Origin of the sequence: Lysinibacillus sp. IITD104 (assembly GCF_036698265.2) — a bacterium.
Lineage (GTDB): Bacteria > Bacillota > Bacilli > Bacillales_A > Planococcaceae > Lysinibacillus > Lysinibacillus boronitolerans.
Window position 1 is genome coordinate 3,390,573 of sequence record NZ_JBAHYH020000001.1, and the last position, 57,671, is coordinate 3,448,243.

The 57,671-nt window shown below is 38.0% G+C and carries 57 protein-coding genes and 3 pseudogenes (1 of these 60 only partly in view); all 60 read right to left on the reverse strand.

What is annotated here, in order from left to right:
* Window positions 1–177: 177 nt before the first annotated feature.
* Window positions 178–699, reverse strand: a complete 522-nt coding sequence (locus tag V1L66_RS17330) for a DoxX family protein (protein ID WP_016994541.1) — start codon at window positions 697–699, stop codon at window positions 178–180.
* 429 nt (window positions 700–1,128) lie between these two features.
* A complete protein-coding gene (gene rpsO, locus V1L66_RS17335) occupies window positions 1,129–1,398 on the reverse strand; it encodes a 30S ribosomal protein S15 (RefSeq protein WP_004224992.1) in 270 nt (89 codons plus the stop codon).
* 173 nt (window positions 1,399–1,571) lie between these two features.
* Window positions 1,572–2,519 (reverse strand): riboflavin biosynthesis protein RibF, encoded by a 948-nt coding sequence (ribF, locus tag V1L66_RS17340; RefSeq protein ID WP_016994542.1) that lies wholly within the window; start codon window positions 2,517–2,519, stop codon window positions 1,572–1,574.
* Between the two features lie 12 nt (window positions 2,520–2,531).
* Window positions 2,532–3,443 carry a tRNA pseudouridine(55) synthase TruB gene (truB, locus tag V1L66_RS17345; RefSeq protein WP_016994543.1) on the reverse strand — a complete coding sequence of 304 codons (912 nt, stop codon included), beginning with the start codon at window positions 3,441–3,443 and terminating at the stop codon, window positions 2,532–2,534.
* Window positions 3,444–3,551: 108 nt separating this feature from the next.
* Window positions 3,552–3,893 (reverse strand): 30S ribosome-binding factor RbfA, encoded by a 342-nt coding sequence (gene rbfA / locus V1L66_RS17350; RefSeq protein ID WP_004225003.1) that lies wholly within the window; start codon window positions 3,891–3,893, stop codon window positions 3,552–3,554.
* A gap of 76 nt (window positions 3,894–3,969) precedes the next feature.
* Window positions 3,970–4,248, reverse strand: coding sequence for a DUF503 domain-containing protein (locus tag V1L66_RS17355; protein WP_004225006.1), 279 nt, complete (start codon window positions 4,246–4,248; stop codon window positions 3,970–3,972).
* Complete coding sequence (gene infB, locus V1L66_RS17360) at window positions 4,248–6,530, reverse strand: translation initiation factor IF-2 (protein ID WP_036080418.1); 2,283 nt, start codon at window positions 6,528–6,530, stop codon at window positions 4,248–4,250. Before infB ends, V1L66_RS17355 begins: the two co-directional genes overlap by 1 nt.
* A 14-nt stretch (window positions 6,531–6,544) precedes the next feature.
* Window positions 6,545–6,853 (reverse strand): YlxQ family RNA-binding protein, encoded by a 309-nt coding sequence (locus V1L66_RS17365; RefSeq protein WP_016994544.1) that lies wholly within the window; start codon window positions 6,851–6,853, stop codon window positions 6,545–6,547.
* Window positions 6,850–7,128 carry an RNase P modulator RnpM gene (gene rnpM / locus V1L66_RS17370; RefSeq protein ID WP_004269250.1) on the reverse strand — a complete coding sequence of 93 codons (279 nt, stop codon included), beginning with the start codon at window positions 7,126–7,128 and terminating at the stop codon, window positions 6,850–6,852. The genes V1L66_RS17365 and rnpM overlap by 4 nt, the downstream gene beginning before the upstream one ends.
* A gap of 136 nt (window positions 7,129–7,264) precedes the next feature.
* Window positions 7,265–8,404 carry a transcription termination factor NusA gene (gene nusA / locus V1L66_RS17375; RefSeq protein ID WP_016994545.1) on the reverse strand — a complete coding sequence of 380 codons (1,140 nt, stop codon included), beginning with the start codon at window positions 8,402–8,404 and terminating at the stop codon, window positions 7,265–7,267.
* A gap of 24 nt (window positions 8,405–8,428) precedes the next feature.
* Complete coding sequence (gene rimP / locus V1L66_RS17380) at window positions 8,429–8,905, reverse strand: ribosome maturation factor RimP (RefSeq protein WP_333005783.1); 477 nt, start codon at window positions 8,903–8,905, stop codon at window positions 8,429–8,431.
* Between the two features lie 334 nt (window positions 8,906–9,239).
* A pseudogene (locus V1L66_RS17385) lies at window positions 9,240–10,643 on the reverse strand (PolC-type DNA polymerase III); the annotation flags it as partial.
* Between the two features lie 109 nt (window positions 10,644–10,752).
* Window positions 10,753–12,567: pseudogene (gene ltrA, locus V1L66_RS17390) on the reverse strand (group II intron reverse transcriptase/maturase).
* Window positions 12,568–13,294: 727 nt separating this feature from the next.
* A pseudogene (locus V1L66_RS17395) lies at window positions 13,295–16,222 on the reverse strand (PolC-type DNA polymerase III); the annotation flags it as partial.
* A gap of 270 nt (window positions 16,223–16,492) precedes the next feature.
* Window positions 16,493–18,199 carry a proline--tRNA ligase gene (locus V1L66_RS17400; RefSeq protein WP_036080425.1) on the reverse strand — a complete coding sequence of 569 codons (1,707 nt, stop codon included), beginning with the start codon at window positions 18,197–18,199 and terminating at the stop codon, window positions 16,493–16,495.
* A gap of 131 nt (window positions 18,200–18,330) precedes the next feature.
* Entirely contained in the window at window positions 18,331–19,593 is a 1,263-nt protein-coding gene (rseP, locus tag V1L66_RS17405; protein ID WP_016994551.1) for an RIP metalloprotease RseP, read from the reverse strand.
* Window positions 19,594–19,639: 46 nt separating this feature from the next.
* Window positions 19,640–20,785: a 1-deoxy-D-xylulose-5-phosphate reductoisomerase gene (gene dxr, locus V1L66_RS17410; RefSeq protein WP_016994552.1), complete on the reverse strand. Its 1,146-nt coding sequence runs from the start codon at window positions 20,783–20,785 to the stop codon at window positions 19,640–19,642.
* Between the two features lie 61 nt (window positions 20,786–20,846).
* Window positions 20,847–21,647 carry a phosphatidate cytidylyltransferase gene (locus V1L66_RS17415; RefSeq protein ID WP_016994553.1) on the reverse strand — a complete coding sequence of 267 codons (801 nt, stop codon included), beginning with the start codon at window positions 21,645–21,647 and terminating at the stop codon, window positions 20,847–20,849.
* Window positions 21,644–22,438, reverse strand: a complete 795-nt coding sequence (locus V1L66_RS17420; RefSeq protein ID WP_333005784.1) for an isoprenyl transferase — start codon at window positions 22,436–22,438, stop codon at window positions 21,644–21,646. The genes V1L66_RS17415 and V1L66_RS17420 overlap by 4 nt, the downstream gene beginning before the upstream one ends.
* A gap of 309 nt (window positions 22,439–22,747) precedes the next feature.
* A complete protein-coding gene (gene frr, locus V1L66_RS17425; RefSeq protein WP_016994554.1) occupies window positions 22,748–23,305 on the reverse strand; it encodes a ribosome recycling factor in 558 nt (185 codons plus the stop codon).
* A complete protein-coding gene (gene pyrH, locus V1L66_RS17430; protein ID WP_004269260.1) occupies window positions 23,305–24,030 on the reverse strand; it encodes a UMP kinase in 726 nt (241 codons plus the stop codon). Before pyrH ends, frr begins: the two co-directional genes overlap by 1 nt.
* Before the next feature lie 214 nt (window positions 24,031–24,244).
* Window positions 24,245–25,132 (reverse strand): translation elongation factor Ts, encoded by an 888-nt coding sequence (gene tsf, locus V1L66_RS17435; RefSeq protein ID WP_016994555.1) that lies wholly within the window; start codon window positions 25,130–25,132, stop codon window positions 24,245–24,247.
* A gap of 101 nt (window positions 25,133–25,233) precedes the next feature.
* Complete coding sequence (gene rpsB / locus V1L66_RS17440) at window positions 25,234–25,953, reverse strand: 30S ribosomal protein S2 (protein ID WP_004269262.1); 720 nt, start codon at window positions 25,951–25,953, stop codon at window positions 25,234–25,236.
* Between the two features lie 156 nt (window positions 25,954–26,109).
* On the reverse strand, window positions 26,110–26,688 hold the full coding sequence (locus V1L66_RS17445; protein WP_036080433.1) for a hypothetical protein: 579 nt from the start codon (window positions 26,686–26,688) through the stop codon (window positions 26,110–26,112).
* Between the two features lie 9 nt (window positions 26,689–26,697).
* A complete protein-coding gene (locus tag V1L66_RS17450) occupies window positions 26,698–27,000 on the reverse strand; it encodes an RNA polymerase sigma factor (protein WP_036080436.1) in 303 nt (100 codons plus the stop codon).
* Between the two features lie 23 nt (window positions 27,001–27,023).
* Window positions 27,024–27,794: a FliA/WhiG family RNA polymerase sigma factor gene (locus V1L66_RS17455; RefSeq protein WP_036080567.1), complete on the reverse strand. Its 771-nt coding sequence runs from the start codon at window positions 27,792–27,794 to the stop codon at window positions 27,024–27,026.
* 438 nt (window positions 27,795–28,232) lie between these two features.
* Window positions 28,233–29,453 (reverse strand): amidohydrolase, encoded by a 1,221-nt coding sequence (locus V1L66_RS17460; protein WP_258859551.1) that lies wholly within the window; start codon window positions 29,451–29,453, stop codon window positions 28,233–28,235.
* A 28-nt stretch (window positions 29,454–29,481) separates the two neighbouring features.
* Entirely contained in the window at window positions 29,482–30,705 is a 1,224-nt protein-coding gene (locus V1L66_RS17465) for an amidohydrolase (protein WP_333005785.1), read from the reverse strand.
* Window positions 30,706–30,725: 20 nt separating this feature from the next.
* On the reverse strand, window positions 30,726–31,130 hold the full coding sequence (locus V1L66_RS17470) for a nucleoside deaminase (RefSeq protein WP_016994558.1): 405 nt from the start codon (window positions 31,128–31,130) through the stop codon (window positions 30,726–30,728).
* 274 nt (window positions 31,131–31,404) lie between these two features.
* Entirely contained in the window at window positions 31,405–31,776 is a 372-nt protein-coding gene (locus V1L66_RS17475) for a hypothetical protein (protein WP_036080446.1), read from the reverse strand.
* Complete coding sequence (locus tag V1L66_RS17480) at window positions 31,776–32,279, reverse strand: chemotaxis protein CheD (protein ID WP_004269269.1); 504 nt, start codon at window positions 32,277–32,279, stop codon at window positions 31,776–31,778. Before V1L66_RS17480 ends, V1L66_RS17475 begins: the two co-directional genes overlap by 1 nt.
* Before the next feature lies 1 nt (window position 32,280).
* Complete coding sequence (locus V1L66_RS17485) at window positions 32,281–32,913, reverse strand: chemotaxis protein CheC (RefSeq protein WP_016994561.1); 633 nt, start codon at window positions 32,911–32,913, stop codon at window positions 32,281–32,283.
* A 9-nt stretch (window positions 32,914–32,922) separates the two neighbouring features.
* Window positions 32,923–33,369, reverse strand: coding sequence for a chemotaxis protein CheW (locus V1L66_RS17490; protein ID WP_004269272.1), 447 nt, complete (start codon window positions 33,367–33,369; stop codon window positions 32,923–32,925).
* Between the two features lie 27 nt (window positions 33,370–33,396).
* A complete protein-coding gene (locus V1L66_RS17495; RefSeq protein ID WP_036080449.1) occupies window positions 33,397–35,469 on the reverse strand; it encodes a chemotaxis protein CheA in 2,073 nt (690 codons plus the stop codon).
* Window positions 35,470–35,484: 15 nt separating this feature from the next.
* Entirely contained in the window at window positions 35,485–36,639 is a 1,155-nt protein-coding gene (locus tag V1L66_RS17500) for a chemotaxis response regulator protein-glutamate methylesterase (RefSeq protein ID WP_016994562.1), read from the reverse strand.
* Window positions 36,640–37,515: a MinD/ParA family protein gene (locus V1L66_RS17505; protein WP_016994563.1), complete on the reverse strand. Its 876-nt coding sequence runs from the start codon at window positions 37,513–37,515 to the stop codon at window positions 36,640–36,642. It abuts the gene before it with no gap.
* A complete protein-coding gene (flhF, locus tag V1L66_RS17510) occupies window positions 37,512–38,705 on the reverse strand; it encodes a flagellar biosynthesis protein FlhF (protein ID WP_258859553.1) in 1,194 nt (397 codons plus the stop codon). The genes V1L66_RS17505 and flhF overlap by 4 nt, the downstream gene beginning before the upstream one ends.
* Window positions 38,702–40,735: a flagellar biosynthesis protein FlhA gene (gene flhA, locus V1L66_RS17515; RefSeq protein ID WP_036080453.1), complete on the reverse strand. Its 2,034-nt coding sequence runs from the start codon at window positions 40,733–40,735 to the stop codon at window positions 38,702–38,704. Before flhA ends, flhF begins: the two co-directional genes overlap by 4 nt.
* A gap of 23 nt (window positions 40,736–40,758) precedes the next feature.
* Window positions 40,759–41,847: a flagellar biosynthesis protein FlhB gene (flhB, locus tag V1L66_RS17520; RefSeq protein WP_036080455.1), complete on the reverse strand. Its 1,089-nt coding sequence runs from the start codon at window positions 41,845–41,847 to the stop codon at window positions 40,759–40,761.
* Between the two features lies 1 nt (window position 41,848).
* The gene (gene fliR / locus V1L66_RS17525) at window positions 41,849–42,622 is read right to left on the reverse strand and encodes a flagellar biosynthetic protein FliR (RefSeq protein WP_016994565.1); all 774 of its coding nucleotides are present in this window, start codon (window positions 42,620–42,622) and stop codon (window positions 41,849–41,851) included.
* Between the two features lie 4 nt (window positions 42,623–42,626).
* Window positions 42,627–42,896, reverse strand: coding sequence for a flagellar biosynthesis protein FliQ (gene fliQ / locus V1L66_RS17530; protein WP_004269285.1), 270 nt, complete (start codon window positions 42,894–42,896; stop codon window positions 42,627–42,629).
* A 13-nt stretch (window positions 42,897–42,909) separates the two neighbouring features.
* Complete coding sequence (fliP, locus tag V1L66_RS17535) at window positions 42,910–43,575, reverse strand: flagellar type III secretion system pore protein FliP (protein WP_016994566.1); 666 nt, start codon at window positions 43,573–43,575, stop codon at window positions 42,910–42,912.
* Window positions 43,572–44,255, reverse strand: a complete 684-nt coding sequence (locus tag V1L66_RS17540; protein WP_036080460.1) for a flagellar biosynthetic protein FliO — start codon at window positions 44,253–44,255, stop codon at window positions 43,572–43,574. Before V1L66_RS17540 ends, fliP begins: the two co-directional genes overlap by 4 nt.
* A gap of 4 nt (window positions 44,256–44,259) precedes the next feature.
* Window positions 44,260–44,622 (reverse strand): response regulator, encoded by a 363-nt coding sequence (locus V1L66_RS17545; protein WP_004269288.1) that lies wholly within the window; start codon window positions 44,620–44,622, stop codon window positions 44,260–44,262.
* A 21-nt stretch (window positions 44,623–44,643) separates the two neighbouring features.
* On the reverse strand, window positions 44,644–45,867 hold the full coding sequence (gene fliY, locus V1L66_RS17550; RefSeq protein WP_016994568.1) for a flagellar motor switch phosphatase FliY: 1,224 nt from the start codon (window positions 45,865–45,867) through the stop codon (window positions 44,644–44,646).
* On the reverse strand, window positions 45,860–46,855 hold the full coding sequence (fliM, locus tag V1L66_RS17555; RefSeq protein WP_004269290.1) for a flagellar motor switch protein FliM: 996 nt from the start codon (window positions 46,853–46,855) through the stop codon (window positions 45,860–45,862). The genes fliY and fliM overlap by 8 nt, the downstream gene beginning before the upstream one ends.
* Window positions 46,856–46,886: 31 nt before the next feature.
* On the reverse strand, window positions 46,887–47,315 hold the full coding sequence (gene fliL / locus V1L66_RS17560) for a flagellar basal body-associated protein FliL (RefSeq protein ID WP_016994569.1): 429 nt from the start codon (window positions 47,313–47,315) through the stop codon (window positions 46,887–46,889).
* The gene (locus V1L66_RS17565; protein ID WP_016994570.1) at window positions 47,305–47,526 is read right to left on the reverse strand and encodes a flagellar FlbD family protein; all 222 of its coding nucleotides are present in this window, start codon (window positions 47,524–47,526) and stop codon (window positions 47,305–47,307) included. Before V1L66_RS17565 ends, fliL begins: the two co-directional genes overlap by 11 nt.
* 94 nt (window positions 47,527–47,620) lie before the next feature.
* Window positions 47,621–48,562 (reverse strand): flagellar basal body rod protein FlgG, encoded by a 942-nt coding sequence (gene flgG, locus V1L66_RS17570; RefSeq protein WP_036080465.1) that lies wholly within the window; start codon window positions 48,560–48,562, stop codon window positions 47,621–47,623.
* Window positions 48,563–48,648: 86 nt separating this feature from the next.
* Window positions 48,649–49,017 (reverse strand): TIGR02530 family flagellar biosynthesis protein, encoded by a 369-nt coding sequence (locus V1L66_RS17575; RefSeq protein ID WP_333005786.1) that lies wholly within the window; start codon window positions 49,015–49,017, stop codon window positions 48,649–48,651.
* 15 nt (window positions 49,018–49,032) lie between these two features.
* On the reverse strand, window positions 49,033–49,725 hold the full coding sequence (gene flgD, locus V1L66_RS17580) for a flagellar hook assembly protein FlgD (RefSeq protein WP_333005787.1): 693 nt from the start codon (window positions 49,723–49,725) through the stop codon (window positions 49,033–49,035).
* 2 nt (window positions 49,726–49,727) lie between these two features.
* On the reverse strand, window positions 49,728–50,999 hold the full coding sequence (locus V1L66_RS17585) for a flagellar hook-length control protein FliK (protein ID WP_333005788.1): 1,272 nt from the start codon (window positions 50,997–50,999) through the stop codon (window positions 49,728–49,730).
* 26 nt (window positions 51,000–51,025) lie between these two features.
* The gene (locus tag V1L66_RS17590) at window positions 51,026–51,634 is read right to left on the reverse strand and encodes a MotE family protein (protein ID WP_016994575.1); all 609 of its coding nucleotides are present in this window, start codon (window positions 51,632–51,634) and stop codon (window positions 51,026–51,028) included.
* 4 nt (window positions 51,635–51,638) lie between these two features.
* The gene (fliJ, locus tag V1L66_RS17595; RefSeq protein WP_036080477.1) at window positions 51,639–52,088 is read right to left on the reverse strand and encodes a flagellar export protein FliJ; all 450 of its coding nucleotides are present in this window, start codon (window positions 52,086–52,088) and stop codon (window positions 51,639–51,641) included.
* Entirely contained in the window at window positions 52,089–53,414 is a 1,326-nt protein-coding gene (gene fliI, locus V1L66_RS17600) for a flagellar protein export ATPase FliI (protein WP_036080569.1), read from the reverse strand.
* Window positions 53,415–53,419: 5 nt separating this feature from the next.
* Window positions 53,420–54,208, reverse strand: coding sequence for a flagellar assembly protein FliH (gene fliH, locus V1L66_RS17605; protein WP_036080480.1), 789 nt, complete (start codon window positions 54,206–54,208; stop codon window positions 53,420–53,422).
* Complete coding sequence (gene fliG / locus V1L66_RS17610) at window positions 54,201–55,214, reverse strand: flagellar motor switch protein FliG (RefSeq protein ID WP_008180783.1); 1,014 nt, start codon at window positions 55,212–55,214, stop codon at window positions 54,201–54,203. Before fliG ends, fliH begins: the two co-directional genes overlap by 8 nt.
* Before the next feature lie 15 nt (window positions 55,215–55,229).
* Window positions 55,230–56,825 carry a flagellar basal-body MS-ring/collar protein FliF gene (gene fliF / locus V1L66_RS17615; RefSeq protein ID WP_016994578.1) on the reverse strand — a complete coding sequence of 532 codons (1,596 nt, stop codon included), beginning with the start codon at window positions 56,823–56,825 and terminating at the stop codon, window positions 55,230–55,232.
* A 120-nt stretch (window positions 56,826–56,945) separates the two neighbouring features.
* Window positions 56,946–57,251 (reverse strand): flagellar hook-basal body complex protein FliE, encoded by a 306-nt coding sequence (fliE, locus tag V1L66_RS17620; protein ID WP_004269303.1) that lies wholly within the window; start codon window positions 57,249–57,251, stop codon window positions 56,946–56,948.
* Between the two features lie 26 nt (window positions 57,252–57,277).
* Window positions 57,278–57,671, reverse strand: partial view of a flagellar basal body rod protein FlgC gene (flgC, locus tag V1L66_RS17625; RefSeq protein WP_312123998.1) — the 3' portion only. 68 nt of this gene lie beyond the right edge of the window; 394 of the gene's 462 nt are visible here — the last part of the coding sequence; the start codon falls outside the window, past its right edge; the stop codon is at window positions 57,278–57,280.

Here is a 57,671-nt window from a genome sequence, read left to right on the forward strand (position 1 = left end):
TACGAAACGTATGAAGGCAAAATTAAAAATGAGTCCAGTGCAGTACCGAACTCATTTTACCCAAGCTGTCTAAACGAAATAACCGTGTCTAACTTTTAGGGGTCACTTCAATATAATGGGTGGGGTATATTCAAACTAATGAGTAGTCTCCTAATATAAGATATCTAAAAAAGTTTATTATGTAATTTTAGCAACAGGTTGAACTACATCTTTTTTCTTATTTCTCGCCATCTTTTCACTTATGATAGGCATAATGAAGCGGTCGAGTCCGAATTTCCCAGCATTGTAACCTGCAGCAGCTATAAAGATTGCAAGTAAAATATCCCATGGATTACTAGATATCGTACCTGCCATTAAGAAAGCAAAATTCATGACCATACCGAAAAATGCAGCATATGTCGTTAAGCATCCCAGAATTAATCCTAGCCCTACTAAAAATTCTCCCCACGGCACAAGAATGTTAATTAGCCCGGCATTTGGCAAAGCAAATGATTCAATAAACTTTACATACAGTGGGTATGCAAGCTCTTCTCCACTTGTCACTGGATTTGTAATCGCATTGGCTAAAAAGCCAGATGCATCAAAGCTATTAAACAGTTTTCCCCAACCTGCTGTAAGCCAATGCCAGCCTAAATAAACACGAATAACTGTTAGAATAACTGCAACAATATTATTCTCTCTTAATAATTGGTTAAACATCCTACTCACCCCTCTAAATGATTTAGTTTACATTTCACCATCTAGTTTTCTAACCCAAAGCCATCGTTTTACTAGTATTCAATGATAGCATTTAGATTGTATGATTGACGCTTATGTACCAATTGTTTGAGCCTCTATCTATAATTTGCTGGATTGATTTCATGAAATATAATAGCAGTCTACTTCAATTGCACTTGCAAATGATGATCGCAATGACTATAACATGGGCTGTGAAATGTGATTAGAATATATCACCCTTTTATCTTTTATCAAGTATCAAATCATTTTTATCTATCGTTCATCGTAGTGTAAAAAAGTTATGGCTTATTGTTGAACAAAATATTATGAACAATGTTTATTTCAAAAAAAAAGACTGTAGACAAACGAATGTTTGTCTACAGTCTAATATAGGATTACGTTTGCTATGAATTAGCGACGTAAGCCTAAACGGTTGATTAATTCACGGTAACGTTGTACGTCTGTTTCACGAAGGTATTTTAATAAGTGACGACGACGACCTACCATTTTAAGAAGACCACGCTCAGAGTGGAAATCTTTTTTGTGAGTACGTAAGTGAGTATTTAGAGCGTTGATTTCCTCTGTTAATACTGCAACTTGTACTTCTGGTGAACCAGTGTCACTTTCGTGAGTACGGTACTCAGCGATAATTTCGTTTTTACGTTCTTTTGTAATAGCCATTTGTATGGACCTCCTAAATTTTAATTAATCCCCATTAGCACAGTAAACGTTGGAGTCATCGATATACCGAGCTAAGGTTAAGCATTTATGCACTTATGAATATTATCATACATTACTTAGTCAAGCAAGTAAAACGTCGACTTGGATAATGTGACTACAATAATGAAGTCGTATTATAGCGCGTTAAAGTAACGGATTGCTTCTTGTTTATCCTTTTCAATTTGCGATTTCAAGGCCTCAATACCATCGAATTTCCGTTCACTTCGAATACGTTTATACCATGCCACATGTACTTCTTCACCGTAGATATTTTTATCAAAGTTTAAAATATGGACTTCAATCGATAATTGCTTATCATTTGGGTCTTTGAAAGTTGGTTTATAGCCTACATTACAAACACCATCATACCAGCTATTTTGCACAAGCAGACGAACAGCATAGACACCACTTGCTGGAATAAACGTTCCCTCTAAAGCTTGCACATTTGCTGTAGGGAAGCCAATAGTACGGCCACGCTTATCACCATGTACAACAATCCCATTGATTTCAAACGGTCTCCCTAGTAACACTGTTGCTTCTTCCATATCGCCTTCTTGTAATAGCTTGCGGATACGGGTAGAGCTGATTTTCTCAACATCGTCTGTTTTCTTCTCAACAATTGTAACGCCATAATCACCATTGCTTAATACACGCATATCTTCCATTGTTCCCTTACCAAATGCTCCAAATGAATAATCGAAGCCAGCTGTCACATGCTGAACATTTAACCCACGGATAAATGTATCGATAAATGCCGCTGGTGAAAGTTTGGCAAAATCAGAAGTGAAGTGGACAACGAAAACCGTATCCACACCCTGTTCTTCAAACAGCTGTAATTTTTGCTGTAAGAGTGTAATATAAAAAACCTTTTCGTTACGTCCACCAAGGACTAATGAAGGATGTGGATCGAATGTCATCACTGCAGTAGGAATTTGTCGCTTGTTTCCTTCTTCCTTAGCTGCCTTGATAACTGCTTGATGCCCTCTATGTACACCATCGAAAAAGCCAAGAGCTAATGAATATGGCTGCATGCTTTCTCGTTGCTGTAATTGATGTGGGTATTTTAAATGAATGACCTCCATTGAAAAATCCTCCTACTCTATCGTCGGAAACATCTTATGTGGCTTCATCAACCCATCCTTTGTAGGGTGAGCCCGATAAACCGCAACTGCCTTTCCATTGATTCCGTATACAATTTTATCATGACTATTTAATAATGCATCTGCTGGAAGCACTTGTCCATTGAAAATTTCTTTTTCATTAGCACTCGTAATCTCAATATATGGATAGTCTGCTAATGCATACTCGACAGGTAAAATACAGGTAGCTATTTGCTCATCCTCCATTAGCTCAGCAACCTGTGCTAACGTAAAACAATTATCCCGTGTAAAAGTACCGGAAGCAGTTCGTACAAGCTCCTTCATATGTGCTGGATAGCCAAGAGCCTCACCAATTTGCACAGCTAATGTTCGAATATATGTCCCTTTACTACAAGCGATACGTACAGGAAATGTGATTTCTTGCCCCTCATATTGTGCTAGCTCATCAAGTAGCTCCAAATCATAAATTGTTACTTGGCGAGTAGGTCTTTCAACACTTTCGCCTTTTCTCGCATATTCATAGAGGCGCTTCCCATTTACTTTTACTGCTGAAAACATGGGTGGTGTTTGTTCAATAACGCCAGTTAATGAAGCTAAAACCTCTAACACCTGCTCACGAGAAAAATTTTTTATCGTAAGATCTTCTTCAACGGTTTCACCCTCAGCATCCTCGGTTGTCGTAGAACGACCTATTGAGATAATGGCTTCATAGGTTTTCCCTGCGTCAGTTAAATATTCTGCTATTCGAGTTGCTTGGCCAATACAAATTGGCAGTACGCCCTCAACACCTGGATCAAGTGTCCCTGTATGCCCAACTTTTTTTGTCCGTAAAATTTTGCGTAATTTAAAGACACAGTCATGGCTCGTCATGCCTCTTTCTTTCCAAAGCGGTAAAATACCGTTCATATAGCTCCTCCCAAATTGCCTACTCTATAATTCATTGGCAATATAACCTTTTCCATGAAGATAAAAAGTCTGCCTGCATAAACATGCATGTGGCAGACTTTTTTTAGCTTATTCTTTGTGTAAATCTCTAAGCAACGAATCAATACGGTTACCATATTCAATCGATGAATCAAATTCAAAGATTAATTCTGGTGTACGTCGTAAACGAATACGTGATCCAATTTCAGAGCGAATGAAGCCCGAAGCTTTTACTAAAGCTTTAAGCGTTTCCTCTCGTTCACGTTCGTTGCCTAAAGATGTAATATAAATAGTCGCTTGCTGTAAATCACCCGTTACTTCAACACCTGTAACAGTCACAAAACCAACACGCGGATCTTTTATTTTACGGCCAAGAATATCACCAAGCTCCTTTTTCATTTGCTCGGCAACACGGTTTGAACGTAGAGACATAATTTGTCACCTCTATTTCGATGTACAGATAGTTGATATATTATTGCTGTTCACACTCTCAACTATCTACTATTACTTATAAATAATCTCGCCACACATTAAGCTGTTCCCATGACGGATTTGACTGTAAATAATGGAGCGCGTGATTAATTTCCCGTTCAGCTGCTTCCTTTGATGAGGAAACAGCAACAAGTGCTAATTTCGTACGCTGCCATACATTTTGATGGTCAATTTCCGCAATAGAAACATTAAATTTCTGCTTTGTGCGGGTAATCATACGCTGTAAGACAGCACGCTTTTCCTTTAACGAATGGGCAGTTTGAATGATAAATTCAACCTCTGCATACACGATCATTAGGCGCGTTTAACCTCTTCCATAATATAGGCTTCAATAATATCGCCTTCTTTTATATCGTTGAAGTTTGTAATCGTAATACCACATTCGTATCCTTTTGCCACTTCTTTTACTTCATCTTTGAAGCGTTTAAGCGTATCTAGCTCACCTTCAAAAATAACGACGTTATCACGGATCACACGTACACCTGAATCACGTGTTACCTTTCCTTCTGTTACATATGAACCAGCAATTGTACCAACTTTTGATACTTTAATTGTTTGACGAACTTCTGCTTGACCAATAATTTTTTCTTCAAATTCAGGATCAAGCATACCTTTCATTGCTTGTTCAATCTCTTCAATTACTTTATAGATAATGCGGTGTAAGCGAATATCTACACCCTCTTCTTCTGCTGCACGTTTTGCGTTAACATCCGGACGGACGTTAAATCCAATAACAATCGCATTAGAAGCTGCTGCAAGAGAAATATCAGATTCGGTAATAGCTCCAGCACCTGTGTGAATAATTTTCACATTTACGCCTTCCACATCAATTTTCATTAGAGAGGCTGCCATTGCTTCAACAGTACCTTGAACGTCAGCTTTCACAATTAAGTTAAGCTCTTTCATTTCGCCTTGGCTCATTTGTTCAAATAAGTTATCTAGCGTTACACGTTGTTTTTCTGAGCGTTGTGCTTGGATCGCTGACATTGCTCTTGTTTCCCCAACTTGACGCGCTGTTTTCTCGTCTTCAAAGACAACGAAACGGTCACCTGCTTGAGGTACATCATTTAAACCTGTAATTTCAACTGGAGTTGATGGGCCAGCTTCTTTTACACGACGACCTTTATCATTTACCATCGCACGTACACGACCATACGTATGACCTACAACGATTGGGTCACCTACTTTTAATGTTCCATCTTGTACTAAAAGCGTAGCAACAGAGCCACGACCTTTATCAAGCTGCGCTTCGATTACTGTTCCAAGTGCTAAACGTTCTGGGTTAGCTTTAAGCTCGCCTACTTCAGCTACAAGTAAAATCATCTCTAACAATGTATCAATGCCTTCACCTTTTAACGCTGAAATTGGAACGAAAATTGTGTCCCCGCCCCATGCTTCAGGAACTAAGCCATGCTCTGTTAATTCTTGCATTACACGATCTGGATTTGCCGATGGTTTATCCATTTTATTCACAGCCACAATAATTGGTACTTCAGCTGCCTTGGCGTGATTAATAGCTTCTACTGTTTGTGGCATAACACCATCATCAGCAGCTACCACTAAAATTGTTAAATCCGTTACTTTTGCACCACGTGCACGCATTGTTGTGAAAGCCGCATGTCCTGGTGTATCAAGGAATGTAATTTTCTTGTCGCCTTCTGTAACTTGGTATGCACCAATATGTTGTGTAATACCACCAGCTTCTCCTGCTGTTACTTTTGTATGGCGAATAGAGTCTAATAAAGTTGTTTTACCATGGTCAACGTGACCCATAATTGTTACAACTGGCGGACGCTCTGATAAATCTGCCTCGTTTACTTCTTCTGTTTGCTCGAAGTGTGTTTCTAAATCCGTAATATCTACACGAATTTCTTCTTCCACTTCTACACCATAGTCTGCGCAAATTAATTCAATTGCATCCTTATCTAATTCTTGGTTAATTGTTGCCATTACGCCAAGCATGAATAATTTCTTAATGATTTCAGATGGCTCACGGTGTAATTTTTTTGCTAATTCTGCAACTGATAATGATTCAACAAAAGTAATTTTTTCTGGAAGTTCCTTTTGTTTCACTGGAATTGATGGTTGATGCGTTTTTGGATGGCGACGTTTGCCTCCATGAATCCCTGGTTTTGGACGTTGGTTGTAACCACCGCCACCTCTACGATTATTATTGTTATTATTATTATTTTGTGTCATATTTCTATTTTGATTACCTTTTGTATTCTTAGATTTTTCGTTAGACGAATTTGAGTTTTGCTGTGCATGTTGCTGATTGTTTGCTTTTGGCTTAGAAGTAGCAGATTGCTGCCTTTGTCCTTCTTGCTTTTTCACCGAATGCTGTGGTTTTTGCTGGCCATTTGATTGAGGCTTTTGTGCCATGTTTTGAGTTGATTGTTTTGCTACATTTTTCTCAGGTGTTGCTTTAAATGTTTGATTTAACTTTGCCACAGCGTCTTTTTCCAACATAGACATATGGTTTGTTACACTCACATTTAATTTACTTAGTGCTTCAATAACCTCTTTACTCGTTTTATTCACTTGCTTCGCATATTCATGAACTCTGATTTTGGTCATCTGCTCACCCCCGATTAGTTTTCGTTGAGTAGACTAGACAATTTACTTGCAAAACCTTTATCGGTAATAGCTAAAGCCACTCGGGCCTCCTTACCTGTAGCATGTCCTAGATCATATCGATCTCCAATTACATGATACTCAACGTTGTAGTACGTGCACTTATCTTGAATTTTTTTACTAGAGTTTTTAGAAGCATCGTTTGCAAGCAGTACTAGTTTAGCATTGCCATTGCGGACTTCCTTTACTACTAACTCTTCTCCTGAAATCACCTTACGTGCTCTTGCCGCGATTCCAAGCAAATTAAATATTGCTTGATTCATCATAAAATAGACTCCCTACGAATCAGCAAAATAAGTTCCTCATATATTTCTTCAGGAATTTTCACATCAAGTTGGTGCCCTAATACATTTTTCTTACGCGCGAGGTCAACTGCCTGCTCTGATTTAGAGACATAGGCACCACGCCCCGGCTTTTTCCCGGAGACATCTACACTTACTTCGCCCTCTTTCGAACGAACAACACGTATCATCTCTTTCTTTGGTAGCATTTCTCCAGTTGCTACGCATTTACGAAGAGGTACTTTTTTGTTTACAGCCATAAGAATCACCATTCCTCTCTGAAGCTTGTCGTAAGAGGTGGACAAGTCTTGCTCTACTTGACGCTCTGACAGTATTCAGTCGGCGTAGGGGGCCCACTGAATACTGTCAGCTAACTTGTCACACGGGCTTTCTTACTTATTCTTCGTCGTCTTGATATAAGTCAACTGCTACATCATCAAAATCACTTTCTGCATCATCAGCAGGGATGAAAGTGCTTGTAGCCGAAGGATAAATACCTAATTCACGAGCATCAGTCTCACTCTTAATATCAATTTTCCAGCCAGTAAGCTTCGCTGCTAGGCGTGCATTTTGCCCACGTTTCCCGATAGCTAGAGATAATTGATAGTCAGGTACGACAACTGTTGTCGACTTTTCTTCTTCATTCACTTGTACATCTAATACTTTTGATGGGCTTAATGCATTAGCTACAAATACAACTGGATCTTCAGACCATTCAACGATATCAATTTTTTCACCATTTAGTTCATTGACAATCGTTTGTACACGAGCTCCCTTTGCCCCAACACATGAACCTACTGGATCCACTTCCTCATTATGTGCAAAGACAGAAATTTTAGAGCGATCTCCAGCTTCACGTGCAATTGATTTAATCTCTACAATACCCTCATAAATTTCAGGTACTTCCATCTCAAATAATCGACGTAACAACCCAGGATGTGTACGAGACACAATCACTTGAGGTCCACGTGTTGTACGTTCAACTTTTGTAATATACACCTTAATACGATCATGTGGATGATAAGATTCACCTTGGATTTGTTCATTAACTGGTAATGCCGCTTCTACTTTCCCTAGACCTACATAGATATTACGAGCATCTAAACGTTCTACAACGCCAGTTACGATATCATCTTCACGATCTACGTATTGCTCATAAATTAAACCTCGTTCCGCTTCACGTACGCGTTGTGTAACTACCTGCTTTGCTGTTTGTGCAGCAATGCGTCCGAAGTTACGTGGTGTTACTTCCTGTTCCACGATGTCCTCTAGCTGATAGGCTGGATTAATAACTTTTGCATCTTCTAAAGAAATTTGCAAACGATCATCCTCTACCTCTTCCACAACATCTTTACGTGAGAATACACGAATTGAGCCCTTATCTAGATTTAAGTCCACTCGAACATTTTGTGCTTGGTTAAAGTTGCGTTTGTAAGCTGTAACTAATGCCGCTTCAATGGCTTCAATTAACACATCTCTTGAAATTCCTTTTTGTTCTTCTAGCGCATTCAGCGCATCTAACAAATCACTACTCATTTTGTTTTCACTCCTAAATATGCTTTATGCTGAAAAATCGATGGCAAGTCGTGCCAATGCAATTTTTTCTTGTTCAATTGTTACTGTTATTTTACGTGTTTTAATACGCACTTCCATCACTAATGTATGTTCATCGTATGACGTTAAGTAGCCTTGGAATTCCTTCATGTCCTTGATGGGCTCATAGGTTTTTACATAAATAAATTTACCAACTGCTTTGATAAAATCCGTATCTTTTTTTAATGGACGTTCCGCTCCAGGTGAAGAAACTTCTAAATAATAGTTTTGTGTAATTGGATCTTTTTCATCCAATAACAAGCTTAGTCGTTCACTCACTTGAGCACATTGATCGATGTCAATTCCACCCTCAGGTGTATCAACATAGACACGTAAAAACCAGTTACGTCCTTCTTTTACGAACTCAATATCCACTAGCTCAAGATTTAACTCATCCACAATTGGTTTAGCGAGCTCTTCAATTAAAGATGGTACTTTGCTCATTATTTCCTCCTGTATTTATCAGATTCTAGCGTATGATTGTTCATCACTATGAAGTTAACGCAGTAATGAACCATAATAAAACAGAAATTCCACCAGTTGCTTTGGTGAAATTTTACGGTCTTACCTGCTGTTAGTCAAAATTTGTTTTGCTACGGTTAAACAACAGAAAAGAGCGGGTATGCCCCACTCTTTTGCTGGAAAAATATCAACAAATTATTACCATAAGAATAGCACAGTTCTCGACACAATGCAAATTTCCTTCATTCTAGATAACCATATTGTGTCAGGAATTTGAATTTACATTGTGACCTTTCAATGCAAAACAATTGCAATACTAGAATAGCGATAACTGATTAGCATCAGGCATGCCTTCTAAACAACCAAGCTGGTCCATGTATTCAATAAGCGTTTTGGAAACACGACCACGTTGCTGTAAATCTTCCTTGGATAAAAACTCTCCCTCTTCACGAGCAGCAACGATTGTTTTCGCCACGTTGGTTCCAAGACCCGGAATCGCATCGAACGGTGGGATGAGTGAATTGCCATCAATGACAAACTCACTAGCTTGTGATCGATACAGGTCCACCTTTTGGAAACTCATACCTCGTTCACACATTTCTAGCGCAAGCTCCAACACCGTTAATAAGTTTTTCTCTTTAGTGGATGCATCTAAGCCTTTCATATTGATTTCATCAATACGTGCTCGAATCATTTGCGATCCTTGCACCATTGCAATTAAATCAAAATCATCTGCTCGAACTGTGAAATACGCTGCATAATAAAGGATTGGGAAATGTACCTTAAACCAGGCAATACGTACCGCCATTAGCACATATGCTGCGGCATGGGCCTTCGGGAACATGTATTTTATCTTTTTACAGGATTCAATATACCAACCTGGTACTTTATTGGCGAGCATCTCCGCTTCAAATTCTTCTGATAAGCCTTTCCCTTTACGAACAGATTCCATAATTTTGAAGGCTAATGACGGCTCTAGGCCTTGATAAATTAAATACACCATAATGTCATCACGACAACCAATTACTTCTTTTAGCACACATGTACCGTTTTGAATTAATTCTTGTGCATTTCCTAGCCATACGTCTGTACCATGGGAAAGTCCAGAAATTTGTACAAGCTCTGAGAATGTCGAAGGCTTTGTATCTTCTAGCATTTGACGTACGAAACGCGTACCGAATTCTGGTATACCTAATGTCCCTGTCTTACAACCAATTTGCTTTTCTGTCACGCCTAAAGATTCAGGAGAACTAAAAATTTTCATAACGACAGGATCATCGGTCGGGATTGTTTTAGGATCGATTCCTGATAAATCCTGTAACATTCTTATCACCGTCGGATCATCGTGTCCAAGTATATCTAGCTTTAAAATATTGTCATGGATAGAGTGGAAATCAAAATGGGTTGTGCGCCATTCTGCATCCTGCGCATCTGCAGGGTACTGTACTGGAGAGAAATCATAAATGTCCATATAATCTGGAACAACAATAATTCCTCCAGGGTGTTGCCCAGTTGTACGTTTTACTCCTGTACAGCCTTGAACTAAACGATCAACTTCTGCACCACGAAAATGTAAATTATGATCACTTGCATAGCCTTTTACATAGCCATATGCTGTTTTCTCTGCCACTGTACCGATTGTTCCAGCACGGAATACATAATCCTCGCCAAATAGCACCTTTGTATAGTTGTGCGCTTGAGGCTGATATTCACCCGAGAAATATGACGATAGGTAAGCCTTTGAAGTTATCGCCAGCTTTTCCCCCGTCCCACACCGTGCATGAGGCTTTCACACTCACACGGCGTTCCATCGTTAGTTTTGTTGAATGTTATAGACTAAGCTTTGGATTTCCTACTTCCGTTCTTAGCCTGTTTAATTTATTCATTGCTTTTATTTCGAATTTACTTAAAATCTTCTGATATTCTTTATTCCTTAAAGGGTCTGAATTGTGAATGAGCATATGATACTTTCTATTAATAATAATCAAGTTATCGTATTCATCTGTACCACCTTGTGCTGTTGATTTAATGTGATGACATAACGCTTGATGAGGTGTTAATCTCTCACCCGTAATACCACAGCAGCCTTTTTGTGCTACATATTTACTCAATCGGTTATTCTCATACAGAACACTTTTTGATTTATATATTCCTTTACGAAACATTTCGATTTCTCGAATGGACACTTGTTTTAAATCTTTATGAATTACTTTCCTATCAGCTTCATTGTAAATTGTGAATTCAGGCTTTCGCTGTCCTCGTATATCATGTCGAACAGCTTCAATAGGATATACCAGCAATCCATTGCTTTTGAAACGTGGATAATTGTAATCTCCGTAAAATTTATCAATCACTCCGTTTGTTTCTTTTGTTTTCAAAAAGATGTTTCTAATCATGAGTGATTTAATGTTTGGGTGAATGTTATGCCTTATCTCATTAAAATCCTGAGCGATCCGAGTTGCAATCTTATAATAGTTTTGCAGCCCTAAAATATTCGCATTAAAATTCATCACTTTTTGTGGAGTAGGACTTTTTCTTAGTTTTACTAGCTGATGCCTTATAACGCCTTGTACCTTTTCTTTTGCTCTTGGGTCCATCTTAGAATTGACGATGTATCCTGTTTTCGCATTGCCTTTTTGTACCGCTCTAAAGCGAACTCCTAAAAAGTCTGTACCATTCTTACGCAAATTCGTGATTTTACTTTTTTCTTCACTAATTTCTAGCCCTAATCGTTCTTTTAACCATTTTTCAACAGCAATTTTAATCTTTCGAGCATTTTCATATGAGTTCGTGAATATTTTAAAATCATCTGCGTATCGAACTAGATACATTGGTTTTAACCTTGTCTTTTTAAGTGCGTCCGTTTTATTGCGTTTTAGCTTATAAGGTACTCGTGTTGGTTTCGTTTCCCATTGATTTGAAATCCACCAATCCAACTCGTTTAATACTACATTGGCAAGTAGCGGAGATAAAATTCCTCCTTAGGGCGTTCCTTTCGTTGGTACTCCTTCACCTGTAATTTCAGCTTTCAGCATCTTTTTGATAATTACTAATACTTTTTTATCCCTAATACCAATCGTCCATAATTGTCTCATTAGCTTTTTATGATTTACATTATCGAAGAAACCTTTAATGTCGATATCAACAACAAAATGCTGATGACTATGATTCACCATATGATAGCATCTTGCGAGTGCATCATGTGTGCTTCGTTTCGGTCTAAAGCCATAACTTTGCGGATGAAATTTCGCCTCTGTAATCGGCTCTAATACTTGCAAAAACATTTGCTGTATTAATCTATCCTCAATAGTTGGGATACCAAGAGGTCGCATCTTTCCATTCGGTTTTGGTATGAATAACCTTCTTACTGCATGTGGTGAATAATTTTCTAGTCTTCTTCGAACAAGCTTGATTAGTTTATTAGCATTCATTTTGTTTAAATGTTTAATTGTGTGTCCATTAGTACCTTTCGTTTTACTACCTGTATTACTTTTAAGGTTACGAAAGGCGAGCATGATATTTTCTTCGGAAATAATCACATCATAAAGGTCTGTAAAATAACGACCACTTTTACTTTCGTTATAAAGATCATCAAAAGTTGTTTGCAATCCAAAATACTCATTGTTTCTTAACTTTTGAATCATTAAGTCAGTCAACTAATCACTCCCTTTGAGCTTTCGTTCTCTTTAGTCATACTAGAATCTGACTTGTGTAGGTTTGTTTTCAACACTAACGACTTGTGCCCTTCCCTCAGAAATGTTTTTCCTCCGACCTATTTGTTATTCAGTCATCATTGGCATTTCATCATCGGTACTACGGCACTACTGCCACTCCGTTAAAACGAGTTATAGCTAAAAGCCTTTCCTCGTACCGTCGTCATCGACATGCAACTGTCTCTTACGTTTGGAGCTTCACACGTTCCACTATTTCTATCTGTACATCTTCCCTTAGGTTCCCCCTAAATTCCGCTAGGCTTGCATGTGCCTATAACACAAGATGGATTTTCATAATCAAACGCTTACTCATCCACACCTAGAAGCCCTAATTTGGACCCCACAGCATTTCTACTGTGTGACATTCACGAAAAGTCAATCGAGGGTTCGTCCCAGTCAATCTACTGATTCTAACCATAGAAAGTTTATAGACGCCAGACCTATCATTCACAGGATGTCTCCTTTTCCACAGCTGTACTGTTTGGGTGAACTTCAGCCCACTTTAACGAGCTTCATACAAGTTTCAATTTTGCAGTCATCCGCTTGCATGTCGTAGCTTCAGCGAGTGTGTTTCGGGGCGTTACTCCGTCATTCCACACTTCGAAATAGCAGTTCTACCATTAATGGTGGCTAATCTTTTCAATTAGCAACGTGTCGCACTTAAATCGATATCAGGTACCTTATCACCTTTAAAACCAAGGAAGGTTTCAAATGGTATGTCTTGTCCATCTTTTTTATAAGGTGTTCCACATTCCGTGCAGTCTTTATTTGGTAAATCGTAGCCTGAGCTGACAGAACCATCATCAAAAAACTCGGAATGTTTACAATTAGGACAAATATAGTGAGGAGGTAATGGGTTAACCTCTGTGATTTCCATAAAAGTAGCTACTAATGAAGAACCAACCGAACCACGGGATCCTACTAAATAGCCATCAGCTAATGATTTTTTCACTAGCTTGGCAGAAATTAAATAAATTACTCCAAAACCGTGCCCCAAAATCGATTTTAACTCTTTCTCAATTCGAGCTTTCACGATTTCTGGTAACTCCTCGCCATAAATACGATGGGCCATTTCATAAGTTAAATTGGTTACCTCATCATCAGAGCCCTCAATTTTTGGTGTATATAGGTCATCCTTAATTGGTTTGACGTCACCTATACTTGCTGCCACTTTTTGAGTATTCGTCACAACCACTTCTTTTGCAAGATCAGGTCCTAAAAAATCAAATTCTTTCAGCATTTCATCAGTTGTTCTAAAATGGACCTCTGGTAGCTTAGAGCGATTCAAAATATTCGCTCCACCTTGTGAACCAATAAGTATTTGCCTAAACATCCCATCTGTCGGATCTAAATAATGAACATTTCCAGTAGCAACAACAGGCTTATCTAGCTTCTTCCCAAGTTTCACAAGTTTACGGATAATATCTTCTAATGTCCATTCATCACGTACAACATTGCGTTCGATTAATGGCGCATATACAGCCTTCGGTTGCACCTCAATATAATCATAAAAACGAGCGACTTTCTCTGCTTCCTCTGGAGACTTATTCATCATCGTTTCGAATACTTCACCATTACTACAACCTGATCCTACTAATAAGCCCTCACGATATTGTTCAAGCACTGCACGTGTCACACGAGGAACACGATAGAATGTTTTTGTATGCGAGTGTGAGACGATTTTAAATAAGTTTTTTAAGCCTGCATTATCTACTGCTAAAATTGTACAATGCATAGGTCTCCCTTTTTTATAGGCATCCCCACCACCAATATGCTTATTGAAGTCATCATGGTATTTTATAGCTAGCTCATCAGCATCCTTCAATAGCTGCAGCAGGAGATACCCTGTCGCCTCAGTATCATAAATTGCTCGGTGATGCTGTGTTAATTCAATATTGAATTTTTTACACAGCGTATTCAAACGGTGGTTTTTCATTGTAGGATAAAGCAATCTTGCTAGCTCTAATGTATCAATGACAGGATGGACTGTCTCTTCAAAACCAAATTTTTTATAGCCTGTATATAGGAAGCCTATATCAAATGATGCGTTATGAGCGACAACGATTGCATCACCGATAAAGGCATGAAATTCTTTAATGACCTGCTCTACCTCTGGAGCATTTCGAACCATATCATCCGTAATACCTGTTAATTCGATGGTCGTTGCTGAAAGTGGATGATGTGGGTTTGCAAAGCTTTCGTACTTATCGATCACTTGCCCATCTTTAATTTTAACTGCAGCCAATTCAATAATGGTATCGTATGCAGTTGATAGCCCTGTCGTTTCTACGTCAAAAACAACATACGTTGTGTCTGCCAATAAACGATGCTCTGGAGCATAGGCAATCGGTACACCATCATCAACTAAATTTGCTTCCAGACCATAAATAATCTTAATGCCATGTTTTTTCCCCGCTGCATATGCTTCAGGGAAAGATTGCACAACGGCATGATCCGTAATAGCTATGGCTGGATGTCCCCACTTTGCAGCCTGAGCAACAAGTCGATCAACAGGTGTAACAGCATCCATTTGGCTCATTGGTGTATGCAAATGTAACTCAACACGCTTTTCACCCTCTGGTGCTAAATCCTGTCGTGTTGCTTTTTTGATTTCATTAATATCATTCGCCATGACGATTAAATCACGAATAAACGTATCTGTTTGCACAGAGCCTCGAACTTTAACCCACATGCCCTTTTTCAAATGTTGCATTAATTCAGCATCATCATTGTCACGAGAAAACATTTTTACAACAATGGAATCTGTATAGTCGGTAATTTTAATTTGTAGTAAGGAACGTCCACTTTTTAACTCTTTAATTTCCGTATCAAAGACAAATCCTTCAATAATAACACGTCGTTCTTCTTCAACAATCCGTTTAATTTCCATGACTTCATCATCTTTAATATGCATCCCAAGTTGGAATGGACGGTCACCAAGGTTGGCCAGTGCTGGATTGTCCTTCTTCTCCTGCTCCCGCTTTTGGAAATCTTGCATCGCTTGCTGTGCTAGAGCCACTTCTTCCAGACGTTTCTGCTCCATAAACGCTTCCTGTGCCGCGATCATTTCTTCTGTTTCTTCTTGTAGCACAAAGTCGATTGCCATTCGAGGGAAACCAAATTGCCCATAGCTTTCTGCCAGTTTGTCAGCATATTTAGTTTTGAGCATCATAAATTCCATTTCCTGCATACAGGACAATGTGATTTTTTGGCCGTTCCATGTTGGTATTTGGGTGATAAGACAATTTTTAAGCGTTGGAGCCATCTCATCAATTTGTTCCACAACATTTAGCCAGTACGCTTGCACCAGTTCTTCTGTGACATTTTTATCTAATGTTTCAAATGTCGTATTAACTTGGGCGATGGCTGAAAATTTCTCTGTTAAATGCGTACGGAAAAGCTGATATAACGGAAATGGTAGTATATCCTTTAGCTTAATGGTGAAATGCCAAAGTCTATCCTTTTTATGAACTGTCAGGCGTGATAGTTCACCTTCCTCAAAAAATGACATATATACATCATCTGTTAACTCTAGTTGTTGCAAGAGCATTCGAAGTCTCATTCTTGCCTCTTGTTGCTGTTCCAATCTAATGACACCTACTTTCAGAAAGAGGCAGTTTCTTTAGCCTCATGTTCTAGTTCGTCTCAAATGCATGTGAAAACTCAAGAAAAAAATTCGCTCCCACACTGCGGGCGCTCTTCAAGTTTAACAGAGATTTTACCATCTGTTGTTTCTTGCTTGGCTCACTGTCCCGCAGAAGTGTCGCGAATTATTTATATCTATCTTATCAAAATTATACGAAAGCCTCTATCAAAAGCATCGAATTCCAATTATAAACAACAATTTAGCTCGTCGTTAATTTTTACGGAAAAATTCGTTAAGGCGATCAATTACTTCTTCTTTTTTCCATTCAAATGTTTCACCTGTTTGACGGAATTTCACTTCTACAATACCTTCTGTTGCTTTTTTACCAACAGTTACTCGAACAGGTAAACCAATTAAATCAGCATCCGCGAATTTTACACCCGCACGTTCAGGACGATCATCTATTAGTACATCATAACGGTATGATTTTAGTAAGCCATAAAGCTCCTCTGCTAATGCCACTTGTGCCTCATCTTTTGTGTTAACTGGCACAACATGAATATCATACGGTGCTAATTGTGTTGGCCATGTAAAGCCATTGTCATCTTGGAAGTGCTCCGCTACAGCAGCTAGAATACGAGATACGCCAATACCATAGCACCCCATAATAAATGGTTGAGCCTTACCTTGCTCATCTAAGAATGTACCATTCATTTTATCAGAGTATGTAGTACCTAATTTGAAAATGTGACCAACCTCGATACCTTCTGCAAACTTAATGTTCCCTTGTCCATCAGGAGATGGATCTCCCTCTTGAATAAAACGAATATCTAAATAATCATTAACAGCAAAATCACGCTCTGGGTTAACATTGACTAAATGGAATCCATCTTCGTTTGCACCTGCAATACCATTACGGATAGATTTAATAGCATGGTCTGCTACTACTTTTACGTCTACTGGTAATTTCACTGGGCCAATTGAACCAACGCCACACCCTAATAATTCTTGAATTGCTGCTTCACTAGCAAGTTCTACAGAACCTGCATCAAGTGCATTTTTCAATTTGATATCATTAATTTCATGATCCCCACGTGCAAGGACTACAACAAGCTCTCCATCTACATCAAAAACTAGGGATTTGATGACATTAGCAGGTTCTACCTTTAAGAATGCTGAAACATCTTCAATTGTTTTTTGCTCTGGTGTTGCTACTTTTTCCACTTCTTTTAAAGCTTCATCAGATGGTTGATAATCAACGATTACTTCAGCCATTTCGATATTTGCTGCATAATCAGAAGTATCAGAGTATGCAATTGTATCTTCACCGATTTCAGAAAGCACCATAAATTCATGTGTTCCTTTACCGCCAATCGAACCTGCATCTGCAATAACAGCGCGGTAGTTTAAGCCAAGGCGGGAAAAAATATTAGAATAAGCACGATACATATCTTCATATGTTTCATCTAAACTTTCGCGTGAGGCATGGAAAGAATAAGCATCCTTCATGATAAACTCTCTTCCGCGTAGTAAGCCAAAGCGAGGACGTTTTTCATCACGGAATTTCGTTTGAATTTGATACAACGTTAACGGTAATTTTTTATATGATTTAATTTCATCACGTACTAAAGTAGTGATGACTTCTTCGTGTGTTGGTCCTAATGCAAAATCGCGGTCATGACGGTCTTTTAAGCGCATTAATTCTGGACCGTATTTTTCCCAGCGACCTGATTCCTGCCACAGCTCAGCAGATTGTAGAGATGGCATTAGAAGCTCAATGGAGTTGATAGCTTCCATTTCTTCTCGGATAATTGTTTCAATTTTTGTTAGCACACGTTTTGCAAGCGGTAAATACGAGTATACCCCACTTGTATTTTGACGAATAAACCCTGCACGTAGTAATTGCTTATGTGATTTTACCTCAGCATCAGCAGGTACTTCACGTAACGTTGGGATAAATGTTTTACTTTGCTTCATTCAGTGTTCCACCTTTTTCAATAGATAAGTTTATACTCTCAATAGCATAAACAAATTTAGCTTTGAGCGCAATGTTTCATCGAAATTGCGCTCAAAGCTAGGAAATCAACTTTCATTTAACTTTAAATGAATTAAAAGAAAAATCGTTGTATATCGTTCCATGTAACAACCACCATTAGAATCATCAGTAGGACGATTCCTACAAAATGTACAATACCTTCTTTTTGACGGTCAATTGGTTTACCACGTAGAGCTTCAAAACCAAAGAATAATAATCGGCCTCCGTCAAGTGCTGGTAATGGAAGTAGGTTCATAATTCCTAAGTTAATACTTAGCATTGCTGCCCAATTCATTAAGTTCATAATACCATACTGGGCAACTTGCTCTGTTGCTTTATAAATACCTACAGGACCAGAAAGTGCATCTATTGTGAACTTACCAGTAATCAGCATACCTAATAGTTCAAATATTTTCACAGTCATATTATAGGTTTCTTGTGCTCCATAGACAACTGCTTTTAATGGGTTAAATTCTCTTGGGCTTTCATAGCGCACACCTATTTGACCATATTTTTCGCCATCCTGTTGGATTTCCTTGACGGTCATATTTAAGTTCACTGATTGTCCATCTCGTTCAACTGTCACAGCAATATCTTCGTTTGGATGATCTTGAACGATAGCAGCTAAATCTTGCCATTTTTCAACTGCTTGTCCGTTAATAGCTGTTACTCTATCTCCTGCCAGCATCCCTGCCTGTGCAGCTGGATCATTCTCTACTACTTCTGTGATGATTGGCTCGTATGTTGGTACACCGTGGATCAAACCAATCACTAAATAAATCACAAACGCAAGAATAAAGTTAAACAAAGGACCTGCAAAGATCGTCATCGCTCGTTGGCCGACTGTTTTTGCATTAAATTGACGATCCTGTGGCGCAATGACTAGTTCACGACCATTTTCCACTAGCACACAGTCTCTAGCTACTTGATAACGAACTAAACGTTCTTCTTCATCATAGCCCTCTACAAATAACTCCTTCTCTAAATCAGCGCGTTCAACTTCTAAAAATAATAAATCTGGTAACTGCTTATTGTTTTGATTGAAAATAATTTTTTTTACAACATTATCCTCATTCACAATAAGCCCTATTCGGTAGCCTGGCTGTAATTCAGTGCCATCCATATCCTCGCCGGCCATACGTACGTATCCCCCGATTGGTAATAATCGAATAGTATACATTGTTTCGCCATGCGTTTTTCCATAAATTTTGGGACCCATTCCGATCGCAAATTCACGTACTAAGATACCTGCACGTTTGGCAAATAAGAAATGTCCAAGTTCATGGAAGAAGACGAGCATACCAAATATTAATATAAATGCAATGGCTGTTTGCATATTACCCCACCTTTAATAGCGATTAGTTAACGTTACAGTGCTTTCGTTATTTTACCATGTCTAACACTATTTTTCTTGTCTCACTATCCACATGTAATATGGTTTGTAAATCTGGTATTGCAATGTTTTGGTGTGCTTGCATCACACGTTCAATCGTTTCATCAATTTCAAGGAATGTGATTTTTCCTTGTAAAAAGGCTGAAACTGCCGCTTCGTTTGCTGCATTCATTGCTGTCAGAATCGTACCACCCATACGACCAGCCTCATACGCTAAACGCAAGGCAGGGTATCGCTCAAAGTCCATCTCTTGAAAATGTAGTTGACCAATTTGCGCTAAATTTAGTCGCTGACCATTTTGTAATGGGATACGGTCTGGGTAGCTTAAAGCATATTGGATTGGCACACGCATATCTGGTGTACCTAGCTGAGCAATAACACTAGTATCATGATACTCAACTAGAGAGTGAATAATACTTTCTCTATGCAAAAGTACATCTATTTTATCATATGGCATATCAAATAAAACATGCGCTTCTATGACTTCTAATCCCTTGTTCATCATTGTAGCGGAATCTATCGTAATTTTTGCACCCATAGACCAGTTTGGATGATTAAGTGCATCTGCGACCGTCACTTGTTTTAATTGCTCTCGCGTTTTATCACGGAAGCTACCACCAGAAGCGGTAATAATCAAACGTTCAATATTTTTCGGATTCTCACCATTCATTGATTGGAAGATGGCAGAGTGCTCACTATCTACAGGCAAGATGGTTGCTTTGTATTTTTTGGCCTCTGCCATCACTAAATGACCAGCAGTTACAAGCGTTTCTTTATTAGCAATAGCAATCGTTTTGCCCATACGAATGGCTGCTAATGTTGATTCAAGCCCTACACTTCCAAGCACAGCATTGACAAGAATAGTCGAATCTGGATGTGTTGCGACCTCTACAAGTCCTTTTGCCCCAAATGTAAATTGGATATTTGGAAACTCATTAGCAAGCGTAAGTGCATCTTCTTCTAATTGTACTGAAACTAATTCGGGCTTTAATGTTTCAATCATTTCTCGCGTTTTCTCTAAGTTCTTTCCTGATGAAAAAGCTACTAATTGAAAAGCATCACGTTGTTCTTTTAAGATGTCGTAGGTTTGCCAACCAATTGAACCAGTTGCACCTAATAAACTAATTTTTTTCACAACAAATTGTCCCCTTTTTCTATCTAAGCAAATGATTTAGCAAGAGTCTTTCCCTATACAATTAATTACTAAATAAATGTAAAAAATGGAGTAGAGGCACGACAAATAATAGACTATCAAAGCGATCTAAAATTCCCCCATGCCCTGGTAAAATATTGCCTGAATCTTTTACATCAAAGTGGCGTTTAATAGCAGACTCTACCAAATCCCCCATTTGACCAATGATTGAGGCAAAAATCGTTACTAAAACAAGTGATATATAACCATTTGCGAATGGGTAAATGAGTTGCATACCAACTGCAAAAATAACAGCAATGACGATTCCACCTATAAAGCCTTCGATCGTTTTCTTAGGTGAAATTTCTGGCCATAACTTATTTTTCCCTAATTTTCTACCTACAAAATAAGCACCAGAATCTGTTGTCCAAACAACTAATAAGCAATAGACAACATACTCTAATCCAACATTTCTAGTTTCAATTAAATAATGGAATCCTAAGCCCACATAAAATGCGCCTAATAAAATAAAGCCAACTTCATCAAAGGTTATTTTATTTTTTACTAAAACCACGTAAATAAGAAGTAGCATCATTAGACCATAGACTACCATTAGATTAGATGAATAGCCTATTAATTCTACAACCTTTTCACTCCAGTCCTTCGGGATAACCAGTAATATTAAAGTGACTAGCCCTAAGAAGCCAGGCACAGAAAAGATGGAAATACCTTTCATCTTAAGTATTTCATAAAAACCGACAATAGCCATTGCGAGCACAAGTATGGTAAACGGTACTTTGCCATAAATAACGAACGGAATAAAAAGTGCTGCTGCAATTATTGCCGTGATAATTCGTTGTTTCAAGTTGTTTCTTCTCCCTTCAACCCACCGTAACGGCGATTACGTTTCTGATAGTTTTCCACCGCTTCCAGTAAGTTTTCCTCACTAAAATCTGGCCACAATGTATCTGTAAACCAAAATTCTGTATAGGCGAGCTGCCATAACATAAAGTTACTTAATCGCACTTCACCACTTGTACGAATTAAAAGATCTGGCTCAGGTAAATGGGCCGTCATTAAATGAGATGTTAAGCAATCTTCTGTTATGTCTTGCATCGTTAATTGACCGTCCTGCACTTTTTGAAGCATTATTTTCATGGCATTGACCATTTCAGAACGACTACCATAATTTAGCGCAAAATTTAAAATAAGCCCTGTATTATGCTTCGTTTCTTCCATTGCCTCATACAACGCTTTTTGTGTATGGGCAGGTAATAAAGAGGGGTCTCCAATCATTTCGACACGTACATTACGCTCCATCATTTCTGGTAAAAAGGAACCTAAAAACTCAACAGGTAGCCTCATAAGAAAATCAACCTCAGGTTTTGGTCGCTTCCAATTTTCAGTGGAAAATGCATAGACAGTTAAGACTTTAATACCCAAATCTGACGCAAATCTCGTCACCTTACGCACCGTCTTCATTCCTTCATGATGACCAGCCACACGTGGCATAGCTCGTTTCTTCGCCCAACGTCCATTTCCGTCCATAATAATCGCTACATGGGCAGGAATCGGCTCGCTTTTAGCTAGGGCCACACGCTCCTCCAATGATAGTGTATCCATATTTATTTGTTTACCTAATAGCTTTTTAAACATGCTAACTCCCCCACTACAACTAATCGGACGTATACTAACCTATCATATCAAACAAAAGCGCCTTTTGTCTTTTTTTTCCCTCTAAATTGACTATGTATGTACTAGCTTATTCTAGAACTATACACATATTAAAGAATGAGTTTGTTAAAAAATGATGATTGTATTATTAATGACCTTTTCACATTCATACATGCTCTCTACTTGAGTCAGCAATTTGGCTATGAATAATAAAGAGAAAAGACGTCCTGTTAAGTATAGGACGCCTTCATCTCCTCAAAAAGTTCCATCATAGACGTGTAAAAGGTTTGTTTACACCTCTAAAATTTCTTTTTCTTTATCTTTCGCTACTTGATCTACTTTTACAATGAATTCATCTGTTAATTTTTGAATATCTTCACCATAGCCACGTAGATCGTCTTCTGTGATTTCGCCAGCTTTTTCAAGTTTTTTCAAATCATCATTTGCATCACGACGAACATTACGGACAGCAATTTTTGCGTCTTCCGCTTCTTTTTTCACTTGTTTTACTAGATCCTTACGACGCTCTTCTGTTAAAGCGGGAATCATAAGACGGATGACAGAACCATCATTTGTTGGTGTGATACCAATATCTGATTTCATAATTGCTTTTTCAATATCACCTAAAATTGATTTATCGTAAGGTGTGATTACTAATAAACGAGCTTCAGGTATAGAAACACCCGCAAGTTGGTTAATTGGTGTTGGCGCTCCATAGTAATCAACCGAAATACGATCTAATAGAGATGCATTCGCACGACCCGCACGAATAGATGCTAGTTCGCGTGAGAAAGCTGCGATTGTTTTGTTCATTTTTTCTTTTGCTTGTTCTAATACTTGTTTAGCCATTATACATTCCTCCTAACAACTGTTCCGATTTTCTCGCCTTGTACAGCACGTTTAATGTTACCCGGCTCCGTAATTGAGAAAACAATTAGCGGGATATCGTTATCCATACATAAAGTAGAAGCCGTTGAATCCATTACTTGTAAGCCTTGTTGGATAACGTCTAAGTATGTGAGTGTATCATATTTAATGGCTGTCTCATCCACTTTAGGATCCGCTGAATAAACGCCATCGACATTGTTTTTAGCCATTAAAATTGCATCAGCGTCAATTTCTGCTGCTCGTAATGCGGCAGTCGTATCAGTAGAGAAGAACGGATTACCTGTCCCTGCTGCAAAGATAACGACACGCTTTTTCTCAAGATGTCTAACTGCTTTACGACGAATGTATGGCTCCGCTACTTGAGTCATCACAATAGAAGATTGAACACGTGTTTCAATGCCTAATTTTTCAAGTGCATCTTGTAAAGCTAGGGAGTTCATTACGGTTGCCAGCATGCCCATATAGTCCGCAGCAGCACGATCCATTCCCATTTCACTACCTATTTTCCCACGCCATATATTACCGCCACCTACAACAACAGCAACTTCTACATCAAGATCTACTACTTCTTTTACTTCTTCTGCAACAGACTTGATTATTTTTGGTGATAAACCGAAGCCCGCTTCTCCAGCTAACGCTTCACCACTTAGTTTAATAACTACTCGTTTATATTGCGGTACACTCATTGTAAACCTCCGTAAGACTTTATTTAAAACATCCCTATTCCCTTTTCCATTATAGTATATCTAACAATAATTGCTAGTTGTGAATAAGGCAGAATAGAAAATTCTTCAATTTTTCATTCACTTCGGAAAAATAGGGAACACGCTATGTTGTGTTCCCCATTTTTTTGTCTAGATAATCTAGATATTATTTGATTAGAATCAAATGCAAGCTAAATTAGTTACCTTTAACTTGGCTCATTACTTCTTCTGCAAAGTTATCTTCACGTTTTTCGATACCTTCACCAACAGCGTAACGTACAAAGCCGTTTACAGAACCACCAGTTGAAGCTACAAAATCACGTACTTTTTGATCTGAGTTTTTAACGAAAGTTTGGTCAAGTAAGCAAACATCTTCGAAGTATTTACCAAGACGGCCTTCAACCATTTTTGCAACGATGTTTTCTGGTTTACCTTCGTTAAGAGCTTGTTCAGTTAATACTTTACGCTCACGTTCAACTTCTTCAGCAGAAACTTCATCACGAGAAACATAAGTTGGGTTGATTGCTGCAATGTGCATAGCAACATCTTTAGCAGCTGCTGCATCAGTAGAACCTTCTAAAGTTACTAATACACCGATACGGCCACCCATGTGTAAGTATGAACCGAATGCATCTGCATCAGATTTTGTTTTAATTTCGAAGCGACGAAGTGTAATTTTTTCTCCAATTGTTGCAATAGCAGTTGAGATTTGATCTACAATTTTTACGCCTTCAGCATTTGCAAGCTCTAAAGCAGCTTCAACTGATGCAGGTTTAGCAGCAAGTAATTGCTCAGCTAAAGATGCAACTAATACTTGGAATTTATCGTTTTTCGCAACAAAGTCAGTTTCAGCGTTTACTTCAAGGATGATTGCTTCGTTACCTTGTTCTAAAATGTAAGTTGTACCCTCTGCAGCGATACGGTCAGCTTTTTTAGCAGCTGAAGAAAGACCTTTTTCACGTAGGAAATCGATTGCAGCTTCTAAGTCGCCATCAGTTTGTACTAACGCTTTTTTACAATCCATCATTCCAGCGCCAGTTTTTTCGCGTAATTCTTTTACTAATTGTGCAGTAATGTTTGCCATTTAGTGTTTCCTCCTCAAATTGGTTGAACATAATTTAATGATAGGTTCTAAAAAAGGTGATAAGGGTTTTGAGCCACTTATCACCTTTTTGTAAACGTGAATTACTCAGCAGCAGCTTCTACAGCTGGAGCTTCTTCTTCACCTTGTTTTGACTCGATTAAAGCGTCAGCCATTTTAGCAGTTAAAAGTTTAACAGCGCGAATAGCATCATCGTTAGCAGGGATTACGTAGTCGATTTCATCTGGATCACAGTTAGTATCAACAATACCTACTAGAGGGATGTTTAATTTACGAGCTTCTGCAACCGCAATACGTTCTTTACGTGGGTCAACCACGAACATTACGTCTGGAAGATCGTGCATATCACGGATACCGCCTAAGAATTTGATTAGACGTTCGTGTTCTTTTTTAAGTTGGATTACTTCTTTTTTAGGAAGAACTTCAAAAGTTCCTTCTTCTTCCATTTTTTCGATTTGTTTCATACGTGCAACACGTTTTTGAATTGTACCGAAGTTTGTAAGAGTACCACCTAACCAACGTTGGTTGATGTAGTAGTTGCCTGAACGTTCAGCTTCATCTTTGATCGCTTCTTGTGCTTGTTTTTTCGTACCAACGAAAAGAACTTTACCACCGTCTTGACCAACTTGACGCATGAAGTCATAAGCTTCCTCTAATTTTTTAACAGTTTTTTGTAAGTCGATGATGTAGATCCCGTTACGTTCAACGAAGATATATTTCTTCATTTTTGGGTTCCAACGACGAGTTTGGTGACCGAAATGTACACCAGCTTCAAGTAATTGTTTCATAGAAATTACTGACATGTGAATTTCCTCCTAATATGTTTGGTTTTTATCCTCCGCATTTATCATCTACAACAAGCTACCCTAAGCTTAGAGCACCACTTACTGTATCAAAATACGTGTGTAGTAATAACACCATTTGCAACTATATCATAGCTTTGAACGATTCGCAACAATTTAGTGATGGAATTTTAGTAAAAGCTCGATTTCTGTTTTACCCTTTTGCAGTTGTTTCGCTATTTCCTCTGGTGATTTTCCCTGCTTTGCTAATTCTAGAGCCTGTTGTTCCACTGTCAGTACTTTATCTGGTTCTTTTTGCTCCTCCACTTTTAGAGGTGAAGCTGTTTTCACCATTTTGGAACCTGTATGTTGCTGACGTGAATAAGCATTTGCGACAATATTCTTAGGTACATAGATACGAGCATCTTTCTCTAAAGATAGAGAACTATCACTTTTCACCTCCTGTACTACTGGCAAAGGCGGCTCCTCCTGAGGTGACATATATTGTTCCGTGTGCTGCATGCTACTAGCCGCTATTTCCGACTGTGAGACATTTTGTAACTCTTTAATAAGACGATCATTTTCATCTTTCATTTCTGTTAAGTACACACTAATGGTATCATCCATTTCCCGCATTAATCGTTCTTGCTTCTTTTCCAAATCTTTAAACTTTGCTAACTTTGTATTTAAAATGATAAGAAAGTAAAAAGAAATTAGCTGTAAAAAGAATAGCACCGCTATTAGAATGGTTGTCATTGTAAACTCCTATCCACTAAAATCCACGAAATTCCCTTTAAACGGATGTTGTGCCTGTTTTTCTTGTTGATCCTTTTTTTTCTTTTTATGAAAGCCTGTTAAATACTCACCACCCGCATCTTCATCCTCACTAATTTCATCCATACCTTCTGATGTGTTGACAATTTTTTGTTTGCGCTCTACTTCTTTTTTTAATGCTTCATTTGCATGTGCTTGCTGAGCTAATACTTGTTGCTGTGCCTGATCCGCCATTTTCCCTGCTTCAAATGTTTTTGGTATAGCAATCTGTAACTCGACACCTTTTAAACTCATTGGAATCTCTCCCTCAAGGATATTTACGCATTAATCATTTCACTAGATAATAGCTTTCGTAGCTTTAATAGCGCTTTTGAATGAATTTGTGAAATACGGGAAGTTGATAGTTCAAGCATTTCACCAATTTCAGTCAAAGTTAACTCCTCCGTGTAAAATAAACTAAGGACAAGCTGTTCTTTTTCATTGAGTTTCTGTATATTTTCCGCTAGATCATCTAATAACTCTGATTTAATGATTGCTTGCTCAGGTGTTTTTGTTGTATCGTCGCGTATGACAAATGACTTGCCATCTGTTTCTTCTTGATCTTGTTGTTCATTAATAGAAAGAACATTTGAAAAAAAATGCTCTTGCACAGTTTGATAAACATCTTCAACAGATACTTCCATATGCTCCGCAAGTTCCTCAGGCGTTACATGACGCATATATTTCTGCTCTAGTTGTTCAATCTGCGCATCTAATTTTTTGGCTTTTTCACGCGCTGACCGTGGTAACCAGTCTTCTTTTCGTAGACCATCAATGATGGCTCCTCTTACTCTAAACGAAGCATATGTATCAAATTTTAAATCTCTGTTAATGTCAAATTTATTTAATGCATCAAAAAGTCCTACCATCCCTAAACTCGTTAAATCGTCTCGTGATACGCTTTTTGGCAGACCTGCACCAATACGTTGGACATGATAAGATACTAAAGAAATGTATTTTTTTATAAGTAAATCACCAGCATCTGGATCACGCTCATGTATCCATCGATTCCATAGTTTTTGCTCATCGTTCAGAATTGGTTGTGTCATGAAATCCACCTCTCTAAAAAACGCTTTTTCACGCTCATGTGCCAACGACTACCTGCGCTCTTAAAATTTATCATTCAACAGGATTTCTCAGCTATTTTTATAAAAATCCACATGTAAGCTAATTTAGACGTGAGCCCTGAATAGTTAAAGCCCGATAAGCAGTTGCCATCTTTCCTATATTATAACAAGAATCGACTATAATTTCATTTGTTTCTCTTAGTCTCTAATATATTCCTTTGTTTTTTAAAGACATAGAAAAACTGTATCCTGATTGTGTAATGACACGCGGATACAGTTGGATATAATGAAGCTTTTAGTTTATGAAGCTATTGAATTCTTTCATATAGTTTTAGCAATACTGTAGAACAACAAACAAATTGAACAAAAGAACAATAATACCTAAAATATGGAACCAACTCTTTAGTAATAAATTATGCTTTAAATCGAACTAGAGACAAAGTTCCCCTTGAACATGGTTGCCTTGCGTTGAGATCTTCGAGCAATTGCTTCAGCAGAGCAAGAGGCCTCCAAGAACACCATATTTGCACTATCTCCCACTTTTGGCCATGTTTGCTCACCTGCTTGATTAAGTGGGGTTTTTCCACCTGTAATAAATTGAAGGGTTTGAGCTAATGAGCGTTCATCCCCCCAACCTGAACTTTTTGCCAAACGCCCAGCTCGTTCTAATAAATCTCCATTACCAAACGGCGACCAAACATCAAAGATATTGTCACAACCAATTGCAACGGGTACGCCTTTACTGTTTAACAAACCAACAGGCGGGAACTTTCTACGTAGGGGGACACTCGTCACAATGGTAATGCCTGCATCACGTAAGATGTCTGCCATTTCTTCTGCCTCAGAGCGTGAAACATCTCCTAGCCCAAAGGCATGGCTAATGGCTACTTTCCCCTGTAAACCCGCTTCCTTTGTTAATTGGGCTAATCTCTTCATTGTGAAAGTACCTAATTGGTCTGGGTCATGCAAATGCAAATCAATCCCTGCGTTTCCTTCAACAGCGAGTTCCACCATTTGTTGTAGAGAAGCCTCAATATCACCATCCACTGTAGCTGGATCGACACCTCCTACAAATCCAGCCCCAGAACGTAAAGCCTCTCTTATTAAACTGGTTGCCTTTGTTCGTAATAGACCATGTTGCGGAAAGGCAACGATTTCATAAGACAATTTCCCTTCAAAAGTTTGGAAAGCTTTTTGAACCTCCTCTAAATTTTTCAAACCTACCTCAGGATATAAATCCACATGCGTACGTACATGTGTAACCCCTAACTGCACATAACGACTAAGTAATTCCTCAGCGCGTTGTTGTGTAGTTGTATGCAATGTTGGCAGTACCTCTTTTTCAATCTCACAGCGTTCAAAAATATTATTCACAGGTGTAACTGCCCGCCATTTGTCGCTCAAGAGAGTTTTATCCAAATGACAATGTTTTTCTATAAAAGAAGGTAGTGCTAATAGCTGTTTCATATCTTTTTTTGGATAATCATCATTTAATTGACTATCAGCAGCAACTATTTCTGCAATGGTTCCATCTTTAATGAATAGATGAGCACAAGCCGTATTCGTTTTAGTTATCGTGCCATTTACAAAGTGATAATCTGTTTCAAGACGTACATTTGTTAACCAGAAAGTAGAGTTCATTTCAGATTTATCCTTTCTTCTTCAATAATTAAAGCTTGCCTACAACTATATTTCCTTTAAAAAGCACTGCCACTCTCCTTGCTCTCCTTGCGACTGCTTCTGCTGAGCAAGTTGCTTCTACAAACACGACATTGGCTATATCTCCAATTTTCGGCCATTGTAGCTGTCCATCCTTGTTTAAAGGTGTTATGCCTCCAGTAATATACTTTAGACTTTGACCAAGTGAACGTTCATCACTTAAGCCAAAGCGTTCAGCTAGCGTGCCTACTTTTTCTAGGCTGTCACCTATACCAAACGGCGACCAGTGATCTGTAATACTATCATCACCTAACGAGATATGAACACCTTGTTGATCTAATAACGGAATAGGAATGGTATGATTCAAAGGAACAGACGAAGTAATGTCAATACCGTGATGAGCTAGTAACGCTGCCACTTCACTTGCTTCATTAGTAGAAACATCAGCTAAGGCCATGGCATGACTAATTGTCACTCGGCCGTGCCAACCTGCTTCCTCCGTTAATGCAGCTAATCGTTTAAAGGTAAAAATACCAAGATGACCAGGATCATGGATATGCAGATCAACATTTGCATTAGCTTCTACTGCTAATTCCATCACCGTTTGTAAGGATTTTTCTATATTTTCATCAATCGATGCTGGGTCTACACCGCCTACTAGAGACGCTCCACTTCGCAAAGCTTCCCTTACTAAAGAAATGGATTCACTACGTAAGAGGCCATGTTGTGGGAAAGCGACAATCTCCAAATCAACTTTATCTTTGTAAGCCTCTTTAGCTCTTAAGACTGCTTCTAAATTTTTCAATCCGATAAACGGATCAATATTACAATGCGTGCGAATATGTGTTGATCCTGCATGTAATAGCAAATCTAGTAACTTTTTTGCTCTTTCCTCTGCAACAGGCAATAAGCTTGGCAGTAGAATCTCTTCTTCTTTTAATCTTGTGATAAGACCTTCTGTGGGAATCGAAGGAGCCTTCCATGGTCCACCAAAATAGGTTTTATCAATATGAATATGCATATCTCTAAAAGAAGGGAGCATTAAATAACTATGTGCATTTCGTTTAGGCAAATCAGTCTCTAAAGGCTGATCTGCACTTATAATTTGAGTTATTTTACCATTTTCGACCTGTACATTAAAAAGAGCTGTTTTTGTTTCTATAACAGCCCCATTATCGTAACCATAACCCGTTTCTAATCGTACATTTGTTAGCCAGTATGCTGTTGGTATCATTGATTGGTCCTCCCCGAATTTTATTGAAGATTAATAGCTAGATGAACCATTTGAATGGCCCTCTCTTGATGTGGTAAAGAAAGTTGATGATAGACATAATCTTGACTAGAATTACTAGCATTAAAATAATAAACTGTAGAAATTTTAGAATAATAAATGGCGCTCAAACACATAGGACATGGCTCCGTGCTTGCATACATTTCGCAACCTTCTAAATTGGTTGTTTTCAGTGCATGACAAGCTTGACGGATTGCTTGAATCTCTGCATGATTCGTTACATCATTGGTGATGGTAACCTCATTTACACCAGAGCCAATAATTTGTCCATTTTTGACCACAATTGCACCAAAAGGAGCACCATGTTTTGTTCTTTCATTTTCCTTAGCTAGTTCAAGCGCTTTTTTCATAAAGTCATAAGATTTCATACAGTTCCCTCTCCTAGAAATTGCAAATTTCTCTTTCCTTTTCAACAATTGAAATTATCCATAATCAACATTTTTTCTGTTGATTGATTGACAGAACAAGCTACATTTTTATAACTTGTGGTTTTCTGATTAATAGCTTTTACCTTTGTACAAATATGCTAACATGAGGACTGTATATATGAATAATATAAAAAAAATAAATTTTACTTAAGTTTTTCGTATAATACAAACTTCAAGCCAAATAAAAAAAGAGTCGTTACTCACGACTCTTTTTTTATGCATTCACTTGTTGATCTTCTTCTCGATTCATCATCGTTCTTACTACTTGTGCAATTTCCTCGGTATTCTCATCTTGAAATTCAACCGTAGAATTAGCTGTTGGCACTTCATGGTTTACGCCTTCTGTAGAATCAAGTTCCTTTTCTTCTAATTCACCTTCAACCGCTTCCTCATCTACTTCTGGTGTAAACAAGATGTAAGCAATTAGAAAACGTACAATGAACATTACAAAAAATGCGATGGTTGCTACAATAAAAGAGCTAATTAGGATTCGCAGAGGCGTAAATGGTTTTTGAAATGTACTAAAAAAATAAATCGAAAAGGCAATTAATGCTCCCCATAGGTTGTAAAATATAGAACCAAACATTAGATTTCACTCACTCCCTGGTTAACTGTTCGGATATGTAATATCGACGTTGCAGGATTAAATTCAATCGTTCTACCACTATTTCCACCAGTATCCTCTGCCACTAAAGGGATGCCCTGTCTCTTTAATTCATTTTTGACAGCTTCTACATTGCGGGGACCAATACGCATTGTATCTTTGTCAGAAGTAAATTGGAACATCTGCGCACCCCCTGCAATTTTTGCCTTGAGCTTAAATTTTTGAACGCCCTCTAACTTTAATAAATCAATCATTGCAGCAATCCCTGAATCTGCAAATTTCGCGACATTGATTGACTCAGCTCTTCCTAAACTGGAATCTGGTAACATCACATGGATTAAACCAGCAATTTTTTTTGACTCATCATACAAAATAACACCGACACATGAACCAAGACCAGAAGTTCGAATCGTGTTAGGTAGCTTTACTACATCCATTTGTGCAATTCCCACTTTAATCACTTGTCCACTACTATTGGTTAACATATCACGAAACCCCTAATGCTTTAAAAATCGCATCAAATGAGTCAGGATCTGGTAGTAGGAAGAAATGGCCCCTCACCGTTTCATGGTCTTCCACACCTTCTTCAAAAATGGATGTATTTATAACAATAACATTATCACTGACATGAGATAATTCTATTAAACCAATGCTTATTATAGCTCCAAACATATCAACACTTAGACCTGGCACAGTCGGATAAATTTTTAAATTAGTAAAATCCGATAAGGCAGATAAATAAGAGCCCGATAAAATATTTCCCATTTCTTGCATAGCTGATAAACCTAACTCTGAAACAGGTCGTTTTTCAAAGTCAAAAGAATCGTCGAAAATGAGTCGACGTATAAAGCGGTTTGCTTGTTCGATAGGTAAAATAAAGAACATACTTCCTTCAGCATCACCTTCAATACGAAGGAAAATGCCAACAACAACGTTTTCTGATCCACCAGCCAACTCCATCATATCGTTAAAGGACACCATTTCTACCTTTGGAACGCGCATATCAATTTTTTTCCCAAGTAAATTGGAAAGTGCTGTCGCGGCATGCGCAGCACCAATGTTTCCAATTTCCTTTAATACATCTAAATGTAGTGATGTAATTTTTTGATTAAATGTCATTATCGATCCCTACTTTAGTGGATTTAATACTTTTTCTAAATGTAATAAGATTAATAATCGCTTCTCTACTTTAGCAACGCCTGAAATAAATTCTTCTTCAAGTGAGCCAACGACTTCAGGTTGCGGTTCAATAGCACTTGCAGGAATATCGATAACGTCGTTAGCGGAATCCACTACAAAGCCTACTTCCATATCTTCTAATGAAATAATGATAATGCGTGTTGTTTCCTCATGTTCAGAAATAGGTAATTCAAAACGTTCACGTAAATCCACAATCGGTGTGACAACACCTCGTAGATTGATTACACCTTTTACGTATTTCGCTGTTTTCGGTACACGTGTGATATGCATTAATTTCTCGATACCTTGAACATGGGACACAGGAATTGCATATTCTTTATCTGCTAACTGAAAAACTATTACTTTAATACTTTCTTGCTCCACTGCATTTGTCATACTTTACACCTCTCTTATTCATTCACCTTATTTAATTAGTGCGTTGCAATCTACAATTAAGGCTACTTTACCATTGCCTAAGATTGTTGCTCCTGAAATGGCAAAGATATTTGTTAAGTAATTTCCTAAAGACTTCAAGACAATTTCTTGTTGGCCAATGAATGAATCCACCACTAAACCAGCAAGTTTTTCACCCTTACGGACGATCACTACTGAGTGGAATTCTTCATCTTGATGCTCTTGACGAGGTACCTCAAAGATTTCCTCTAAGAATACCAATGGTACAACTTTGCCACGGAAGTCGATTACTTTTTGATTATGCGCATTCATAATCTCTGATGAACGGATAATAGATGTTTCAATAATAGAAGATAGTGGAATTGCATAAATTTCCTTTTCAATCTCCACAAGCATAACTGAAATAATCGATAATGTCAGTGGTAATTGAATCGAGAAGATGGATCCAACATCTTGTGTTGATTCAATTGAAATATTGCCACCTAGTGATTCGATCGTTGTTTTTACAACATCTAAACCTACTCCACGACCAGATACATCCGAAATGACATCTGCAGTTGAGAAGCCTGAGGCTAGGATAAGCTCATTTATTTGTTTATCAGACATTGAATAAGATTGTTCTTGTGTAACAATACCTTTTGAAATAGCTTTCGCTAATACTTTTTCTCGATTTATGCCCGCTCCATCGTCTTCAATTTCAATAAAGACGTAGTTTCCGCTATGATAGGCACGCAATACGACCGTTCCTTCTTCAGGCTTACCTTTTGCACGACGAGCAGTTGGATTCTCAATGCCATGATCCACAGAATTTCGGATCAAGTGAACAAGCGGATCTCCAATTTCATCGATTACTGTACGATCTAGTTCTGTTTCAGCACCAATAATTTCAAGGTTGATTTTCTTATTTAAATCACGTGATAGCTGACGAATCATTTTCGGGAAACGATTGAAAACTGTTTCTACTGGTACCATTCGCATTGTTAAAATAATAGTTTGCAAATCGCCCATCACACGACTCATACGCTCTACTGTTTCATTTAGCTCGCCATGATTGACTTCAGTAGAGATAGATTGCAGTCGACCACGATCAATGACAAGCTCTTCAAACAAGTTCATTAAAATATCTAGCCGTTCTATATTTACACGAATTGTTTTATTACCTACAGGTGCATGATTTTTATCAGTCTTTGCAGGTGTAGCTTCTTTGACTGGTTTTGCAACAGGCTCAGCTTTAGCAGTAGGCGTATCAGTTGGAATAGCAGCTACTTCAGCCACTGCTGTTACAGTTGCTGCTACCTCTTGATGAGCTTCAAATTCTTTTTCACTAAATTTCCTTTGGTCAATTACTGTCACAATTACTTCATCAACTTCAGAAACTTTCATTAGCTTTTTCTGCATATCCTCAGCTGATGTTTTTGTGACAAAAGCCACATAAAACTGTTGGTCAAACTGCTCGTCTTCTAGCTTTTCAACAGATGGACTTGATTTAATGACATCTCCATCTTTTTCTAAAATCTCAAACACCATAAATACACGTGCTGCCTTAAGAAGGCAATCCTCGCGTAATGTTACTGAAATTTCAAAAGCATTAAAGCCTTGTTCAGCCGATTGTGTAATGACTGTTTGTTCAAACGAATCATATTCTAATACACTTTCAACAACCGGTGCAGCAATCGTTGCTACCACCTCTGGGATTGCTTCCTCGCCTAGTTCTATTCGTTTTAGCTGTGCAACAGTTGAGGAAACATCACGCTTACCATCCCCACCGTTAGCAATATCCATCACCATTTCCTCTAAATGATCAACAGATTCAAATACAACATCTAAAATTTCGGGTGTAACATGAATCTTTTCATTACGGATGGCATCTAAAACATTCTCCATTTTATGTGTTAAATCTGCTAAATCTTCAAAGCCCATTGTGGCAGACATACCTTTTAAAGTGTGTGCAGAGCGGAATATTTCCCCAACAATTGCCAAATCATCTGGATTTTTTTCTAATTCTAATAAATGTTCACTACACGCTTGTAAATGCTCTTTACTTTCTTCAATAAACATCTCTAAATATTGATTGACTTCCATAAGAGGACACCCCTTTTAAGGCAAATATTTCATTATTGTTTGTGCAATATCATCTACATCTGCAACTTCATCAACAAGTTGCGTTTCTACTGCTGCTTTCGGCATACCATATACAATGCAAGTTTCTGCTGATTCTGCAATAGCAATGACATTGCCAGTATTTTTTAATGCTTTTAAACCATTAGAGCCATCATGGCCCATACCTGTCATAATCACTGCTACTTTATCAAAATCTTTATATTGACTAACATCTTCGAACATAACATCTACAGAAGGTCGATGGCCAGATCTTGGTGCTTCTTGATTATCAAGAACAATGCCAAAAGTCGTCCCTACTTTTCTAAGCTTTAAATGATATCCACCTGGTGCAATATAAGCCACTCCATTTTGCAAAATATCACCCTGTTCAGCTTCTTTAACAGAAATTTCACTTAGCTGATCAAGTCGAGTCGCAAGCGATTTAGTAAATCCAGCAGGCATATGCTGAACAATTAATATAGGAGCTTGGATAGACTTAGGAATTTTAGTAACAACCTCTTGAAGTGCGCGAGGTCCTCCTGTTGAAGTACCAATTAACACAATCTTCTTGCCTACCTTACTCCATTCTACCATTGGTTTAGTTACGGCTACCTTAGTAGAAACAACATTAGTAGACGTATTTGTTCGTCCATGTTGTTGTGGTTCCTTTATTACGGTACTCACCCTTGTCACTTGTTCTTGTTGTCGTTTACTACCAGAAGGTTTTTTCAATTTGGAAATTGGCACCGTTGCAGCTTGTTCCACTTTGTGCACAAGTTCATTTTGAATTTTATGTAAATCAAGGGAAATGGTCCCGCTCGGCTTGGCAACAAAATCGACTGCCCCGCCCTCAATCGCTGCAATTGCATTTTCTGTCCCACGTTGCGTGGTACTTGAGAGCATTACTACAGGAACTGGACATTGTATCATAATTTCTTTTAAAGCGTCGAGCCCATTCATTTCAGGCATCTCAATATCCATTGTCACAACGTTTGGCTTCAACGATTGTATCTTTTTGATCGCATCTTTACCATTTCGAGCTGTTCCAACTACTTCCACCTTCGAGTTGCCAACAAAAAAGTCACTAATTAGCTTTCTCATAAAAGCAGAATCATCCACAACTAAAAGCTTGCTTTTATGCAAAAAGTCCAATTAATCACGCCCTTTCGAGAAAATACTTCTAAGTTTCGTTAAAAATTTTTTCGTTGTTTGATCATGTGCGTGTATTTCCCCCGCACGTTGCTCCATAAAACGAACGACAATAAGTTGCAATGTCTTTGATATTAATGCGTCTGGATAAGCAAGAGAGAATGGCACTTGCTCGCGCACTGCCTTACGCACAACTGGGTCTTCAGGTAATGAGCCAAGAATGATCGTTTCTTTATCTAAAAAACGTTTCATTGTTAACTGTAAACGTTCATTCGTTTCTATTCCTTCTTCTTTACTGAAAGCACGGTTACAGAGAATATAAAACTGCTTATCTGGATCTCGAACATGAATATATTTCATCATAGAGTACGCATCTGTAATAGAAGTAGGTTCCGCTGTTGAAATCACGATAATTTCATCGATGGATGTGAGTAAATCTAGCGACCAATTTGTCGCACCAGCCCCCATATCAAATAAAATATAATCATAGTTTTTTTGAAGTTCTTCAAATGCTTGAATAAGCCGTTCGAACATACTATGAGACCAATCAAGCACACTCGTCATACCTGACCCACCTGAAATATACCTTAAATCGTAAGGCCCTTCAAATATTACCTCATCTAGTAACTTATTTCCTTCCAAGTAATCTTTTAAACTATAAGAAGCATTTTTCCCAATTAAGACATGGATATTTCCCATCCCAATATCCATGTCTACAATGACAACTTTTTTTCCCTTTTGGGCTAAAGTCATGGCAAAGTTCATTGTGAAGTTACTTTTACCTACTCCACCTTTGCCACTTACAACTGCAATCGCTCTACCTAGTTCGCCTTGCTGTTTCATCATTTTTAAGCGTAATGCTTCAGCTTGGTCTCTCATTTTTCTTCACCTTGAAAAAACAAATTAAGTACTGCTTCTAAATCAGCTTCTTCAATATCTTCTGGTACTTCTTGACCATTCGTATAGTAAGCAAGTCCTTTATTATATTTAATCATTAAATTGATCATTGTGCCAATAGAATTTGTTTCATCAATTTTTGTAAAAATGAATTTTTCAATTGGTAATTGCTTAAATTGATCTACAATATTCTCCATATCTCTTTCTTTCGTTGTCATTGCAAGGACTAAATAAGATTCTGCTTGATCATCGAATTTTATGAGACGTTGGAGATCATCAACGTATTTGACTTCTTTGTAATTTCGACCAGCTGTATCAATAAATACCAAATCTAAATGTGATAATCTCTGGATCGCTTGTTCAAAATCTGTTGCATTGTAAGCAATCTCAACAGGAGCTTGTAAAAGACCAGCATATGTTTTAAGCTGCTCTATTGCCGCAATCCGATAAGTATCTGTCGTAATAAAGCCAATCTTTTTCTTTTTTTCTAACACAGCTCTAGCAGCCATTTTGGCAATAGTTGTAGTCTTCCCAACACCTGTTGGCCCTAAAATATTTATATATTTTCTTTCGTAGGACAATCCTCCGACTGGAAGTACTTCTAGCTTCTTACGTAGTAAATTTTTTGTTATCAATTTACATTGCGAAAAATTTATTTCAGATGCTTCTTTGAAATGCATAAAAAGCTCATCACCTATCGTTGTGATGAGCTCTTCACTTAGCTCTTGCTGTCTTAAGTATTCAATGAAGGGTAAGAGTTCATCGGGATATTGAGCTTGGGTAGTCTTTTTATGCATTGATTGCATTAATGATTTTAAATCAGCAATTTCTTTTCTCAATTCTTCTGAAATGCTAGCGTCCTCATGTACTGCTACATCCTGGGGTGGTTCCTGATGTATTTTTGCTTGAATAGCATTTGTAATCTCTTGTAACCTTGCATTTTCCTTTTTTGCTACAGGCAGAACAGCAGGTGTTGGTACTGAAGCCACTTGACGTGGCTCCATTGCATCAACACCTGCAACCACTTCAAAACTCTTCTTTTTTATCATGCCAAAAAATTTCTTTGTAATGACGACTTTTGAATTTAAAATGACTGCGTCCTCACCTAATTCTGCTCGCACCTGCTTCATCGCCTCTGGTATGGATGATGCATAATATTTTTTCATTTTCATTGAACATTCACCACCCCAACACTTTGAATTTCAACCGAAGCATCCAATTCATTATAGGATAGAACCGGGATTTGTGGGAAATAACGCTCCGTTAATTGTCGTAAATACATCCGAACTGCTGGAGAGCATAATATAATAGCTGATTGCTCCATAAAGGAAACACGCTCTACTTCCGCTGCAATAGTTTCTAATACTGTTTGAGAATCTTGTGGGTCCATCGCTAAGTAATTTCCGTGATCCGTTTGTTGGATACTATCCGCAATCATTTTCTCTACTTTACCTGAAACCGTAATCACCTTTAATACCGAACTATCCCCAACATACTGCGCTGTAATTTGGCGTGCCAATGCTTGACGCACATACTCAGCTAAGATATCTGTATCACTCGTTAATTTAGCATAGTCTGCAAGTGTCTCAAAAATAATTGGTAAGTTACGCACAGATACATTTTCTCGAAGAAGCTTACCCAGTACCTTTTGGATTTCCCCAGTAGATAAAGGTGCAGGTGTTAATTCTTCTACTAAAATTGGATGGGATTCCCGTAAGTGATCGATTAACTGCTTTGTCTCTTGACGGCCCAATAACTCATGAGCATTTGCTCGAATAATTTCTGTTAAATGTGTTGACACCACACTTGGTGGGTCTACAACCGTGTAACCATACATTTCTGCATCCTCTTTTACTTGCTCTGTAATCCATTTAGCTGGTAATCCAAATGATGGCTCCACAGTATCAATACCTTCAATAGAATCATCGTCGCCTGGGCTCATCGCTAAATAATGATCTAGTAAAAGTTCACCTCGTGCCATTTCGTTCCCCTTTATTTTAATTCGATATTCATTTGGTTGAAGCTGAATATTATCACGAATACGAACTACTGGGATAACGATACCTAACTCCAAAGCAAGCTGTCGACGAATCATGATAACACGGTCTAACAAATCTCCACCTTGAGCGGCATCTACTAAGGGAATTAATCCATAACCAAATTCAAATTCAATTGGGTCCACATTTAATAAATTCACAACATTTTCAGGGCTCTTCATGCCGTCAGTAGCCACTTCTTCCTCAATCTCCTGTAATTCTTCTTCATCCTCTGGCTTCTTACGCTCCATCATATAAGCACCCGCAATTAACGAGAGACCTATTGGAAGTGTTACCCAGTTTGGAATTGGCGTAAATAGCCCTAGTAATACAATCGTACCTCCTGCTACATAAAGCAGCTTTGCTTGAGCAAATAATTGCCCTGTAATGTCTTGACCAAGACTACCTTTAGAAGAGGCTCTTGTTACGACAATCCCTGTAGCAGTTGAAATAAGCAAGGCGGGAATTTGGGATACAATACCATCCCCGACAGTTAGTTTCGAAAAATGAGTTGCCGCTTCTGCAAAGGGAAGCCCCATTTGTACGACGCCAATGATGATACCAAATAATAGGTTGATAATAACCATTACCATCGAAGCAATGGCATCCCCTTTTACAAATTTTGTAGCACCATCCATTGCACCGTAAAAGTCCGCTTCCCCCGCAACTTTTTCACGTCGTTCGCGTGCTTCCTTTTCGGAAATAATCCCCGCATTTAAATCAGCATCAATACTCATTTGTTTACCTGGCATCGCATCAAGTGTGAAACGCGCTGCTACTTCTGCTACTCGTTCTGCACCTTTTGTAATGACAATAAACTGAATTAACACTAAAATTAAGAAGACGACTAAACCAACAAGGATATTTCCTCCAACTACGAAATCACCAAAGGTTTCAACGACCGAACCTGCATCTCCATTAGCTAAAATTGCACGAGTTGTGGAAACACTTAGTCCTAATCGGAACAAAGTTAATAGTAAAATCACCGAAGGAAAAATGGAAAAATCCAATGCTTCTTTCATACTCATTGCTGTAAGCAATACAATTAATCCTAATGTAATATTAATGACAATTAAAAAACTTAACATCCACGGAGGAAGAGGGATGATGAGCATCGCAACGATTAAAATAACCGCACCTAAAACCCCAATATCGCGAACTTTCATTTGTGTCCCTCCTACAAAAAGCCTTAAATTTTTCGCTTAATACGGTAAACATAAGCGAGTATTTCTGCTACTGCTTTGAAAAATTCCTCTGGTACCTGATCGCCTATTTCTACTTGATCATACATAGCACGTGCTAAAGGTCGATTTTCAACCATTATTACATCATGTTCTTTGGCAATCAATTTGATTTTTTGAGCAATAAAGTCTGTCCCCTTCGCAATAACACGAGGGGCATCCATACTGTCCTCATTATATTTGAGGGCAATTGCATAGTGAGTAGGGTTGGTAATAACTACATCCGCACTAGGAACCTCTGACATCATACGTCTCATCGCCATCTCACGTTGGCGTTGTTTGATTTTTGATTTGATTAGAGGGTCACCTTCACTATTTTTATATTCATCTTTAATATCTTGCTTAGACATTTTAAGATTTTTTTCATACTCATGTTTTTGATACATCCAGTCTAAAACGGATACACAAAGTAATACTAAAGAAGCCGCTATACCCATAATACCAACAAGCTTCCCTACCGTAATGAGTGTCATCCATGGACTTTTAAATGATAATGCCAAAACTTCCGGTAAGTTGGACCAAATAATAATTGTTGTGACACTTCCGATAAAACCAATCTTTAAAACAGACTTTATTAACTCCACAATGGCTTTCACGGAAAATATCTTTTTTAACCCTTTAATAGGGTCCATCTTTTTTAAATCAAACTTCATTGGCTCTAACGTAAAGAGAAAGCCAAATTGCAAAAAGTTACCTGCAAGTGCTCCGACAAATGCAATCGCCATAATTGGCACAATGATAAAAGCCATTTGAATCAAAGTTTCTGTAAATAAGCGCATCACACTATCAATCGTTAGTGATTCAATGCGTATGTTATGAATAAAGGTTTGCCTGAAAAAGGCTAATAGCTCATCACGCAAAGAGCCTGCAAAGAAAAACAAAAAGATAAATACCATTAACATTACAATGGCACTAGAAATATCTTGACTCTTGACAACTTGCCCCTTTTTTCGAGCATCCTGTCGTTTTTTCGGTGTTGCCTTTTCTGTTTTTTCACCCGCAAAAAATTGTAGCTCTAAATTCAGTAGTAGTCTCATATTATCCACCACCTAAAATGGCCATTAAATCACGCATCCCATAAATCATTATCGTAATAAGCTTTTGAATAACTTGAATCATAACGGCCATCATTGTAAATAACACTAAAAAACTAACACCAATTTTAATAGGAAAACCGACAACAAATATATTTAATTGTGGTACTGTTTTTGCAGTGATCCCTAAAGCTAAATCGACCAAAAATAAGGTCGCTACAACAGGAGCAGCCATCTGGAATGCTATGGCAAAAACTGCTGTGAAAGTTTTGATAACAACTTGAGGAAAGTTTTCGCTCATAAAATTTGGAAATTGATCCATCGGGAAAAATTGATAGCTGTAGTAGATTCCATTAAGAATCATATGATGGCCATCAATCGCTAACAATAAAAGCAGTGCTAGCATATTAAAAAACTGACCAATTAATGGACTTTGAGCACCTGTTTGCGGGTCAATTATATTGGCAATAGCAAAACCCATTTGAAAATCGATAAAGCTTCCTGCAATTTGAATTGCGGACATGATGATATAGCCCATTAGACCGAGTAATAGTCCAACTAGTGCTTCTTTCATCACTAATAATATGTAATCATCATTGAATGCAAATGGCTCAACATCAATTGTATAGTACATCATCCAAGCTAAAACCAGTGCGAGAGTAATTTTGACTTGCGGTGGAATGGTTCTATATGAAAAAAAAGGAACAGTAACAAAAAAGGCTGAGATGCGCACAAGTACTAATAAGAAAACCGTTAAATGCGGAATTAATTCATTCATGTACTCACCCTATATAACGCGTTAAATTCTCGAATATGTCTCTCGCATAGCTTGTAACTTGAGATAGCATCCAAGGACCGAAGAATACGATGGCCACTAAGACAGCAATAATTTTTGGTACAAATGCTAACGTTTGCTCTTGTATCGAAGTTGTGGCTTGAAAGATACTTACCGCTAAACCAGAGATTAAAGCAACTAATAGTAGCGGACCGCTTGTTAGAAGGATAATCATAATAGCACGCTCTGCAATGGAAATAACCAACTCACCTGTCATAATGTATCATCCCCTAAAAACTTTGTAGTAACGATTTCATAACGAGATACCAGCCATCAACCAGTACAAATAATAATATTTTAAATGGCAATGAAATCATTACTGGCGGTAACATCATCATCCCCATCGACATTAATGTACTTGCGACAATCATATCGATCACTAGGAATGGAATAAAAATCATAAATCCAATTTGAAATGCAGTTTTAATTTCACTTAAAGCAAAGGCAGGTACAAGCATAGTCAGTGGGATTTCCTCCACTGATGCTGGTTTTTCTGCTTGATTATATGTTAAAAATAAATCTAGATCTTTTTGCCTAGTATGCTTACTCATAAACTCTTTAAATGGCACACTAGCACGATCATAGGCTTCTTCTATACCAATTTCTTCAGCAAACAATGGCTGTAATGCCTCTTTATTAACCTCTTGAAAGGTTGGTGCCATGATAAAAAACGTTAAAAATAGTGCCAGCCCAACGATTACTTGATTTGGTGGCATTTGCTGTGTTGCCAATGCTGTACGCACAAAGGATAAGACAATGACTATACGAGCAAAGGATGTCATTAAAATTAAAATACTTGGTGCAAGTGATAAAACTGTTAGTAAAAGTAAGAGCTTTACAGATGTCGAGACGTTCGTTGGATCGCTGTTGGAAAAAATATTGATTAAATCATTCATTTACCATCCTTCTCCTTCTGCTTCCATCTCTCTATCTCATCACTACGCTCCTGTTTTATTTCGGATAGCTTTTTTTCAAATAGATTGCCAAATGAATCTTGCTTTTGCTGCTCATTTTGCATATTTATGCTATCTTTTCTCTTAAACTTAGAAAGTACTTCTGCAATATACGGTGATGTTGCTGCAAATTCTTGCCTTTCGTTATAAAGTGCTAAAAGAGCTTCAACTTCTTCAGGATCTGTAATTTCTCGTAAAAGCTGAACATCTTCTCCGACCCCAACTAAATACAATGTTTTACCTACCTGTAAAAGCTGAACTGACTTTTGCGCACCTAACGATAAACCGCCTAAATTTTGTACCATTTGATTACGTTGGAAGTTTAAATTTCGTTTATTTAAAAACTTCATCAATCCATAAAATAAAGCTACAACAAAAATAAGCGCCAAAACCATTTTTATGTATTCCCATGCAGATATATCTCCAGCTGCTGTTACAGTTGGTTCTTGCTTAGCAGCTGGATCAGTCGTATCTCCATTACAAGCTTCTGGGTCTTTAATGCAATCCGTGACACTATTTGTGTCAGCATCTGCATAGACAGAAGTTGGTGTCGGGTACAAAAACAGGAAGGATACAAGAAATGCGAAAATCATCGTGAAACGAAATGATTTTAACATTTTCATGCAATCATCCTAGCGCTTTTTGAATCGCTTCAATTACACGATCTGCTTGGAAAGGTTTTACGATAAAGTCTTTCGCACCAGCTTGAATCGCATCGATTACCATTGCTTGTTGCCCCATTGCTGAACACATGATTACAGTTGCACTTGGATCTGTTCCCTTAATTGCTTTAAGAGCTGCAATACCGTCCATCTCTGGCATTGTGATATCCATTGTTACTAAATCTGGTTTTAGTTCATTGTACTTTTCGACAGCTTGTAAACCATCTGCTGCCTCTCCAACAACTTCAAATCCATTTTTTGATAAAATATCCTTGATCATCATGCGCATAAATGCAGCGTCGTCTACAATCAAAATTCTTTTAGACATGGTTAACTCCTCCAATTGAAACTATCTTAAATTATTTAAACGCTCTGCTTGACTTAAAACATCTGTAATACGGACACCAAAGTTTTCGTCAATAACAACGACTTCCCCTTTAGCAATTAAACGACTATTGACTAAAATATCAACCGGTTCCCCCGCTAATTTATCCAGTTCAATAATTGAACCACTTGAGAGTTCTAAAATCTCTTTAACAGAACGTTTCGTACGTCCTAACTCTACAGTAACTTGCAATGGAATATCAAGTAGCATATTTAAATTTCTAGCTTCAGATTGAGAGATTACATTTGTATCGAAGCTAGCAAACTGCGCTTGTTGCACATTGACAGGCTGTGCCGGTCTTGCTGGTTGTGCAAATTGTTGTTGCTCCTGATAAATCGGTTGCTGCATCGGTGCTGATTGCTGCTGATAAACTGGTTGTTCAGATGGTGGGGCTACAGGCACATGCTGTTGTACAGGTGGTGGTGCAACTGGTGGTGCTTCAGGTGCAATCGTTGCTGCCACAGGTTCCTCAAATACTCCTGTTTCACCTAATAATGATTTTACAATATTTTGACTAAATTTAAGCGGTAATAATTGCATTAAATTTGAATCAATTAAATTACCAATTCTTAATCTAAATGAAACTTTCACCAGCAAATCGTCTTCTGGAATATTTTCTCGACCTTCATCTTGCGAGATGTTCATTAAATCAATTGTCGGTGGAGAAATATCTACTTTTTTGTTGAAGACCGTCGACATCGATGTAGCAGCTGAGCCCATCATTTGATTCATAGCTTCTTGAACAGCACTTAGCTGAATTTCACCTAAGTCTGGCTTCGGATTTAACCCATCGCCACCTAACATTAAATCTGCGATAATTGCTGCATCGGATTGTTTAATAACAAGTAAATTCATACCTGTCAAACCAATTGTATATTCAACTTGTACAGCTACATATGGATGAGGAAATTCCTCTTCTAATTTATTGCGATTAATCATCGAAATACTTGGTGTAGTAATATCTACTTTTTGACCCAATAACGCTGAAAGAGCAGTGGCAGAGCTACCAAAGGATATATTGCCTACCTCTCCTAATGCATCTTGTGCAAACGAATCAAGGTAATCCTCCACTCGTATCTCATTTATTTCTTCATTTGTTGAAGCATCAGTGTCGTTGTTTTTATCTCCCAACGTCTCGCCCCTTAATAGCGCTTCAATTTCTTCTTGGGAGAGCATTTCATCACTCATCTTCGTCTCCTCCTTTCAAAGGGTCGATAATCTGGATTGCTAATTTTTTACCTTTTTTACCTGGTTGAACTGTAAATTTCGGCAATGTTCCTACTTTTAATAGTAATGGTGCTTCGATTTTTTGATCTAACTGTATAACATCTCCAACTTGCATTGTTAGGAAATCTTCAATGGTGATGTCTGTCAAACCTAATTCAACTGAGAGTGGCAATTGGGCTTGTTTCACACGTGTTTCAAGCATTTTTGTTTGCTCTGGTGACATCTCCTTCGTATTGGTTTGCATCCAATAACGAACTGAAAGATTTGGAACAATTGGCTCCAACACAACATGTGGAATACAAATATTAATCATACCGCTTGTCTCACCAATAATCGTATTTAACGAAATTACAACAACCGTTTCATTAGGTGAAATCATTTGTAAAAATTGTGGATTTACTTCAAGTTCCACTAATATTGGATCAATTTCCGCAACATTTTCCCATGCTTCGCGTAAATTGTCGAATGAGCGTTCAAAAAGGTTTGTCATAATTTTTGTTTCAATTTCCGTTAGGTTATCTACATTACTATGACTCGCCCCACTACCGCCCATTAGGCGATCTAACATTGAATAGGCAATATTCGGATTGATTTCCATCAATATATTACCATCTAATGGTGGCACTTCAAATACATTAATGAGTGTCATATTTGGAATGGAACGGACAAACTCTTCAAATGGTATTTGGTCTACTGATGCAACTGTAATTTGTACATAGCTTCTAAGCTGTGCTGAGAAAAAGGTTGTCAATAGTCGTGCGAAATTTTCATGTATTCGGGTCAAACTTCGGATTTGATCTTTTGAGAAGCGAAGTGCTCGTTTAAAATCATAGACTTTAACCTTTCGTCCCTCGTCCTCTTTTTTTATGTCATCCGCTGACATTTCCCCTGTCGATATAGCGGAAAGCAGCGCATCTATCTCGGATTGAGATAACACATCTCCTGCCATTTGCCCACCTCCAATTCAAGCAGTTTCTGTTTTATTGAGTAATGAAGGAGGTAAAATATACTTCCTGGACTTCTCCTTCTTGCATTAACTCATTTAATCGTGTTTTTAATGATTTTTGGAAAATTTGTTTCCCTTGCTTACCTTCTAAGTCCTTTTTCTCCATTTCAGAAAGCTCTTGAATGGCAATGTTTTGCACTTGGAAAACGCGCTTTGTTAACTCTGCACCAGCTTCCTTGCTTGTCGTTTGGATTTTTAATGACAGGCGTACAACTCTATTATCTGCTAGATTTGTCGTGATCTCTGGTACCTCCACTGTAGCCTCTACAATCTCATCAATGGACGGCTCAACAGCACCTGTTGGTTTATTAAATTGCGTGAGCAATACAAACAAAATAACCCCAATCAGAATGACTGCTACTAGTAAAATAATAATCATTGTTAGCATTTTATTATTCTTCATCTTCTTCACCTCGTAGATGCGGGTTGGATAGTATTTGTATATTGTTATAAAAGGCAGTTACCTTTTGTCGCACCTCTTCTTCACTCTCTAAAACAATTAATTTTGTTCCAGTTGTTAATGTAATAGTCGTATCTGGAAATGATTCGACTGTTTCTATGTATAAAGCATTTAAGGTAAATGCTTTGCCATTTAGACGTGTTAGTTCAATCATGAATTAGGGCCGGGTCTAGCATGAGAGCCGGCCCGACCCTCCCTCATATGAAAAATATGTTTGTAAAAATGTCCGTTATGAAAGGACTATATTATTATCGTTTTAAGTTTACTAGTTCCTGTAATATTTCATCAGATGTTGTGATGATACGCGTATTTGCTTGGAAACCACGTTGCGCTACAATCATCTCAGTAAACTCTTCAGACAGGTCTACGTTGGACATTTCAAGAGCACCTGAAACAGCTTTACCGATACCAAATGTATTACCTACACCTATTTGAACTGCTCCAGAGTTTGCACTTTCTTGGAAGTAGTTATTCCCTTCTTTTGTTAAACCTTCTGCATTAGGGAATTTAGCCATTACAATTTGACCTGCAAATTTAAGCCCTTCACTATCTACGAATGTAACTTTACCATCAGAACTTATAGACATTGATTGTGCATCTGTCGGGATTCGGATTCGGGTCCCAGTTACTTCAGTTTGCAATTCGTCCCAATCTTCCGAATCGTATTCTAATGCCGTGCCAGCATCTTCAACAAGGGGTAAATCCACATCGTCTTCAGCTGTTCCTTCCCAACCTTGGATACCAACTACATAGTTCCCCGATGCATCTACTAAGAAACCTTGCTCATCCATATAGAAGTTTCCAGCGCGTGTGTAAGCGACACTGTCAAAGTTTTCTCCCGCAACTGATTCCCCGTCTCCATCTGGATTGTACTTCGCAACCATAAAGAATCCTTCACCCTCAACAGCAATATCCAAAACACGACCAGTAGTTTGGCGTGATCCAGATCCATGAATAGTATCAATTGTTGCTAAGCTTGAACCTAATCCTACCTGTTGAGGATTCGTACCACCTGCTGTCAAACTCGGACCAGAGGCACCTGCCTGTGTTTGCGACATTAAATCTTTGAAAATTACTCGCCCTTTTTTAAAGCCATAAGTGTTCACGTTGGCGATATTATTACCAATCACATCTAGCTTTGTTTGGAAGTTTTTAAGACCTGAAATACCTGAATACATAGAACGTAACATAAGTTTTCGTTCTCCCTTCGTTTTATATAGGGTGAGCCTCTATCAGTCAGCTCACCAAGGCTTCCTTACGTAAGAAGGTCCAGCCTTTAAAGTACAATCGTACCGTCAATATTTGTAAATAATTGTTGTTTTGCTTCCGTGCGATCCATTGCTGTAATGACAGTAGCGTTTTTAGCACTGACAATTAAAGCTGCTTGATCCATCAAGACTAATGGTTGTTTGACACCTTTTGAGTGTGCTTCAAATACCTTATCCGATACAACCTGCCATTCTTGTTCAGAGATATTAATTTTACGCTCAATAATACGTTCATTCGCATGCTTGCTCACCTTTAGCTCATGTTTAGAAGCTTCCTGTAAATGCGCTTTAAACGATTGTTGTGTATTGATTGGCTTAGGTTGTACTGTACGAATAGATGGATGCATGGGTACACGATGAATTGAAAACTTATCCATCACTATTCTCCACCTTTATTCGCTAATCACTGTAAAATCTTTATCTGTTAGTCTTTTATCATTATCTAGCACATAATTAATGACCCCATCTTTATTGGAAACAGAGACGATTCGCCCTTTAAGTTCTTGGTCACCGTCTTTATACGTTACATTTTTACCAATCAATTGGCTAGCTTTCACTAATGGAGATTCAGGTACACTATTATTGCCATTTGAGCTAGAGTCGCTAGCTCCACCTAAAATACCAGATATATTACCAGGAGCAATCTCTTTCCCATCAGCTAATTTGAACACAACATTTCCATCTACAAATTTAAGGGATTCTATGACGCCTGTTCCTTCATTTATCACTGGGTTTCCTTTTGCATCTTTTTCTTCCGTTATTTCATGCCATTTGACTTCTTTGCCAATAAAGGTTGTATAACTCATCATCTGTGTTTGTTGCTGAGATGCTAGTAAAGATTCCATTGCCTTTGTCATATTTTGCATTTGCTCTAAAGAAGAGAACTGCGCCATTTGAGAAATAAATTCTCGATCATCCATTGGATTCGTTGGGTCCTGATGCTGTAATTGTGTAATTAACAATTGCAGAAAGGCATCTTTGCCAAGCTCACTATTGCCTGTTTGCTTCACTGGCTTTTGATAATTAGAGTAATACAGATCATCAGTTATAGCCGGATTTGTCACTTTCGTAGTTGTATCTGCCATTGTTACACCTCCTCACTTATTAAATAGTCACTAAAGGACATTCCTTCACCTTCATCATCACTTTTTTGATCCTGTTCTTCGTCCTGCTGTTGTTTAAAGAAATTATTGAAGAAGCTTTGATCACGTTGTTGACGATCAGCATCTTGTAATGATTGTGCAATATCAAGGCGATCTACTTGTATATTTTGCTGAGCAAAAGCCTGTTTTAGCTGATGTGCTTGGTTATCAAGCAATTCACGTCCATGGGCTGTAGAAGCAAGTATACGGGCTGTAAGAACTCCATCATTTTGTACAAGTTCAATACGAACCGTCCCTAGATTTTCTGGATACAATTTTATGGTTAAACGTGTAATACCTTGAGCATTCGAAATCTGTGCTCGATTGATAATGGCTTGCATTTCTTTTAGTAAAGCTTCGGATTGAGCAGGCTTAGCCGTCGGTAACGTTACATGGAATGTGTCTGGTTTCGTTTGTACAGTTTGTGGCGTCACCATGTCATTTGTATTTGTTTCACTTTGTTTCGTCACTTGGACTTGCTGAACAACTTGCTGGAAGCCTTGTAATGGCAATGTAACAGTTGTTTTAGTTGTTGTTACCTGCAACGTTCCTACTTGCGTTTGTAAAGTCGTTAATAGGCTTTTCACCGTCGTTAACAGGTCTTCTTGAGGTGCTGTTAAGTCGGTCTTCTGCCCTACTAATTGCGCTAATTTCAACACTTGAAGAAGTTGTGATGCCTCTTTTGGTGTCACTTGACCTTCACCTTGTAACGCAGTGCTTATATTCGCCTGTAGTACTGGTGCTTGGGCATCTACTAATGTTAAGAGCTCCCAAACATCACTTGCTTCCTTTTCTTCTCCTAGTAACTGTTGGACGATTTTTTGAAGCTGCTCTTCATCAATCCCTAAAGCATTTAAAATATTTTCTAAATGAAGCATTTCATCCATTGCCACTGCCTTACCGTCTTCTCCAAGTTGAAGCATTAATAAGCCATCATCGTGAGAAATCCCCAGTAAATCTAGTACTTCCTCCATTGAGTCAGCATTTAATACCGCTTGTAAATCCTCGAGTTCATTTGTTGAAGTCGTTTGTGATGACTGGGTTGTTTGAGTTGAAGAAGTTAATACTTGCCCAAAAACAGAACCAAAATTTGATAAATTATCTTTCTTCGGTGTGCTGTCTATTTTTCCATCAGCGTTTCCAACTGTTGTTGACTTTGTTGCTGCAGTTTTTGTAGGTACTGTTTTATTAATCATTTGCATCATCGCTACATCCACTATTTTTTCACCTCCTTTCAATTATCCTATTGTTTAGCCATAAGTTCCGTATATTTTGCTGCATCTTTTGCATCCATTTTCTCTAAGATGGCTGCTAATTTATCAGGCTTTAAATTCGTTAAAATTCGCAGTGCTTCTGTATCACTCATATTGATTAACACAGGTGCTGCGGCTTTTGGTGACATCTTATCAAATGTTGATAAAATATCGTTAAAATCACGCTTTACATCATCTTGTTCACGATTTAATTTTTCAATTTCAAATTGAAGTTGTTCCTTTTCAGTCAGCAGCTTCTCTTTTTCAGTTATAGTTGTATCTAGTTTTTTCTGAAGCTGTGTAATTTCTGCTTCTTTTTCTTGTATCTCTGCCTGTAAACCTACTATTTTAGAGTCATTATTAACGACAGCATCCTTTGCTTGTTGTTCCTCTGACGGGATAAAAGGTAAACTACCAATTGCCTTTTTTCCTAAATCAAAGACATTTGTATTCATTAAGGTTGCCACAACAAGCAAAACCGCTACTACAAACATAATCGGCAGTACAATCCAAGTAAAAAACCTTAGAAAGCCCCCAGATTTTTTCTTCGGTTGCTCTTCTGCTAATTCTGTTGCTATTCGATTGTCTTTCTTTGCCATGAAATCACCTGATTTCTTTCTTGTTATACGTTTGTAATGAAATTTCATCTAAAAAAAGGCTTTCTATACGATCTTGCTCTTGTTGGAAATGCTTAAAATCCTTTTCTCTCATTTTTTCAAATTTACGTACTTCCAAATTTTTTTCTAATAGTTTTTCCTCATGCCAATTCATCTTTGCACGGGCTTGTATCACTTTTTGTTGCACATCTGCAATTGTCTTCTCGAGACTATCAATAAAACGACTATAATGATGAATTTCATCTATGGATGAGCCGACCATTAAACGATCCTGCTGAAATGCAATTAAATCTTCTTTCTTTTTTAGCAAATCATATAATTTCGTTGCTATTTCTTCAAAAGAACGGACAGATTCCTTATAAGCCATTTCGGTTTCGTTTTTTTCCTGTTCGCGAATAGTTAACACTTTTTCAAAACGATACACATAACTGACCATCTATTTCGCACCACCGTTCGATAATGTTATTAACTCATTGACACTTTCTTCTAGGGTCACTTTATCTAAGTAACCCTGTTTAAGATAAGCAGTAATGAGCGGTTCATAATAAATTGCTTCATCAATTTCTTTAGAGGTTCCTCTTTTATAAGCACCAATATTAATCAAATCCTCTGATTTGTCATATGTATAATAGAGCTCTCTTAATCGTTCAGCAGCTTTTTTATGAGTTGGCTCTGCAACGTGATTCATCAGACGACTCACACTTTTCAAGACGTTTATTGCTGGATATTGCCCTTTGTTGGCAAGATTTCGATCCAATACAATATGACCATCTAATATCCCACGGACAGTATCCGCAATCGGTTCATTCATATCGTCCCCATCTACTAAAACCGTATAGAATGCTGTTATAGAGCCCTTTTCATTAGTGCCTGTACGTTCTAGTAATTTAGGTAAAATCGCAAAAACAGAAGGTGTATAGCCTTTTTGTGCTGGTGGTTCTCCTGTGGCAAGTCCAATTTCACGTTGTGCCATAGCCACACGTGTAACGGAGTCCATCATCAACATGACATTTAAGCCTCGATTTCTAAAATATTCAGCGATTGCTGTAGCTGTAAATGCCCCTTTAATCCGCATTAATGCTGGTTGATCGGAAGTGGCTGCAACAACAATAGACCGACTTAAGCCTTCAGCACCTAAATCACGTTCGATGAATTCTCGAACCTCACGACCACGCTCTCCTATTAGCGCAATGACATTCAAATCAGCTTGTGTATTTCTTGCGATCATACCAAGTAATGTACTTTTACCTACACCTGAACCGGCGAAAATACCAACACGTTGTCCATTTCCAACCGTTAGCATACCGTCAATAGCCTTGACTCCCACTTCAAGCCTTTCATTAATCGGTGGACGAGTTAGTGGGTTTGGTGGATCTTGCTCTGTAGGGACTGTCATGAGACCTTTAGGTAATAGTGTGCCATCAATTGGATTCCCCATAGAATCCAATACTTTGCCGATCAACTCAGGACCCACTTTTACTTCCAGTGGAGCACCCGTCCCTTCGACAAGGCAGCCAATAGATATTTCACGTAAGGAGGTAAAAGGCATCAAGACGACTATTTCATCTTTAAAACCAACGACCTCTGCTAAAATAATTTGGTGACCATGATTTACAGTTTCCACATGAATTTTACAGACATCACCTATAGAACTATCTGGACCTTGCGACTCAATCATTAAGCCAACAACTCTAGTAACCCTACCGAACTTTTTAAAAGTTGGGATATGCGGAATTTGTTCAATTAATTGAGCCGCTTTCATCAAGATCATTCCTTACTCTCTAATATTTCATGTAACTTTAATCTGAGTGCATTTAATTGCTCATCGATGCTAACCATAATTCGCCCATGATTTGTTTCAATATAGCAATCTGTCTCATTGTCCAAATCTTCATTAACAAAAATCATAAATGGTACGTCTATTGGGAACATTTCTGCTAATTCATCTCGATTTGCCGTAATTAAAGCATAATAAGCTGGCGAAACATAAATTTTAATTTCTTTCATTTCTCTCGCTTCTTTCAGCCCTCTGCGCACAATCGATACAAATAATTCGTTATCCTGTTCTAAAGAAGTGCCAATAATTCGTTCTGCAGCCGTTAAACCTAGCTCTAAAATTACCGCTTCTTGATCCTCAATATATTTTTGAGCATTTTCTTTCGCTAGCATCATTGTTTCATTCGCTGTTTGAAGTGACTGAGCCATTGCTTCAGTGGCTTTATTTAATCCATCTTCATAGCCTTGTCCAAATCCCTCATCATAAGCTTCTTGAACACGATTGGGCCTCTCTTCCTCCCAACTTAGCTTTAAATGTTCAATCTCTTGAAAGTGCAGATGTTTTTCCTGTTCAAACATCTCTCGTTCCGCTTGCAAAGCAGTTCTTGCTTCAGCAAGTAAACGATCTCGCTCTGCCATGATTTCATCTAACGTTAATTGATGCTGAGGAAGGGCTTCGTCTTGGTATTCTTCCATCGGTTCAAACATATCACGGATCTGTATTTCTTTTACATTATCGCTATCAGACTGTGTGTAAATAGAACGGATGATTCTAGACAATGACGTCATCTCCTCCACCACGAGCTATAATAATCTCTCCAGCATCCTCTAGACGACGAATAACAGCAACAATTCGAGATTGTGCCTCCTCTACGTCACGTAAGCGTACAGGTCCCATGATTTCCATTTCTTCTTTAAATGTTTCAGCCATACGTTGTGACATGTTGCGGAATATAATATCTTTTACCTCTTCACTTGATACCTTCATTGAAAGCAGTAAGTCTTCGTTTTCACAATCACGAATAACACGCTGAATGGAACGATTGTCGAGTGTAACAATATCCTCGAACACAAACATACGTTTTTTGATTTCCTCTGCAAGTTCTGGGTCTTGTATTTCCAGTGCATCGAGTATTGTTTTTTCTGTTTGTCGATCTACTCCATTTAAAACTTCAACGACTGCATCAATACCGCCCGTTTCTGTATAATCCTGCGTAACAGTTGATGATAATTTACGCTCTAACACAGATTCAATTTCGCTGATCACTTCTGGAGAAGTCGATTCCATGACCGCTATACGTTTAGCAATGTCAGCTTGTACTTCCTGTGGTAAAGAAGATAAAATAACCCCTGCTTGCCCTGCCTCTAAATAAGAGAGTATCAGGGCAATTGTTTGAGGATGCTCATTTTGGATAAAGTTAAATATTTGCGCTGGATCAGCTCTTCTAGCAAAATCAAACGGACGCACTTGTAAAGAAGATGTTAGTCTATTAATGATCGTTTGTGCTTGTTCTACACCAAGTGCTTTTTCTAATACTGTTTTTGCATAGCCAATACCACCTTGTGTGATATAGTCCTGCGCGAGTGCAATATTGTGAAATTCTTCAATGATCTCTTCTTTTACATTTGATTCTACTTTTTTAACACTTGAAATTTCTAATGTTAAACGTTCAATTTCTTCCTCTGTTAAGTGTTTATAGACAGAAGCTGAAACCTCAGGCCCTAATGAAATTAACAAGAGAGCGGCCTTTTGTTTTCCGGTTAATTCTTTATCTTTCTTGGACACAGCCGAACCTCCTAGTTAGTCTTCAGCAATCCAACTACGCAGTAACTTTGCAAAATCGTCTGGCTTTTCTTTGGCCATTTTTTCTAGCTGCTTACGACGCATTGTAGCTTCCGTTTCAATTTCTTCATTAATATCATCAACCATTAATTCTTCTTGTTCCTCTAGGATACTTAGTTCTTCTTCTTCTTTCGCACGCTTACGTGAACGGATAATGAAGAATGCTAGTAATAAGATAACAGCTAACAAGATACCCCCGATAACCCAAACCCACCATGGAATGATTGGTTTTTCATCAGCTACCTCTGTTGCTTTACCGTATAATGGTTGTACAGATACCGCCACTTTTTCATCGATTTGCTCTTGAGTAAGTTCTGCTGCTACGTCTTTGGAAATTGTTGTACGTACAATTGTACTTAAAATTTTCTCAATATCTTCACGAACACCGTCTGGTAATGACGCTGCGTCAGTTGCTGTCGGTGGTTCAACAATTACTTGAATCCCAATATCCTGAATTTTATAAGGAGCTTCTTGAATATCCTTACGTATACGGTTCACATCATTATTAATCGTCTCTTCCGTACGCTCATAATCACCATTTCCTGCTGTACCTTCATTATATGTTGTGAAGTTATCGGTAGTTGTTTCAGCCTCAGGTGTTCCTGCTGCTGCTGCAGCTCCTGTACCAGAATATTGCTCTGTAATACGCTGAGCACTAATAGCAATACCTTCCATATTTTCTTCATCAACAGGTGTCACAAGATTTTCTTCACGGTTTTCTTTCTTGAAATCAATATCCGTTGTGACAGAAACCATTACTTTATCTTGTCCCATCAACGTTCCAAGCATATTTTGCACTTGGCGTTGTAAATCTCTTTCTACCAATTTCTTCATTTGCAATTGGCCTTCAGCTGTTGTTGTGGAAGTACCATCAGCTGTTGCTGCATTCAGATCAAAGTACTCTGAGAATTGGTTAGAGATCACGATATTTTCAGTCTTTAAATTTGGAATACTTTTTGACACTAAATTGTACATAGTAGTAATTTGCTGTTCCGTAAATTTATAGCCAGGGTCTGTATTTAAAACGATAGATGCTGTTGCCTCTCCTTGAACATCTGTGACGAATACCCCTTCCTCAGGAACAGTAATCATCACTTTTGCATCTTTTACACCTTCCAAGTTTTTGAAAAGTTTAGCAATTTCAGTTTCAGTTGCTGCTTTTTTTAATAGGTTAAATTCATTATCAGTCATACCAAATCCTGAACTATTAGCAAATGAGTAATCAATTGATCCTGTTTGTGGATATCCCTCTGAAGCTAACTGCACTAATAAGGAGTCTACTTGCTCTTCTGGCACTAAAATAGATGTTCCACCTGGAGCAATTTGATAGGTCACACCTTGGGAATCTAGCGCTTCCTTTACTTGTCCAATTTCCCGTGTTGATAAATCTTTATAAAGTGGAACATATGTAGTTTTGGAAGCAAAAAATGTCACAATTGCTGCTAGTGCGATTACAACTACCACGGAGCCAATCATAACTATTTTTTGCTTTTTACTTCGACTTGTCCAAAATTGACTGGTGTCGTTTTTTATTTTTGTCAATCGTTCATTCATTATGAATCCTCCGGTTATAGTGAATAACCTAGCCATCAATAATTTGCGAACATAATGAGCCACTTTAAATTGTGGTTGTTAATCTATATTGAAAAGAGGTTTCTTATCTTTACAATAAAATTAAACACTCATGCGCATTATTTCTTGGTAAGCTTCAATCACCTTATTGCGAACTTCAATTGTTGCGTTTAGGGTAATGCTTGCCTTTTGCGAAGCAATCATCACTTCATGCAACTCCACATCTTCACCTTTAATTAGCTTCTGAGTAAACTTATCAGAAGTTATTTGTTGATCATTTACTTTTGCAATTGCTTCTTTTAGCGAGTTCGCGAAGCTTTGTTGCGCTTCATAAGGTGTTGCATTAAGTTTATTCGTGTTATTTACAACCTGAGTGGGTGTCATTAGCGAAATGGACGAAATGGCCATGTATGTATCTTCCTTTCTACTTAAATTTATTTACCAATCTCTAGAGCCTTCGTAAGCATGGATTTATTTGCATTAAATACAGTTATATTAGCCTCATAAGAACGAGTAGCCGACATTAAATCAACCATTTCTTTCAACGGATCGACATTGGGCATATTTACATAACCATCTGCATTTGCATCTGGATGAGTTGGGTCATATACAAGTTTGAAAGGTGTTTCTTGATCTTCTGAAATTCGAGTAACTTTTACACCATTACCAACACCACTTTTTGCATTTTTACCTAGTGCTATATTCAAAAAATTTGAGAATTGTCCTTCTTGTGCTGCTAGCGTCACTGACTTACGTCGATATGGTTCCCATTCCCCATTCACTTGACGAGCGCGAGTTGTATCCATGTTAGCCATATTAGAAGAAATA

Coding starts and splice junctions, on each gene's coding strand:
- flhB (WP_036080455.1), bottom strand. CDS start 41,847: ATGAGACTACTACTGAATTTAGAGCTACAATTTTTTGCGGGTGAAAAA.
- fliL (WP_016994569.1), bottom strand. CDS start 47,315: ATGAAGAATAATAAAATGCTAACAATGATTATTATTTTACTAGTAGCA.
- V1L66_RS17470 (WP_016994558.1), bottom strand. CDS start 31,130: ATGAAATCTTATGACTTTATGAAAAAAGCGCTTGAACTAGCTAAGGAA.
- fliJ (WP_036080477.1), bottom strand. CDS start 52,088: ATGGTCAGTTATGTGTATCGTTTTGAAAAAGTGTTAACTATTCGCGAA.
- V1L66_RS17445 (WP_036080433.1), bottom strand. CDS start 26,688: ATGACAACCATTCTAATAGCGGTGCTATTCTTTTTACAGCTAATTTCT.
- rpsO (WP_004224992.1), bottom strand. CDS start 1,398: ATGGCTATTACAAAAGAACGTAAAAACGAAATTATCGCTGAGTACCGT.
- rbfA (WP_004225003.1), bottom strand. CDS start 3,893: ATGTCTCTACGTTCAAACCGTGTTGCCGAGCAAATGAAAAAGGAGCTT.
- fliF (WP_016994578.1), bottom strand. CDS start 56,825: ATGAATGAACGATTGACAAAAATAAAAAACGACACCAGTCAATTTTGG.
- flhF (WP_258859553.1), bottom strand. CDS start 38,705: ATGAAAATGAAAAAATATTATGCATCATCCATACCAGAGGCGATGAAG.
- fliR (WP_016994565.1), bottom strand. CDS start 42,622: ATGAATGAATTAATTCCGCATTTAACGGTTTTCTTATTAGTACTTGTG.
- truB (WP_016994543.1), bottom strand. CDS start 3,443: ATGAACGGTATTTTACCGCTTTGGAAAGAAAGAGGCATGACGAGCCAT.
- fliI (WP_036080569.1), bottom strand. CDS start 53,414: ATGAAAGCGGCTCAATTAATTGAACAAATTCCGCATATCCCAACTTTT.
- flgG (WP_036080465.1), bottom strand. CDS start 48,562: ATGTTACGTTCTATGTATTCAGGTATTTCAGGTCTTAAAAACTTCCAA.
- pyrH (WP_004269260.1), bottom strand. CDS start 24,030: ATGAGTGTACCGCAATATAAACGAGTAGTTATTAAACTAAGTGGTGAA.
- V1L66_RS17485 (WP_016994561.1), bottom strand. CDS start 32,913: ATGACATTTAATCAAAAAATTACATCACTACATTTAGATGTATTAAAG.
- V1L66_RS17545 (WP_004269288.1), bottom strand. CDS start 44,622: ATGTCTAAAAGAATTTTGATTGTAGACGACGCTGCATTTATGCGCATG.
- tsf (WP_016994555.1), bottom strand. CDS start 25,132: ATGGCAAACATTACTGCACAATTAGTAAAAGAATTACGCGAAAAAACT.
- V1L66_RS17480 (WP_004269269.1), bottom strand. CDS start 32,279: ATGTTAACCAATAGTAGTGGACAAGTGATTAAAGTGGGAATTGCACAA.
- ribF (WP_016994542.1), bottom strand. CDS start 2,519: ATGGAGGTCATTCATTTAAAATACCCACATCAATTACAGCAACGAGAA.
- V1L66_RS17590 (WP_016994575.1), bottom strand. CDS start 51,634: ATGGCAAAGAAAGACAATCGAATAGCAACAGAATTAGCAGAAGAGCAA.
- nusA (WP_016994545.1), bottom strand. CDS start 8,404: ATGAGTAGTGATTTGTTAGATGCGCTGAATGCGCTAGAAGAACAAAAA.
- fliQ (WP_004269285.1), bottom strand. CDS start 42,896: ATGACAGGTGAGTTGGTTATTTCCATTGCAGAGCGTGCTATTATGATT.
- V1L66_RS17450 (WP_036080436.1), bottom strand. CDS start 27,000: ATGAGTTTAAAAGGTGTCGAGTTACAGATTGCTATACCAAAAACATTT.
- V1L66_RS17490 (WP_004269272.1), bottom strand. CDS start 33,369: ATGACAAATGCAGTGGAGCAAGAAAGTATTAAAGTAATAGTTTTTCAG.
- fliE (WP_004269303.1), bottom strand. CDS start 57,251: ATGGCCATTTCGTCCATTTCGCTAATGACACCCACTCAGGTTGTAAAT.
- rnpM (WP_004269250.1), bottom strand. CDS start 7,128: ATGGCTGTAAACAAAAAAGTACCTCTTCGTAAATGCGTAGCAACTGGA.
- V1L66_RS17420 (WP_333005784.1), bottom strand. CDS start 22,438: ATGTTTAAAAAGCTATTAGGTAAACAAATAAATATGGATACACTATCA.
- V1L66_RS17460 (WP_258859551.1), bottom strand. CDS start 29,453: ATGAACTCTACTTTCTGGTTAACAAATGTACGTCTTGAAACAGATTAT.
- V1L66_RS17565 (WP_016994570.1), bottom strand. CDS start 47,526: ATGATTGAACTAACACGTCTAAATGGCAAAGCATTTACCTTAAATGCT.
- V1L66_RS17455 (WP_036080567.1), bottom strand. CDS start 27,794: ATGACACAACCAATTCTGAACGATGAGCAAAAACTATGGAATCGATGG.
- rseP (WP_016994551.1), bottom strand. CDS start 19,593: ATGCAAACAGCCATTGCATTTATATTAATATTTGGTATGCTCGTCTTC.
- V1L66_RS17475 (WP_036080446.1), bottom strand. CDS start 31,776: ATGTTTGGTTCTATATTTTACAACCTATGGGGAGCATTAATTGCCTTT.
- flhA (WP_036080453.1), bottom strand. CDS start 40,735: ATGAAAGTTCGCGATATTGGGGTTTTAGGTGCGGTTATTTTAATCGTT.
- V1L66_RS17365 (WP_016994544.1), bottom strand. CDS start 6,853: ATGATGAATCAAGCAATATTTAATTTGCTTGGAATCGCGGCAAGAGCA.
- rpsB (WP_004269262.1), bottom strand. CDS start 25,953: ATGTCAGTAATTTCTATGAAACAATTACTTGAAGCTGGTGTACATTTC.
- V1L66_RS17495 (WP_036080449.1), bottom strand. CDS start 35,469: ATGGAAGTCAATCAATATTTAGAGATGTTTATTGAAGAAAGTAAAGAG.
- V1L66_RS17465 (WP_333005785.1), bottom strand. CDS start 30,705: ATGATACCAACAGCATACTGGCTAACAAATGTACGATTAGAAACGGGT.
- infB (WP_036080418.1), bottom strand. CDS start 6,530: ATGACCAAAATCAGAGTTCATGAATATGCGAAGCAAGTGAATAAAACG.
- V1L66_RS17575 (WP_333005786.1), bottom strand. CDS start 49,017: ATGGATAAGTTTTCAATTCATCGTGTACCCATGCATCCATCTATTCGT.
- V1L66_RS17400 (WP_036080425.1), bottom strand. CDS start 18,199: ATGAAGCAAAGTAAAACATTTATCCCAACGTTACGTGAAGTACCTGCT.
- rimP (WP_333005783.1), bottom strand. CDS start 8,905: ATGAGCAAAGTACCATCTTTAATTGAAGAGCTCGCTAAACCAATTGTG.
- V1L66_RS17330 (WP_016994541.1), bottom strand. CDS start 699: ATGTTTAACCAATTATTAAGAGAGAATAATATTGTTGCAGTTATTCTA.
- V1L66_RS17540 (WP_036080460.1), bottom strand. CDS start 44,255: ATGAAAATGTTAAAATCATTTCGTTTCACGATGATTTTCGCATTTCTT.
- fliM (WP_004269290.1), bottom strand. CDS start 46,855: ATGGCAGGAGATGTGTTATCTCAATCCGAGATAGATGCGCTGCTTTCC.
- frr (WP_016994554.1), bottom strand. CDS start 23,305: ATGGCTAAACAAGTATTAGAACAAGCAAAAGAAAAAATGAACAAAACA.
- V1L66_RS17505 (WP_016994563.1), bottom strand. CDS start 37,515: ATGAGAGACCAAGCTGAAGCATTACGCTTAAAAATGATGAAACAGCAA.
- flgD (WP_333005787.1), bottom strand. CDS start 49,725: ATGGCAGATACAACTACGAAAGTGACAAATCCGGCTATAACTGATGAT.
- V1L66_RS17355 (WP_004225006.1), bottom strand. CDS start 4,248: ATGATCGTGTATGCAGAGGTTGAATTTATCATTCAAACTGCCCATTCG.
- fliP (WP_016994566.1), bottom strand. CDS start 43,575: ATGAATGATTTAATCAATATTTTTTCCAACAGCGATCCAACGAACGTC.
- fliY (WP_016994568.1), bottom strand. CDS start 45,867: ATGAGTGATGAAATGCTCTCCCAAGAAGAAATTGAAGCGCTATTAAGG.